Source organism: Mesorhizobium sp. WSM4976, from assembly GCF_029625685.1.
In the GTDB taxonomy this organism is placed as follows: domain Bacteria; phylum Pseudomonadota; class Alphaproteobacteria; order Rhizobiales; family Rhizobiaceae; genus Mesorhizobium.
On record NZ_JARTVT010000012.1, the window covers coordinates 133,561 to 184,355 of the forward strand.

The window sequence follows — 50,795 nt, forward strand, 5'->3', positions numbered from 1 at the left end:
CCGGAAGCGACGATATCCTGCCCCGCGGCGAAGCTGCGCTCGCCGGCCATCAAATCGCCGAGCAGGGATTGTTCCTCGTCCGAGAGGCTGTCGTGCTGGCCAAGGTTCAGGAAAAGCGATTCGAGCATTCATGTCTTCCATGAGCAGGCCGAGCGGCCCGGTCACAGGGGATGTCACAAGTGATTCAAAAACAGGCGCGCTTGACGAGGTATGGGGTTGTTGAACAGAGCGCGCTAACATTTGATAATTCGGCGCTTTTTCCCCGCGAAATGCCGGAAGGCATGACTGGTGCGACGGCCTGAAGCCAATCGCGTCAAATTCGCTGTTCACGGCGATGGGGAACAGCGACATGGTTACGCTGCGCTCGAAGCAGTCGTGCGACCAGAGCATTTCACCGTTTCACGGAAACGGTGAAATCTTCTATCTCCTTGTTTTTACGCAATTCCGGGAGGAAAGCCGCCCAAATGTTCCTGGAATTGCTCTAAGGATTAGGAGTTTCGTCGGAAGGCTGTTCCGAGACATTCGGCAGTTCCGAGCGCACCAGACGCTCGGTGCGGCGCAGCAATTCCCGGGATCGCTTGATCGCGTCTTTGCTGCCTTGGACAAGTTGATCTTGGAAGGGGTCGCGTGCCCGGGGCAACGCAGTTTTGGTTTGGCGCATAGCGCTCTCCCGTTTTCAGACGGGAGCGCGTTCGTCGTCTCTCAGCCGCTAATGATGTCCAGTGGTGGGTTACCAGCGATCCAAGTTATCTAGGGCCCGCTCGATCTCAGTCAAGTGTCCGTCGCCCATGCCCGACCTGACTGGTTCCGTATCGCCGCCAACTGCCGGGCGAGTGCCCTGGACTGCTCCACATATGCCCATGCCAGTTCCCGCATGCGGCTGTTTTCGGCGCGCAGGGCCTTTGCCTGTTCGATGACCAGAGAATTTGCGTCGAAAACATCCATAACCAACAAATGCGGACCCCGAATGAAGGTTCCGGCCCGGAGGATGGCATGGCGAGATGCGGCCGGTCATTCTCCACGCGGAACAGGGCCGCACGATGTCTCTGGCGAAATTCCGCCGCGATGCCGCGGCGCTGGCGGAACTCGTCCCTGGCGGGACTGCCGATTTGCCGACGCCGCTCGACCGGGTGTCGAGATGGAGATAAGCGCCCGCCTCGCGCGACCCTGAACGGCTCACCAAAAAAGGCGCTGCTGCATGGCAGCGCCCTTTGCTTCGGGCTTCGGGCGTCGGCTGTCACCAGCCTTGGCGGCTGTACCAGTCATCGATGTCGCGGCGCACCCGATCCTTCTCGATGCCGTAGCGTTCCTGAATCTTGCCTTCGAGCTGGTCGCGCTTTCCCGCGATGCGGTCGAGATCGTCGTCGGTGAGCTTGCCCCACTGTTCCTTGACCTTGCCCTTCATCTGCTTCCAATTGCCTTCTACGCGGTTCCAATCCATTTGCCGGACCTCCTGTTGGACATGGAGGGCTAACGGCAGCGCGGTCGCGAGGTTCCTGCTGAAAAGTCTTTTTCTCCGGTGGTGTCGGTCGCTGGATCTTATGGGCTGGCGGGGTCATCCGGCCGTCCTGATGACCCGGCAAATTAACAGAGGCACAACGAGCGGCCCTCCGGTCGATTTGCCCTCCGGTCGGCTTGCCTCCGGTCGGCTTTGTCTGCAAGACCTCACAGCCCGGCTTGCGACCGGGCTTCTTCTTGGCCGCATTGGTCTAATGTGGAACGGCGGCGCGGCATCTTAAAAATCCCGCAGCGGCGGGAACATTCGCTCGGCGCCGCTGTTCTGGAAGGCAGGATGGCGCGCAGCCCCGCTCCCCCCGCGAAAGGCGCGCCACCTACCGGGTGCAGACCCGAGTAAGCCCGCCTCGGCCGTCCCTCGCCGGGGCGGGCTCTGTTGTGACGAGATTGGAAGGAACATGCTTCACCAGGCAGCAAAGATCGCCGAGCAGGCTCACCGCGGCCAAAAGGACAAGACCGGCCGGCCCTATATCGAACATCTGAGGCGCGTTGCCGATGCCGTCGAGACGCTGGACGAAAAGACCGTCGCCTACCTGCACGATGTTGTCGAGAAGGGTGACGGGTGGACTTTGGAGAGGCTGGAGGGCGCCGGTTTCGGCCAGTCGGTGGTGGCCGCGGTCGATGCGTTGACGCGGCGCATGGACGAGAGCGAGGAGGGCTTCCTCTGCCGCGCCGCGTCTAACGAGCTGGCATTGCCGGTGAAGATAGCCGATCTGCGCGACAATCTCTGGCAGGCGCACCAGGCGGGTGTGGCGCCTGAGAAATACGAAACCGGCCTCGCCATCCTCGACCAGCTGGATTCCAGGGACTGAATCCGGGTTAGTCCCGGGGCGGGGAAGCGATCAACTTGGCCTCCCGGACAAGAGAACTCCAGTCCAGGCCGATAAAGCGGACGAGATCGCGTCGCTGATGCCCGTCTCCTGCACCAGTCGCTGCACCACTTCCTGGAGGGGTTGGATTGTTGTCCCTTTCGGTCATTGCTGCTCCGTTCAGGAAACCGAAGCTCGCCGAAACCAATGCTCTTTCGGATCGGCCATTCCAGCGCGAGCTGCTTTCGTCTGGAAAGGTCGCGCTTTGGAAGTATTATGCCGGGAGCCCTTGTCGATGAGGAAATTAAGAGCTATATGTTGCAAATCGATCTTGCTGAAAGAACGTTGTTTTCGCGCAAAATTGCGCTCTTACGATCTTCCCTCTCAATTTCGAACATAGCGTCGCCTGGCGGTTGCCGGGTGCGTATGATTTTGCGTCGATTTGTAAGGAGATCGCAATGACTACTGGAACGGTGAAGTTTTTCAATTCCACCAAGGGTTTCGGCTTTATCGAGCAGGGCGGCGGCCAGCCGGACGTGTTCGTTCACATCTCGGCTGTAGAGCGCGCAGGGCTGCGCTCCCTCGTTGAAGGCCAGAAGGTCAGCTTCGACGTCGTGAAGGATGCCCGCAGCGGCAAAAGCTCGGCCGAGAATCTGCAAGCCGCCTAATTACAGCGCCTCGGGGTCCTTGACCACGGATGTACTGGCAGTGGCCGCAGAGGCGTGTTGGAGAAGGTCGGGCTTGCCCGGCCTTTTTTGATTGAGGAGATGACAATGAAGTCGTTACCGGACACCGGCCTGTTCAAGTCGGTCCCATCCCGCACGGAAGCCAAGACCGACACGACCTCTCGGGTCGCTCGGCAGATTCAGGACCTGGAAGCAAGGGAGAGGGCGGCCAAGACCGAGCGGTTGCGCGCCGCCAGGCTGGCGCATGAAGCCGAAGCGCCAGTGGCGCTGCCAAGGAAAATCGCTCCGAAGCGCCCGAAGAAGGCCTAGCGGGGTTCCGAGGGGCGCGGTCGATCGAGGTCCAGACGCGACGCGCCTAGCACCGTTTCATATGCAGTACGTCGATGGTGATCTCACCGCCGGACGTGTGCCCATCCAGCATCTTTTCGAGGTCGTTGCGATTGTCGGGCGCATGGACCTCCGGCAGGTCGAGCGCCGTCAGGGCCTTGTCGTCGAACTCGATCGGCGCCCCGTAGAGCTGTGATACCTCCATCACCAGGCTTTCGATGTCCTCGCGGGCGATGTTCTCGGCCAGATGATCCAACCTGATCTCTTCGGAAAGTCGGATGATGTTGACGATACCCTTGGTCCGCAGGGCCCGCTGGACCCTGTGGTGGACGTCGTCGCGCAATCGGATGGAAAATCGTAGGAACATGGACTGCCTCCTCCCTGGAGGTGATCCCTCGATTTCCACCATGCGCCCGACGGTCATGGATTGCAAGCAAAAAAGCCGGAAAGCCGAAACAAAATCAAGGAGTTAGCATAGAACAACAAATGTGGTTTCGGCGCATCGTTGGTATCGGTAGCCTGTGCCGTCTTTCACAGCTTGGTCATTCTTGACGTCCTATGCGACAAACCCTACTTCTACTCACGATGAGGCATTTACTCATTCGCAGCGTTTTTGTCTGTGATGGAGGCAGGCATGGCTGAGCTCGAACGGCCGCAAAGGTTGCAGATCATGCTGACCGAAGAGGAACTGGCGGCGTTGGAGAACTGGCGTTTCGAAAAGCGCATGCCGAGCCGTTCGGCCGCAGTCCGCGAACTTTTGCGTCGTGGACTGGCCTCGGATGGGTTCCTCACGGCGAATGCGGGCGTGAAGTCCCAGGATTTCGGCGTGATATCCTCGGACAGGACAGCCGGCAATGGCTCAGGCGACTCCAAGCTGTAAGCAGATGCGATCCAGCGGACACGTTGCCTTGGTCTTGGGCGGCCCTATTTGATGCGCATGACCAGTCCAGGGGGGATTTTTCGTCCGAACGCCAACGCTGACGCTCGCCTCGCGGCGATCGTCGACTCGTCCTATGACGCTATCATCGGCAAGGACCTCAACAGCATCATCACCGATTGGAACCACGCGGCCGAGCGTATGTTCGGCTACAGCGCCGAGGAGGTGATCGGCCAGTCGATCCTGCTCTTGATCCCCGACCACATGCACAACGAGGAGGCCGAGATCATCGGCCGTATCCGCCGGGGCGAAGGCGTGGGGAGTCTTGAGACGACGCGCAAGCGCAAGGACGGCTCGTTGATCGCCGTCTCGATCACCGTCTCTCCCATCAGGAACAGTACGGGCGAGATCGTCGGCGCCTCCCAGATCGCCCGCGATATCACGTCCGCCAAGGAAAGCGAGCGCCGCATCCGGCTCCTGATGCGCGAGGTCAATCACCGCGTCAAGAATCAGTTCGCGGTGATCCTGTCCATGGTCAGGGAAACCAGCAAGCGCTCGACCGATCCCAGTGAGTTCGAGCAGATGATCCGCGCGCGCATCATGGCGCTGTCACGCTCGCACGACCTTCTGGTCACGTCGGAATGGGCCGGCGCCAGCCTGTTCGACCTGGTACAGGAGCATCTGAAGCCCTTCGGCCACGAGGAACGTATCTCGCTGTCCGGGCCGCTGCTGACGCTGCAGTCGAATGCGGTGCAGAATCTGGGCATGGCCTTCCATGAGCTCGGCACAAACTCCTCCAAATATGGCGCTCTTGCCGTCGACGGCGGCCATGTGGAAATCACCTGGAAGGTCGAGACGGGTCCGGACGCGCGGCGGCGGTTTCATCTTCTGTGGCAGGAGACGTCCGGCGCGGCAGGAAATGGGATCGCCGAGAAGACTGGCAAGGAGAAGGGAGCCGCCGAACGCAAGGGCTTCGGCACCGTGGTGCTGCAGCGGGTGGCTCCGCAGTCGCTGAGCGGTTCCTCCAGCCTCGAACGTTCGCCCGGCAGCTTGAAATGGACGCTCGACGCCCCGCTCGAGGCGATCATCGTCCCGCAGCTCGGCACCGATACTGACAGCGACATCGCCGTTTGAGCGTCGGATCGCCGGCGCCGGTGTGATTTGCACCTTGCCGTCAGGCGCACGAAAGCCCGGGGCGGGCCGCGGTCGCTCAGGCCCTCCTTGCAGCGCCGCAAAAGCGTAATTACATCAATGGCGAGCGTGCAATGTCCACGCGGATACAGTTGCTTTGGTCAAGCTTCATCCATGGAGGTTGTCATGGCAATGATGGAAGCAAGAAAGAGCCTGGACTGGATCACTCTGGTCCTCGCGATCTGCCTGTTCATCTCACCTTGGGTCATCGGATTCACCACGGCGATGGTGCCTGCGTGGAACGCCTGGATCGTCGGCGTTCTGCTCGGCGCGCTGGCGCTGGCGACGCTTTCGGTGTTCGCCGAGTGGGAAGAATGGGTAAGCGCGGTCCTCGGGCTCTGGCTGATCGTGTCGCCCTGGCTCCTGCGCTTCGCGGCTGACACGCATGTGATGGCCACGCATGTCGTTCTCGGCGTGCTGGTGGTCGTGGCATCGGCCTGGGCCGTCTGGGACTTCCGTCATCCTCACGCGCATGCGTGAGCGGTGACCGGTCGGGAGCCCGCCGCGCCAGCGGCGAGCTCCTTGAACTTTGATCTCTCGGGGATGGGTAGGGCGGCTGTTGCGACGGCTCACGCAATTGCTGCAACCGGAAACCTTTTCGTGCATTCTTGGGAATGGTCTCGATGCTCCACCCCGATACCCCCGCCAAATGCTGCTCCTATTGCGGCGGCCGCGACCATGATTTCGAGGAGTGCCCGAAGCGCAAGGCCGACGCCGAGAAGGAAGAGGCGGCGCGGGTGGCAAGTCGTCTTGCCGCTAGCCCCGCAGGGCATGCGCAGCCGCCGCGGCAAACGAGATGTCGCCCTTGATTTCGCGCATCGCCATCGAGGTGACGGTGCGGCGAACGCCTGGCAGCCGGCTGAGCTCTTCGCGCAGCATGCGGTCGAGTGCCCTCATATCAACGGTGACGATCTGCAGCAGATAGTCGGCCTCGCCGGTCGTGGCGTAGCAGCGGCGGATCAGCGGGTGCTTCTTCACCGCCGTTTCGAAAGCATCCGACACCTCAAAGTCGATCGACACCTGGATGAAGGCCTCGATGCCGAAGCCGATCGCCGCGGGATCGATGCGGGTCGAATAGCCACGGATGACGCCTGCCTCTTCCAGCGCCTTCACGCGCTTCCAGCATGGCGTCTTGCTCAAGCCGACCTCCTCGGCGAGCTCGCCGAATGAGATACGAGCATCGCGCTCAAGCGCGCCGACTATTCTGCGGTCCAAGGCATCCAGCACTGTTCGTTCTCCACAGGGGGGGGCATGATCGGTAAGCGTCCTTCTTTTTAGGCCATTTGGATAACAGAAAGGAACAATGTTCAAGCCGCAAGCACTATCCTTGCGCGCGGTCATGCCCCGAGGAGAATGAGCAATGGACAAGACGGATTATCACGCCCGCATCGAGACGCCCGAGATGCGCGACTACGGCGTCTACCTCAAATGCGACCAGCTGCTCGCCTGCCAGAAGCCGCTTGCCGAGATGGTCAACGCCGACGAATTGCAGTTCCAGATCGTGCACCAGGTCGAGGAGCTGTGGATGAAGCTCATCGCCTACACGCTGGTCGACGTGCTCGACTACCTGGAGAAACAGAACACGCACCGCATCGTCACGCTGATGGGCCGCGTGCACCGGTTGATGCGCATGATGACGGCGCAGCTCGATCTCCTGGAGACCATGTCGCCCAAGGAGTATCAGCAGATCCGCCTGCAGCTCGGCAATGGCAGCGGCCAGGAATCGCCCGGCTTCAAATTCCTGCTTCGCCTGCCGCCGGACCTTTGGCGGGCCTTCAAGCATGCCTACCTCGATGGCGGCGGGCTGACCGTGGCGGACATCTATGACGAGCATTACGACCATGGCGACGCCTATGTGGTAGCGGAGGCGCTGATCGAGTTCGACGAGCTGTTCCAGAAATTCCGCGCCAACCACCTCTATCTGATCCACCGCTCGATCGGGCTGGGCGCGAAGTCGCTGAAGGGCCGGCCGGTGGAGATCCTGGAAGGTGGTGCCCGCCACCGTTTCTTCCCCGAGCTCTGGGACATACGCTGCGACATGACCGACCGCTGGGGTGCCGAATACGGCACCGTGCGGGACTCGATCAGCCATCCGGCACAGGCGAAGGCCGGCTGAGCTTTTTTCCTCGCCCCGCGCGAAGCGGGGGGAGAGGTGGCGCGGCGAAGCCGCGACGGAGAGGGGCATTCGTAGAGCTAAAGCATGTCTCCCTAAAGCGCATGGAGCGGATCCGAGAGATCGTATCGCGATTTAGAACCTCGGGCCCGCCACACCGTGCTTCATCGTCTGTCGCTGGCGCTGCTCCCTCTCCGACCGCTTCGCGGCCACCTCTCCCCTGCGTTGCAGGGGCGAGGAAGTTGGCGCTCCAACAATTTTCCCACCCCCTGTCGGAATCCTCTTCCTCCATCCGTCCTTGGGGCATCGACCGCTTCAACAATCCGGAGGGACACTCGTGGAAACCCAATCGACCTGGCAGACCGCCGCCATTCTCATCGCCCGCCTGATCTTCGCCGCCATGTTCGCGATGGGCGTGGCCTTCAAGCTGATGGATATGGGCGCCACCGCCGGCTACATCGCTGCCGCAGGCTTCCCGTTCCCGCTGTTCCTGGCATGGTGCGCGGCGATCCTGGAGACGCTGCTGGTGATCGCATTCCTGACCGGCGCCTTCATGACGCCGTTGGCACTGATCGGCGCGGTCTATGTCGTCTTCCTCGGTTTTGCCTTTCACGGCCCGTCGCACTGGGCCGGAAACCAGGCCGAGTTCGGCGCCTTCATGTCCCACTTCCCCTTCGCCGCCGGCCTGCTCTACGCCGCGGCGCACGGCCCGGGGAGCGTGCTAGCCCTCAAGCAAGGTTGGCCGGGCCGGGCGTGACAGGGGGAGGTGCCCGCAGGGTGGATGTAGGGCGGCGCCGGCACCCGCGATTGGCGCGCCTTGCAATTAGCCGAGCCCCTCACATCTGGTCGTTATAGGGCTCCTTCATCTGCCCGACCATGCGCGCCAGTTTCGAGAAGGACGGCATGTCCGCCTCGGGCTGGCACTGGTTGGCGAGCTCGAGCAGGCGGATCGGGAAATTGATGGCGTCGCGGTTCGACGCCGAGATCGCCTCGGAACGCTCCTCGCCGGTCTCGCCGGCTTCGGCCTTGCGCAGCGCGATGTCGATCTCCTCAACAGTGAGCACGCCCTTCTTGACCAGCACATGGTTGATTGCCGCGACGGCCATCAGCAGGCCCTCAAGCTGAAGATTGGCGACGTTCATGGTGCTTCCTCCCATTGACCTCGCCACAAGAACGCATGAGCGGCGTTTCCGATCCGGCGCAAAAGCCTGCGCGGCTCTACGCCTCTATCAACCGCTCGCCATACTCGCTCCAGAGCTGCCGGATCTCGCGGTTGCCGAGCGGCGGCGTCTGGCGGTCGCCGTAGAAGACGGCGACGGCGCTGAGGTCGTACTGGCCATCGGCCTGGGCGATGAAGCGGATCGCCTCGCCGAGTGGTCTCGAATGAAAGATCGGATCGGCCTGGCCCCTGCCAAGGCTGCGAACGCCCGAAATGCTTGCAGGCACATGCCGCATCCGAAAGACGGATGCCATGGCAGGTCTGTCCATGCCGCTCTCCGCGATTCCCCGGCGGAATGATCCCATAAGGTCTGGCTAATGGCCAGCCCGTAGGACAACCGGCCACAGCAAAAGCGCGGGGACGACACAACCTTGGAAAGAAAATAGCGCGGCGTCCAAGAGAAAAGGCCGAGCGCGCGGCCTGGCCTTTCTTCCGCGCGGCTGCCGCAAGGCAGCCACCGCTTACCACTGTTGGCTCTGCCCGGCAGCTCGAGCCGGACCGGAAAACGCTATCTGTGCCAGCGATGCAGCCAATCCGGCTCCGGGTCCGAGTTCCGGCTGATCGCCATGCCGGCCAGCAGCCCGACAAGGCCGCCGATCAGCATGGCCGTCGAGAAGGTGCCCGGATTCTGCTGCACGGTTTCCGAAACGCTTTGCGCCTGGCTGCGCAATTGGCTTGCCGCCCGCGACGCGCGACCGGAGGCTCCGCTGTAAAGGTTCGACGCGCGGTCGGCTGCCCCGCTATAGAGGTTCGACGCGCTCTCGGCCGCACTCTGGTACCAGCCCTGCGCGGTCTCGGTCGCTTCCTCGGCCTGCTCGGAAAGGGCGCGGTTCAGGCGGTTCACCTCGCGCTTCAACTCCGCGATCTGCTTCTTCATTGCGCCTTCGGACGCCCTGGTGGAAGCCGCGTTGCCGCGCGATGCTGCGCCGCTGCGCGAAGCGCGGCTGCTACGCGAGGCGGCGTTACGGGGGCGTGCTTCGCTGGCTGGGCTGCTGCTCGAGGTGCCGGTGCCGTTTGCGGCGCCACCGCTACTGCTATCGTTGTCTGCCATGGGTTTCTCCTTTGTGCCCCTTGCAACGGCCGGAAGGCCGCATGGTTCCGACCGCCCTTGCCGCGCCGGTGAAGCCGGCTCAAAGCAAAAGGCCGTGGGCTCCACGGCCTTTGCGAAGAGCGAGTTGCAGGCCTACTTGCCGCAATTGTTATCGTTGACGTTGGGCTGCACCGTGCTGGCGGCGGTGTTGTTGGCATCGCCCTGCGCGCCCTGCGGGCTGTTCGGGCAGTTCTTGTCGGCGTTGGAATTCATATCGCCGCCGGTGATGCTGCCCGTCGTGCCGGTGTCGGGCGCCATCTGGTCAGGCGGTGGGGTGGCCGGCGTCCTCGGGTCGACGGTGATGCTTTGACCGCTGCCGGCCGCGCCGTTGGTCGAATTCGCGGTCTGGGCCATCGCCGCCGTGGCGAGGCCGATTGTCAGGGCCGAAGCCGCGAGAATCTTCGTAAGCATGATTCTTCTCCTCTGTTGCGAGACGGTTCGTCTGTTGCAGGGTCCGTCGCGTCTGCGACTGAGGGTGGAACCCGTCGGGCCACGGTTGGTTCCGACAAAAATTCGTGCGAAATTTGGCCGGTTGTTCAATCCCTGGCTGTGGCGCATTGGGTTTTTTTCGACAGCATGTCTCGGATAAGGCGGGCTCGGCAAGATAGGAAAATATGCCTGCAACCTCTTGCCCGGTGAGGGCAGCTATGCTAATATTTTACTTATGGTGCTGATTTGCGCCAACGACCCGCGGCGAGGCGGGTTTTGTTTTTCGGCCATCCATTTCTTTCGAGCGCTGGCGCGATGGAGCGCGGCCTCACCATTCTGCCCCGAGGCTCCATGCCGCGTTACGCCACCATCATCACCGCCGATGACGGCGCCGAGATCGTCAGCGCCATCGGCGCGTACGAGGGCGCGGACCCGCCACCTCGCACTGGACGCGTCGAGCAGGTCGCGCCGGGCGTGCGCATCGGCATGGTGCGCGGCGGACCGGTCGAGGCGGTCGCCGGTTTCGGCTTCCCGCGCCGGGGCCTTGATGCGTCGCTCGTCCGTGCCGCGACAGCGAAGCTGAAGGCGATACCCGGGCCGGCCGTCAATGGCGAGCCTCCGAGGTGCGCCAAGCCGCGCAAGAAGCCGGCGCGAAAGCCGCGCAAGGCAAGAACAGCGAAAGCGACACCGCGCGATGCCCAAGGCTGACGCCGGCAAGGCCGCGAGCCGCAAGCCCGCCGGCGCAAAGCGGGCGAGGTCCGCACCGGTTCAAGCCGGCGCCGCCGCGTGCCCGAAGCGCCCGCGAAAGACGCTCGTCGACGACTTCGCGGCGGCGTTGCGTGCCGACTTCCGCGCCCATGGCGCCGGCGTCATCGCCGCGGTCAGGGCCGAAAAGCCCGACCAGTATCTGAAGGTCGTGCTGACGCTGCTGCCCAAGGATTTTGCGGCCAGCTCGGAAAGTGTCGATGCCGATAAAACCAGTCTCGAGCAACTGAGCGATGAGGAGATCCGCAACCGCATCCGCGGCCTCGAAACGAGCCTCCGGCCGCTCCTTGACGACGATGCAGACCTATCTGGCGCTGCTCGAGGAGTTGGACCTAAGGCGGCGCCGTAATCTTCTCTCCGCCTACGCGCCATACGAAAGGCAGGCCGCCTTTCACGCGGCGGGCGCGACGCACCGGGAGCGGCTGTTCATGGCCGGCAATCAGCTCGGCAAGACCAGGGCAGGGGGCGCCGAATGGGCCATGCACCTCACCGGCCGCTATCCCTGCTGGTGGGCAGGCAAAGTCTTCGACCAGCCCGTCAGGCTCTGGGCCGCCGGCGTCACCGGTGAGGGCACGCGCGACAATCCGCAGCGCGTGCTGGTCGGCCCGCCGCAGCAGCAGGGCGAATGGGGCACCGGCATGATCCCGGCCGATGCCATCGCCGGCACCGTGATGGGCCGCGGAGCGCCCGGAGCGCTGGACAGCGTCGTCGTGCGCTGGGGTGGCGGCGGCGACGTGCAGGCCGGCGAAAGCGTGCTCTCCTTCAAGAGCTACGAGAAGGGCCGCGAGAAATGGCAGGGCGAGACGCTGCATGGCGTCTGGTTCGATGAGGAGCCGCCGTTGGACATCTATTCCGAAGGGCTGACGCGCACCAATGCAACGGATGGCATCACGATCGTGACGTTCACGCCGCTGCTCGGAATGAGCGATGTGGTGCTGAGGTTTTTGAGCGCGGATGCGGTTCAAGGCCTGGCTTCCTCGCCCCCGCAAGGCGGGGTGGCCGCGCAGCGGCGGGAGAGGGGGATTTCGTAGGGCGACAAGCTTAACGAGTAGCGATCCGCTCTTTGTCAAACGCCGGCGCTGTCCCCCGCTCCGTCGCGGCCTCGCCGCGCCACCTCTCCCCACTTGCGTGGGGCGAGGAACGAGCGCTTCGCGAAACCGCGCCGAAACCATGATTGGCGATGCTGCTTTGGCTGCAACCGAAGGTCGAGTAGTTTTCGGCCGCGATCCGGAGCCGACATGCGACCTTTACCGAACCTGCTTGCCTGCGCGCTGCTTTCGGCCTGTTCCGGCTCCAGCGGCGACTGGCGCGCCGATGCGATCGCGGCGGCCGAGGCCAAGATGCGTGGCCTGGTCAACAATCCGGAGGCGACATTCTCTCATGTTGACCTCACCGGCGACAACGCGACCGGACAGACCTGCGGCGTCGTCACAAGCAAGGTCGGCATCTTCACCAAGCAAGCGCGCTTCATCGTCTATATCGACGGCGCCGGGCCTTATGTAGAACCGGGCCTCGGCTCGTCCATGTCGCAGGCCGATTTCGACTGGGCCTGGAAGAACGACTGCGCCAACGAAGGGTATAAGGGCTGATCTTTTCCTCGCCCCGCGCGAAGCGGGGGGAGAGGTGGCCGCGCAGCGGCCGGAGAGGGGCCTTCGTAGAGCGACAGCCCCTACGAATAGCTTTCCGCTCCTCCATCAAACGTCGGCGCTGCCCCTCTCCGTCGCGGCTTCGCCGCGCCACCTCTCCCCGCTCTCGCGGGGCGAGGAACTGGAGTTGCCATGTCCCGCCACGTTACCTTCATGACCATCAACGATGCCGGGCACTATTCGCCCCAGCAGCGCGCTGAGATCATCGCGGCATACCCCGAGCACGAGAGGGAAGCTCGGGCCAAGGGCATTCCAGTACTGGGCTCCGGCCGCATCTTTCCGGTGGCGGAGGAGTTGATCGCCTGCGAGCCGTTCAAATTGCCGCGCTGGTGGCCAAGGATCGGCGCGCTCGATTCGGCTGGGACCACCCTTCCGCCGCTGTCGAACTGGCCTGCGACACCGAGGCAGATGTCGTCTATGTGACGAAGGCGCACCGCGCCTCCCAGCAGACGCCGGCGATGCAGGCGCTGGCGCTGAAGGCCTGGGGCGAATGGCTGCCCTTCGCCTGGCCGCGCGACGGCCGCCGCGAGACGCTGGAAGGCGCCGGCGTGGCGCTCGCAAAGCAATATGCCGCGCATGGGCTGAACATGCTGTCGGGCCACGCACGCTTCGCGGATGGCTCCGTCTCGGTCGAGGCCGGGCTGATGGACATGCTCGACCGCATGCAGTCCGGCCGCTTCAAGGTGTTTTCGACCTTAGCCGCCTGGTTCGAGGAGTTCCGCCTCTACCGCTGCTTCTATTGGGATGCGGTAGCCGGCGCCGACCTGCCCGATGGCATCGACTACGCCGTCTTCGACTTCGCTGTGAACAGCGGGCCGGGAAGGGCGGCGAAATATCTTCAAGCCGTGCTCGGCGTTGTCCAGGACGGCCGCATCGGCCCGGCCACCCTCGCCGCGGCGGGGGCAAAACCGGCCGGCGTCGTCATCGACGCGCTCTGCGACGCGCGGCTCGCCTTCCTCGAAAAGCTGCCGACCTGGCCGAGCTTCGGTCGGGGCTGGAGCGTGCGTGTCGCCTCGGTGCGCCGGCAGGCGCTGCTGATATCGGCAGCATCGCTGACGACGATACCGCCAGCGCGAGCATCCAGCGATGCTTTGGCGCCGACCGCGCCGCCGGCCGACGCAGGGCAGCATGCCGGCGCTGAGGCGCCGGCCGCGCCGCCCGAATCCGCACCCCCCGCCAAGGCAGCCGGCATCCTCGCTCTGATCGCGCTGGCGCTCTGCTCCCTGGCCGCTTGGGCGGCGCATCTTCCCTGCAATCTCCTCGGAGTGTTCTGCCAATGATTGCCGTCATCATCCGCATCGCTCTGCGCTATGGCGCGGGCGTGCTTGTCGCCCGGGGCCTTCTGGGCGCCGACCATGCCTCAACCTTCTCCGCCGATCCCGATATCCAGATGGCGCTGGAGACCGGCCTCGGTCTTGCCATCGCCGGCGCGGCCGAGTGGTGGCATCTGCTCGCGCGCCGGTTCGGCTGGGAGCACTGACCATGGAAAATCTGCAAGGTCTGCTCGCCGCCTGCATTGAAGCCGCCAGGCCATATGTGATTGTGGGCGCCACCTCCTTCGCCGCCGGCCTTCTCATCGGGGTGCTGCTATGAGCGCGCTGCTGGCATGGCTTCTCACCAATCCGACGATCCTCGCCATCGGCGCCGGCCTCGTCGGCGCCCTCGGCTGGGGCTTTCACCAGCGCCTTGCGGGCGCAAGGGCCGAACGAAACAAACAGGCAGAGGCGGAGGCCGCGGCCCGCAATATCGCCGACCAGATCGACAACGACATCGGCACCCTGCCGGCTGAAGCGGTCAGGAAGGAGCTGAAGTCATGGGCAAGGGATTGATCCTCGCAGCGACCGTCGCCGCGCTTGCCGGCTGCACGACGGCCAGAGGCGGTTTCTGCGCCGCCGCCGCGCCTATGCGCCTCTCCGCCAGGGTCGTCGAAAGGCTGTCGGATCAGGAGGCGAGAGCGCTGCTTGCGCACAACCGCAAGGGCGAGAAGCTCTGTGGCTGGAGGCCGTGATGCATGAGATTTTCGATCTTCTGGGCATCAAGGGCCAGGTCGTGGCGGCGGGGCTCGCCGGCGGTGTACTGCGGGCGCTGTCGCGCCATCGCTACAAGCTGCGCGAGATGATTGCCTCGCCCATCTGCGGCGCCTTGGCCGCCGCCTATCTGACATTGCCCGCCGTCGCCTGGGTTCAGGCAAGCGGCTTGCCGATGCCCAACGCCGCCGACGACACCACCACGCTCGCCGCCGCCTTCCTGATCGGCGTCTCGGCCATGTGGATTTCGGACATCGTCTTCGAGGTGGTGATCCGAAGATTCAAATCGAAATCCTGCGAGTGATCGCGGCGGGGGCAGAGCCGCGGTGAGCAGGTTTTCGAGATAGTGATACAGGCGCAACGGCATTTTCCGAGAACTTCGTGAACCATTTCATGTTCTCAAGCGACATATCGCTGCAAATGGACATTCATCACACGGAGGAATCCAGATGACCAAAATGCTTCGCAATACTCTTCTTGCCTTTGTCGCCGTCGCTGCATTTGCCGGTTCGGCAATGGCCGACCAGCAAGGATGCGGCAACACTTCGACGAACAAGCTTTGGAGCGGTCGTTGCTGCGGCCTCGGCGACGGGGCCTGCCTTGGCGGCGGCCATGATCACGACCACGGCGGCCGGGGCCGGGAGCGCTGATCACCGCAATTTCGAACACCCGCCGAGCACTTTGCCGGCGGGTGTTCGCCTTCGGTGACCGACCAATCACGGCGCAATCCGCCAAGCCTTGGCGGACGACTACTCGAGCCGCTGGAAGTAGCCAGCCACAACGCCTATCTATGGAGCAATCCAAAGGAGGTGTGACATGGCTTCTTCCACCGAGCGCGCAGTCCTTGCCGGCGGCTGCTTCTGGGGCATGCAGGATCTGATCCGACGCTTGCCAGGCGTGATTTCAACGCGGGTCGGCTACAGCGGCGGCGATGTCGCCAACGCGACCTATCGCAACCACGGCACTCACGCCGAGGCAATCGAAATCATCTTCGACCCGGCCAGGACCAGTTTCCGCACGCTGCTCGAATTCTTCTTCCAGATCCACGATCCGACGACGAAGGACCGCCAGGGCAACGACATCGGCATGAGCTATCGTTCGGCGATCTACTACACCAGCGACGAGCAGAAGCGGGTCGCCAAGGACACGATCGCCGACGTCGACGCGTCCGGCCTGTGGCCGGGCAAGGTCGTCACCGAGCTTGCTCCGGTAGGCCCGTTCTGGGAAGCCGAGCCCGAGCACCAGGACTATCTGGAACGCTATCCCAACGGCTACACTTGCCATTTCGCACGGCCGGGGTGGAAGCTTCCGGTTCGCCAAAAGGCTGCCGCATCATAGATCGGCGGCGAGGTTATTGCATTTAGCTAGCCCTGATCACCCGAGATCCAGCCCGCCATGCCGAAGAGGCATGGCGGGCTTTTTTGCGTTCAGGATGCCTCGCTGGGCCAGGGCGATCCGGACACTGACGAAACGCTGAACCGCTCATGTATCGGTTCAGGAAAAATTCCGCACAGAAAACCGCGGCGCGCATCGTCCGGATCGCCTTGGGCGGCTCAGCCCTTGGCACGGCGGCTTTCATGTTCGTGGCCGATCCAGTGGGCGCGGATGCGGTCGCTGGCCTCAAGGTAAGCCATGTCGATGAGATAGGTCAGAAGTTTTTCGCCGTCGGCTTCGGCCTTCTGGCGAAGTTCTCGCAATATTCCCTGTGCAAACTGCAGGTTTTCCATTTTGCTAGGCTGGTCCATAGGTGCCCCCCAAGTGTCTGCGCGGTCAGTCTGGATCACTATGCTTGCACGAATATCATGACGTGGTGCGGCGTGGTTGCACCCGGTTGCACGGACGCCCGGCCAACGAACCTGTTGTACATCATGCGGAAAGGCCGATATTTTGCGCGCCCAATCGGATAGCGGCCATGAACGAAGACGAGGGCAGCGTAGCGATTGTTCCTCCCAGGTCGCATCCCTAGTCAGATCGGCGAACCAGGCAGGGTAGAGTGCTGCCTCGCCCACGCTATCTACGTAGCATTGGCAGACGGCCAGGATTTTGCGCAGCCCCATCTTTTGCGACCCGACCCTGTAGACTTTCCTGAAGCCCGACTTGCGTTCTGTCGTCTTGCGGATCGCCAACCGGACCCTGCGCCGGTCATCCACATCGATGCTTTGGATGCGCCGCTCCAACGATGCACCATGCGAGAATTCGTGGAGTGTCAGGCCGAAATAGTCTGAAACGTTGGCGTTGCCATAGACGCGGTCACGCTTGACATCCCAGGTCCAGAACCCGTCAATCGGTGGATTCCGCATATGCATGTTTCGGCCGTGGTCAGGCGCCGACGTCATGAAAACCGCCCCGTCCGGTTTCAAGATTCGGCGGCACTATGTAGTAAAAAATGAAAGAAACAAAGGTGGCCTTTTGTACAAGGTCTGAAATCATAAGGCTTACTGCCTTTGACAAGTCCGAGCGACATATTTTTACACAACCAGAAAGGCAATGGCCTAAAATTTCTTAAGCTTAAAAGATTTCGCGGTATTTAGCCGCGGCTTCGTATTTCAGGTGATGAACACAACGGCCGGGAGGACAAACAAGGCAAAAGGTGGCATTACGAAAGAGGCGCGGCCAAGAATTCTTGCGTTCCGCAAAGCGGATAAAGCTCCATGGATTTCGCTGCTTGAAAACGTGCAGATCACGACCCAGCGCGAATGCTATCGGCGGCCGGTTGACCTGCAAACCTACCAGCGGCTGAAACAGACGGAGCTTGGAGAAAATCTTCGCATCTCAATCGGGTAGCCAGCCCTTTCCAGGCAGCCGGAGGGTTCCCTGGACTGAAGGTCATCGCCGTTCAGACTTAGGTCTGCCAGCGATCCGATCTAGGCCGACTTCTGCCGCGGCCCCGGGGTCGATTTCATCACCGGCAACCGAATCAACGCCGCCACGGTCATGTTCGAACTGACGTGCCGCGGGGAGGGCCTGCAGCCAGGTTTCGCGCCTTCCAATCCAGAGCTCGTATTCCGGCACCAAGCCTTCGGTCGGCGCGACGTCAAGGCTGCCGATCGTGACCTCGACCTCCTCTTCGCCGACGAATGGAACGCGGCTTCCGCATGTAGGGCAAAAACTTCGAGCGCCATAGGTGCTGGTGATCCCGCTGGTTTCGAACGCTTGCAGCGGCCACACGGCATAGGCATGAAAGGCCGATCCGCTGGTCTTGCGGCAATCCTTGCAGTGGCAGAGGCCGACCCGGTGTGGATCGCCGGCCACGCGGAACTGCACGCCGCCGCACAAGCAACTGCCGGTTCGTGCGATTTCAGGCATTTGCCGTTCCTCCGCTGTTACACGCAAAACCAACTCGCGGCCGGCCAGTCCTGCTGCTTGCCCCTTCAACAGCATGAGGTTGCTATGGTTCCGCGCGGGACCGCAAGAGGCAGTTATCAATCGGGAAGGTCGACCGGCTCCTCGCACCGATAGAGGCCGCACTCGCCGTCCTTGGCGGGAACGGCCGTCGATATTGGGACTTCCGGCCAGTCGCACTCGTTGCCGAATTGCCGCACGAAGCGGTCATAAGTGTCCGGACCGGTGGTCAAAACCACCGCATGGTCGAGTTTGATCAGCGCCTGCGTCTCCGCGCAAGTCATGGCGCGCGTGTCCGGCCGGGCGTGGGCGGCGCTCGCGGCGCACAGCAGCGTAGCGGCACTCGACAAGTTGCCGGCAAGGAGTGCGATCCATAGGCTTCTCATGGACACCAGGCTTCGGAGTTTCCCGCGCCGAATATGGACCGCGGCTAGAAGACCGCAAGATATCTGAGCAAGGATATGATTCCGATGATGATGACGATGATTTGCGCGATCTGTCGCGCGCGGGCATCGAGCGGTAAGCGCTGCACGAGATACAGCACTAGGGTCACCACCAGGAAGGTGATCAGGATGCCGATGAGTACCGATGCGCCCATAAGCGAGCCTCCGTTATACCCACGATTACCCTAACTGGGCTGCCCCCAACGTCGCGCATCTGAAAAAGGTTCCGCTAGGGCGAAGTGGAACGGGAAGTATTGCGCAGCGTTGTTCAGCACCTTTGAATATTCAGGATGCGAACATGAAGGACATCTTCAGCACCGCGGCCATCATTGTGTCGATCGCGATTGCGATTGCACTCATGTTTTTGGTGCCGATCAGACTTGAAGCTAATCCCGGGCCGCCGATCGTATCATCCCACCCGGCCAAGGCCCGTTAGCATCTGCCCGGAACCGGGTGGAACAATGCGCGCCCCTTGCGAGTTGATTCCCGATGAAAAGCGCCGGGTCGCGCTTCAGAGAGAGGAAAAGAACATGGGTCTCGGCACAATTCTTATCATTATTCTCATTCTGGCCTTGCTTGGCGGTTTCAGCGGTCTGGGGGGCGGACCGTTCTACGGCACGGGCTATTATGGCGGCGGCGGTCTTGGGTTGGTTCTTGTCATCGTCATTATTCTGGTCGTGCTCGGACGGATCTAAGAACGGCCGGACAATTAAGCCAGCGCGTCTCGGAGCTTCGCCGCCAGCTGTTCCAGCGTGAACGGCTTGGCGAGGAAGTGCACATCATGGTCGAGCACGCCATTATGCACGACGGCGTTGCGCGTGAAGCCGGTCATGAAAACCACTTTCAGGAAGAGGGACCGCTTGCGTGCCTGTTCGGCGAGTTGCCGGCCATTCATGCCCGGCATCACGATGTCCGTAAGCATGAGCGCAATGGCGGCGTTCTGATCGAGTTTCTGTAACGCTTCGTCACCGCTCGCGGCTTCGATGACGGTATAGCCGAGTTCCAGCAAGGCAGCCACCGTCGAAGCGCGCACGCGGGCATCGTCCTCGACGAGCAGCACGGTTTCGGTTGCCGGAACATCGCTCCTGCCGCCAGGCTTCACCGGCGGCGCCGCTTCCTCCGGACCGGTGAAGCGCGGAAGATAGATCTTGATTGTCGTGCCTTCGCCGGGCTCCGAATAGATCTTGACGTGTCCGCCGGATTGCTTGACGAAGCCGAACACCTGGCTGAGACCGAGCCCCGTTCCCTTGGTCGCGGGCTTGGTGGTGAAGAATGGCTCGAAGGCCTTGGCCATGATGTCCGCCGGCATGCCCACCCCGGTATCCGTCACCGCGATCATGACATACTGGCCGGCCTTCACTTCGGGATGCGCCGCCGCATAGGCCTCGTCGAGATGGCAGTTGGCGGTCTCGATGGTGAGCTTGCCCTTTTCATCCATGGCGTCGCGCGCGTTGACCGCCAGGTTGATGATGGCGTTCTCGACCTGGCCCGGGTCGGCATGCGTTTTCCAAAGCCCGCCCGCCAGCACCGTTTCGATCTCGATCGCATGGCCGAGCGTGCGCCGCAAAAGGTCCGACATGCCGGTGACAAGGCGATTGGCATCGACGATCTGCGGCGCCAGCGGCTGCTGCCGGGAAAAGGCAAGCAGCCTGGCGGTGAGGTTGGCGGCGCGTGCCGCGGCATCGGCCGCCGCCTCAACGAAGCTCTGCACGTCATGCTCGCCGCGAGCGAGCTTGCGCTGCGCGAGGTTCATGGCGCTGGTGATGACAGCCAGCATATTGTTGAAATCATGCGCGATGCCGCCCGTGAGCTGGCCCACGGCCTCCATCTTCTGCACCTGGCGAAGCTGCGACTCCGCCTTCTCACGCGTGTCGATCTCGTTGAGCAGCGCCGCGTTCTTGGCGCTCAATGCGTCCTGCGCGGCAGCCACCTCTCGGAAGCGGCGGCTGGATTGGCGGATCGTATAGATGCCGAGCAGAAAGATGCCCAGCAGCGCCGCGAACGAGCCGATGCGCAGCCAGCCTTCGATCTGTTCCATCCGCTCCGCGCGGGCAGCGAGGTTCGCACCGTCGATGCGCCGGATCGCATCGATGTTGGCGCGGATCTGGTCCATGTCCAGCTTGCCCCTGCCGCCGCGCACGATGTCCAGCGCTTTCGCCGTGTTGCCCGTGTCGTAGAGCCTGATCGTCTCAGCGAGTTCCGCTTGCTTGCGGGCAAGCGCGTCCTTGATGCCGGCCACCTGCTGCGCCCGATCGCTGCCGACCGGAAACATCTCATCGACGCGCTTGAGCAGCGCCGGCAGCGCCTCGACCGCATGCTGGTATGGCAGCAGATAGTTTTTCTCGCCGGTCAGCAGATAGCCGCGTTGGCCGGTCTCGGCATCCTGGACAAGCGAAAGCAGGCTCGAGAGCGTTTGCTGGGCTTCAATCGCTTCGCGGCTGGCGTCGCGGTCGGCGATCTGCGCTTCGGCGAGGATGGCGCGCGCGGTTATGATCAGCGCGACAACGGCAAAGCCGGCAAGAAGCGGAAGCGCTTGCCATCGCAGGGCGCGTCGCAGTCGGACGATCATTGCTTTGCGGGGGCCTGAGGAAAATCGTGGAATTCGCCAAGTGGTAGGCGGCGGTGAAGCGCAAGGCAATAGCCAAGTCCACGGGGCGCTGATCGCAATAGCCCCGGCGGACCTAGCCATGTCAAGCCTGAATGACGGCGGCCTTGCAAATGCCAGAGTACAGGATTCCGCAGCGGTGACGCTGTGGTCGATCGGCGGCTGTCGGGTTGCCGCTAGGTGCCGCGCCCGCTGCATTCGAGACAGACGCTGCTGTGTCCTGGGCAGTTAATCCGGTGCGTGCCCTCCGGGCAGCAATGGCCATTCGAGCTCAGCCAGCGCGCGCAGACGAAGACTTTTTTGGCCCCGTGACAGCGGGGGCATTCCTGCGGACGCATCAATTCCTCCCGCGATGGGACGCGATGTTCCGCTTCAACGACCGTGTTCATCCGTTTAGTCCCCAACGCCTGGATTATCGGTCAGATATGTTAATTCACTGTTCTTTACATTAGGGATTATGAATGTGAAAGCACGAAAGCGTCATCACGCCTTGCGCTTGCACGCTTTCCCTTTCCGCCGCCCTTGCTAAATGTGAGGCCGCCCCGTCCTCCGGCCGATTCTAGCGGACAGGGCCGGCAACGGGAACCTTCTTGCAATGACATGGACCGGCGCGGGCGCGCTTTTAATCCTCGTGCTTACCTATGCCGGCGTCGCGGTCGGCCGCATTCCCGGGCTGCGCCTCGACCGCGCCGGGATCGCGCTGCTCGGCGGTGCCGCCATGATCGCCATCGGCGCGATAGGCATGGAGGATGCCTACAAAGCCATCAATTTCGACACCATCACGCTGCTGCTCGGCATGATGATCGTGGTCGCGCATCTGAAGGTTTCCGGCGCGTTTCGTGCGCTTGGCGGCTTTGCCATCGAACACGCCCATGCGCCCTTCATGCTCTTGGTCATGGTGACGCTGCTGACCGGCGTGCTCTCGGCCTTTCTGGTCAATGACGCGATCTGCCTGGTGATGGCGCCGATCGTCGTTCATGTCACCCGCGTCATCAACCGCAACCCGGTGCCTTACCTCATCGCCACCTGCACGGCGTCGAACTGCGGCAGCGTCGCCACCATCACCGGCAACCCGCAGAACATGGTGATCGGCGCGCTGTCTGGCATTTCCTATCCGGCCTTCACGCTGGCGCTCGCGCCGGTGGCCCTGTTCGGCCTGCTCTGCGTCATCGTCATCATACGCATCGTCTATCGCGCCGAATTCTCCCGCCCCGCCGAGCTCAGCCCGGAAGTGTATCGAGGCCGCATGCTGCCAGGACAGGTGCTGAAGGCCACCGTCGTCTGCGTGCTGCTGGCGCTCGCCTTCTTCGCCGGCGTTCCCGTCGCCAAGGCGGCCCTGATTGCCGGCGCTTTCCTGCTCGTCACCCGGGCAATCAAGCCTCGGCGCATCTATCGCGAGATCGACGGGCCGCTGCTGTTCATGTTCGCCGGCCTGTTCGTGGTGGTGGCTGGCGCCGAGCGTACGCTTCTCACGCCCGATATGATCGCCTGGGCGAAGAACATCGGGCTCGACGATGTCTGGCGGCTTTCCGGCTTCACCGCGGTGCTCTCCAACATCATGAGCAATGTGCCGGCGGTGCTGGCGCTGCGGCCCTTCATTCCCGGGCTGGAAAACCCGGAGCGCGCCTGGCTGGTCGTGGCGATGAGCTCGACGCTGGCCGGCAATTTCACGCTGCTCGGCTCAGTCGCCAACCTGATCGTCGCCGAGCAGGCGAAGGCGGTCGGCAAGGAGCTTTCCTTTTCTGCCTTCTTCAAGGTTGGCTTGCCGCTGACGCTGTTGACGCTTCTCGCCGGCACCGCCTGGCTGGCCCTGTCCTGAAGAGGCTCCCCTCGGACGCCTTAATCGATGCGCCGGGAGCGCCCACCATCTAAGCTACGTGTTTGCCTGCCATTCTCGCCCGTATCAGCGTCGCGGCGGCATGGCCGGCGGCGTTGATGTAGTCGGGATTGTGATGGATCAGCATGCTGGAAAAGGCGCCGTCCATCAAAAGCACGATCTCGCGCGCCAGCATCTTCGCCTGGGCGACGTCGTGGCTTGAAAGCGCACCGGCCAGCCATTTCTCGAAATTGGTCTTGTGGCGTGCTCCAGCCTTCACTGCCGGATGTCCCGGCTTCGCCGCCAGCTCGGCCGCCGTGCGCAGGAAGCCGCAGCCCTTCCATTTGGGATGGCGGGCAACCCGCGCCAGATTGGTGAAGATCGCCTCGACCTTTTTGTCCGCGCCGCCCTCCGCCGCATCGAACCACCCCGCCATCTGCTCGAGATTAGGCTGGTCGCGTCCATCGAGATAGGCCGCGATCAGGTCGTCCTTGCTCTTGAAATGGTAGTAGAGCGTGCGCTTGGTAAGTCCTGCCTTCTCGGCCACGGCGTCGACGCTGACGCGGCCGATGCCTTCGGCATAAAAGAGCTTGGTCGCCGCATCGACAAGGCGTTTTCGGGTGGGATTGGTCTTTTCGCTCATCATAAAAGTATACCCACTAGTGAATATACAAGCAATCGAAAGCCTGCTCCTTATCCCGCCGAACCACCGGAAAGGAAAAAGCCATGACCGACCTTGTACTGAGCGAGACGCGCGACGGCGTTGCGATCCTCACACTCAACCGCCCCGACAAGCTGAACGCGCTGAATTACGCGCTGATCGACCGGCTGCTGTCGCACCTCGACCTGATCGAGACGGACGAGGACGTGCGCGCCGTCATCCTCACGGGGGCAGGGGAACGCGCCTTTTCCGCCGGCGGGGATATCCACGAATTCTCGTTGAGCGTGTCCGAGGGCACCAATGTCGCGCTGCGCGATTTCGTCATGCGTGGCCAGCGTCTGACGGCGCGGCTGGAAGCGTTCCGCAAGCCGGTGATCGCCGCCGTCAACGGCCTTGCCTTTGGCGGCGGCTGCGAGATCACGGAAGCGGTGCCGCTGGCCGTCGCCAGCGACCGCGCCTTGTTCGCCAAGCCGGAGATCAAGCTTGCCATGCCGCCGACTTTCGGGGGCACCCAGCGCCTGCCACGGCTTGCCGGTCGCAAGCGCGCGCTGGAGCTGCTGTTGACCGGCGAGACATTTTCCGCCGCTCGCGCCGCCGAGCTTGGCCTGGTCAACAAGGTCGTACCGCACGAAGAGCTGATGCCGGCGGCCCTTGACCTTGCCCGCCGCATCGTGACTCATTCGCAGACGGCGGTCACCAGTATCCTCACAGCGGTGGCGCGCGGCATCAACTCGAGCATCGCGGAAGGCCTGCTGGTGGAGGCGGAGCAATTCGCCCGCTTGGCCCCGACAGCAGACCTGCGCGAAGGCTTGAGCGCCTGGATCGAGCGCAGGCAGGCGGTCTATGACGGTTCATGGGCTCATGTCACCCGGTCGGACAAGGCCACGCGTGCCACGCGGCGTCGCGACCAGGCGGCCGGCTTGCCTGACTGACGCCTCGTCTGAAGCGGCTCTGCGTTTCAGGAAAGCGCTGAACCGCGTCAGACTTTCGGGCGGGAAAACGTTGCCGCGTTCCTGGTACTGCTCTTTAGGCCACCGCTTTCAACGGCGCCTTGCCTGCCTGCTGCACGCGCGCGGCTGCCGCCAGAAGGTCGGTCTGCGTAATCAGCCCAAGTATATGCCGGCCGCCATCGACGATCACCACCGCATGACTGCGCCCGTCGGTCAGTGTCGGCAGCAGGCTCATCGCCGGCACGTCGGGCAAAGCAGTGCTTGCTTTCGACATCACTCCTCCGACCGTGTCGGTCGCTCTCGTCAACTCGCGCAGGCCGAGTGCGCCGGTGAGCCGTCCTTCCGCGTCGACGACCGGTAAGGTGCGGATGTTGTGGTCGATCAAAAGGTTGCGCGCCTCGTGGGCTGAAGCCGTCTCCGACACGGAGATCACGTCGCGGGACATGATGTCCCGGCAAAGCAGCGTGCGTTGCGAACGGACCATCGCCTGCAGCTCGACCTGGCGCAGCAGGCGCTCCAGGTCATCGCGGTCGATATCGAAGGTTTCGTCGAGCGCCGAGAGCGCCGCATCGACATCCTCGGGCCGAAAGCCGACGCGCTCGGCCGGCGGGCGGTCGGCTGTGCCGTGACTGCTGTTGGCTGGCACATGCACATGGGGATAGTTGCGGCGCGACAGCTTATGGAAGAGGAAGCCGAGCGTGACCAGGATGGTTGAGTTAAGCGCCACCGGCACAAACGGAAACAGGAAGCCGGCCGCGGCAACCGCCGGCCCGCCGAGCACGCCCGTAAGCGCCGCCGCACCGCCCGGCGGATGCAATGATCGCGTGAACGACATGGCGGCGATCGCCAGCGCCACCGCAAGCCCGGAGGCGATTACCGTGTCGTGCACAAAATGCGCCACCGTCACTCCGACCAGCGCCGAAATCGTGTTGCCTCCGATGATCGACCAGGGCTGCGCCAGCGGGCTTGATGGAACGGCAAAAAGCAGCACCGCGGAAGCGCCCATCGGCGCCACGAGCATCGCCACGAGCGACCCGCTGCCCATAGCGAGCCCGCTGATCATGCCGGTGAGCGCGATGCCGATGGTCGCGCCGATGCAGGCGAGCAGCCGTTCGCGAAGCGTCGCGCCCGCAAGGATTGGAACAAAGAGGCGGAACGCCATAGCAAGCCTTGGATCGAATGGGTGGAATTGCGTTGCTCGCAATGACGCTGAATTCGCGGATTTGGAAGCCAAACCAATCCGTATATTCGCGGCCGCAGAGAATATTATTGCGCGGCGCGCTGCGGAGGACATGCCGCCAGCGGCTTTGCCTTTGTCAAACGCGCCAATGCGTTACGATGGTTTGCGGATTCGATCAGGGAACCGTAGGCGAGCTAACTCTCTTTGGCCCGTACGGCGAAGCCCAATTTACCGAGCACCTTGACCGCGCCGCTCTTGCCGCCCTCGAAATCACCCGAGGCGAGCCGCGCGCCGGTGGCGAACTCATAGGCGGTGCCCAAGATCGCCTTTGGCGGGTAGAGACGGCCCTCCGAGGCCAGCTCATAGGTGGTGGTGGGGGCAAAGCCATGTTCGGCAAAGAACCGCTCGGGCCCCAGCCGGTCGTAGTCTTCCATCGCGCGCAAGACATGAGCGCGGGTCACGCGGTCCCATGCAATCATCGGTCCATCCTCCTTTGCGATCGACGCGTCAAGTTAAACGGACTTCGCCTCGCCGCCGTCCATGCGCAGCGTCGAGCCGGTCATCCAGCGAGGGGCGGGTGAGACGAGGAAAGCCGTCAACTCGGCGATGTCCGCCGGCTCGCCGTGCCGGGCAATGACTGCTTCCCTGGGGAAATTGGCCGTCTCTTCCTCAAGGCTTTGCGTGTGCAGAGGCGCCCAATGTTCGAGATAGGAGCGTCGTCGGTCGGTCATCACCGGACCAGGCAGCACACTGTTGACCTGACGGCGACGGATTTCGACATGGCGAGTTCTCTTTTCTGATCAGCCGAGGAAGTCGCGGATGGCGGCAGCGACATCCCCGGCGTGGGTTTCGAGGGCGAAATGACCTGTGTCGAGGAAGCGCACGACCGCGTTCGGTATGTCGCGCTTGAACGCCTCGGCACCGGGCGGCAGGAAGAAGGGGTCGTTCTTGCCCCACACCGCCAGGAGAGGCGGTCTGTGCGCGCGGAAATAGGCCTGGAACGCCGGGTAGAGCGCGACGTTGCTCTTGTAGTCGCCGAAGAGGTCAAGCTGAACGTCCTCATTGCCGGGGCGGGCGAGATAGAAGCTGTCCAGCGAATGCCCGTCCGGCGCGACCATCTCCGCCGGTGCGCCATGCGTATATTGCCAGGCAACCGCTTCCGGCTTGAGGAAGCCCCGCAACGCTTCGCGGTTGGCGGGCGTAGGATCCCGCCAATAGGTCTGGATAGGATTCCAGCCATCGCTCAAACCTTCCTCATACGCGTTGCCGTTCTGCGAAATGATCGCGGCGATGCGCTCGGGATGCTTCAACGCCAGCCGGAACCCGGTCGGTGCGCCATAGTCGAAGACATAGATGGCGTAGCGATCGAAGCCGACAATTTCAGTGAAGCGGTCGATGACCTCGGCGATGCGGTCGAAGGTGTAGGTGAAGTCGCTGGCCTGCGGCATGTCGGAGCGGCCGAAGCCCGGCAGGTCGGGCGCGACGATATGGAAACGCTCGGCGAGCAGCGGAATCAGGTCGCGGAACATATGGCCCGAGCTCGGAAAGCCATGCAGCAAGAGCAGTTTCGGCGCGCCGGGGGTGCCGGCCTCGCGATAGAAAACGGTGAAGCCGTCAACATCTGCGGTACGGTAGGTGGTCATCTTTCTCTCCATTCTAACCAATTTGTTGCTATTAAGACAGTTATGATCTTAGCGAGCAACAATCTGCCGCTGGCGAGATCGGTCTCTGCGCCGCTTGAGGCGCCGCGAGCTGCTAAATCGGGAATTTTTCAAGGTTCACCTCGTTGCCGCGCATTGCGGGTTCCTTCCGAGTCCGGCACAAAAATGGTAACCGCTTAAAACCATATAGAATGGTTACCGAGTGTGAGCGTAACTTGTCAACCGGCTTTAAAGAGGTTATCACGATCATGTGTTCACGAATCGACGCGCGGACGGCTGCGGGCGCGGAACTGGAGTTGTGATGGACCGCCTACCTGCGATGTTTGTGGGCGATGCGCTCGGCCTGGATTTCCTCAATTCGGTCGCGACGCCGGTCGATAGCCCCGTGGACTGGATCGACGACGGCGAGGGATTGCTGGGCTGGCTGGAGCAGGCACGTCTCGTGACGGCCGAGGCGCTCGCTGGCGTTCGCAGCCATGCCCTTCCGGGTGAACTCGATAAGGTCGCCGATCAGGCAAGGCACCTGAGGGAATGGTTCCGAGGGTTCGTGCGCGAACACAAGGGGCGGCCCTTGAGCGCAATGGACCTTGCGCAGCTGGAGCCGCTCAACCGCTTGCTCGAGCGGGACGCGACCTTCAGCCGGATCTCCCCTTCGCTTGCGGGCAAGGACATGCCAGCCGGCGGGTACATCCCATTTCAGCTTGTCACGGAGCGCAAATGGCGCACGCCCGAGGCGCTCCTTCTGCCGATCGGAGAGGCTCTGGCCAGACTCGTCTGCACCGAAGATTTTTCACATGTGAAGGCCTGCGAGGGGCCAGCCTGCACGCTGCTTTTTGCCGATCATACCCGCGGCCACCGGCGCCGCTGGTGCAGCATGGCTGCCTGCGGCAACCGGGCAAAACAGGCCACCCATCGGCATCGGCACAAGGGCGATCATTAAGGCAATTTCCGGGAGCGAGTCGCGTCTCGCCCCCGGTTGTAGAGGATCAGGGGGCGACCTCGACGCGACCCCTCATATTCGGGTGGAAGCGGCAGAAATAGTCGACCGCTCCCGCCGTCTTCAGCGTGACCTTGCCCTTCGACTTTGCCGGGATCATCACATCCCAGGCGCCTTTGACCGTCGCGGTGTGGGCAAACATGTCCTTGTTCGTCCACTCGATCGTGTCTCCGACCTTGGCCTGAACGCTTCCCGGCGAAAAGACCAGCTTGTCGATCGTCACCTCGATGGTCGCCGCGAAGGCCGGCGATGCAACGAGCACCGTTGCCAGCATCGGCGCGAGAAGCTGCGGTCTCATTTCAGCATGCCGGCAACATGTTCGGCATGCTGTTCATGCCCCTGGAAGATCTTGAGGCCGGTCTCCAGCAGGCTCTTCAGCTCGGCATTGCTGGCTGAGGGGATGAGCAGGGTTTCGAGCGCGCCGTCGACCTGCTTATGATAGGCGATCTCGTTCTCGATATAGGCCTTGTCGAAGTCGGCACCCTTGAGCTTCGCCAGCTTGGCGCGTTCTTCCTTGGCTGCCTTGGCCAACGTCTTGCTGGTGTCATTGTCTTCTGGCGTGACCTTCAGCTTCTTCACCAGGTCGAGCGCCTGTTTGTTCACTGCCTCATGGTCGCGCTCCATATCCTTGGCGAAAGCGATGATCTCCTTGTTCTTGGATTTCTCGATCGCCAGCTTGGCCGCCTCGATGTCGATCGTGCCTGCCGTATAGGCGATGTGGGCGATCTGCGGGTCGGTGGGCTTCTCGGCGGCCAGCGCCAGTGGCGCGGTGCTCATCAGGAAAAGGGCGGCGAGGGCGGCGGTCGGTCGCATGAACATGGCATCTCCTTCACCCGTAGGCGCGGCCTCGGGCTTCATCTGGTGTTGACCACCATTGGATGCGGGCGAGAACGAAACGTTCCCGGAAAAACCAAAATCAGGGCTCGAATCCCAGCCGTCCCATCACCGCCCGGGTCAGCCGCTCGCAGCGTCGTCCGGCGAAGGGGAAGGCGTCGAGCAGCACCGGGCCGATCTCGTCGTCGAGCGCCTTGCGCACTAGGCTGCGCGCCCGGTGCAGCCTGGTCTTCACTGTCTCCGGCCGGATGCCCAGAAGGTCGGCGGTCTCCTCAATGCTGAGGCCCTCGATGACACGAGCGACGAAAACGGTGCGATAGACATCGGGAAGGCTGTCGGTCGCCCGTTCGACAAGCCCGAGGATCTGCCGCTGCGCCATTGTCCGCTCCGGATCATCGCTTGGGTTCAGGGGAAACGGGATGATCCGCGCCTCCGGGTTTTCGGGCATCGCCACGATGCGCCTGCGCTTGCGCAGCCTGCCAAGCGCCTCGTTGATGACGATGCGAGACAGCCAGGTCGAAAGCGAGGCCTCGCCGCGAAAGGCGGCGAGACTGGAGAAGGCGCGCATATAAGCCTCCTGCACGACATCCTCGGCCTCGGCGTCGTTGCGCACCACACCGCGCGCGATGCGGTAGAGCCGCTGGTTGTGCGTCTTGATGATGGCGCGGACCGCATCCGGGTCACGCGCCAGCGCCCGGCGCACCAGCGCGATGTCGCCAGCCTCTGTCGCGCCGACCGCGGCGGCTTCAATAGCGGGCCTTCTCATCTCGCTCTGATCTCCCGCAGTTTTTCATCCGCGATTGGATGCGCTTGCCGGCAAAAGGTTCCCGAGTGGGTGCACCGGCATGCTACTGCTCCGGCAGAGGCTTGTCTGGTCGAAATCGCCCGCCGATCAGTTCGTCACTCGGCGGCAGCCGCCGCCGCGAGCCCACGCGCGATGTCGGCCTTGAGGTCTTCGACATCCTCCAGCCCGATCTGCAGACGGATCAGCGGACCGGCATAAGAGCCCTTTGCAAGCGTGCGGTCGCCGAGGAAGACCGGCACGGCGAGACTCTCATAGCCGCCCCAGGAATAGCCGAGGCCGAAGATCTTGAGCGCGTCGAGGAAAGCGTGCTGCGCTTTCTGTCCGCCGCCCTTGAGCACGACCGAGAAAACGCCGCTCGAGCCGCAGAAATCGCGCTTCCACAGCGCATGATCGGGATGGCTTTCCAGCGCCGGGTGCAGCACTTGCGCGACCCCCGCCTGCTCCTCCAGCCAGCGGGCGATATCGAGCGCGGACTTGCGGTGATGTTCGAGCCGCACGCCCATCGTGCGCAGGCCGCGCAGGACCTGGTAGACATCGTCCGGACCGGAACAGCAGCCCAGCGTGCAGAAGCCGTCATAAAGCTTCGTCCAGCAGGCCTCGTTGGCCGAAACCAGGCCAAGCAGCACGTCGGAATGGCCCGCCGGATATTTCGTCGCCGCATGAATCGAGATGTCGACGCCATGGTCGAGCGGCTTGAAATAGAGTGGCGTCGCCCAGGTGTTGTCCATCATCACGATCGCGCCCGCTTCATGCGCAACCTTGGCGATCGCCGGGATGTCCTGGACCTCATAGGTGTTCGATCCCGGCGATTCGGTGAACACAACCCTGGTGTGGGGCCTGATCAGCGAAGCGATGCCGGCGCCGATTCGCGGCTCGTAATATTCGACCTCCACGCCGAGCCGCTTCAGCATCGTGTCCGCGAAGTGGCGCGTCGGCTGGTAGACGCTATCAACGATCAGCAGATGGTCGCCGGCGGCCAGGAAGGCGAGCAGCGGCACCGTCACCGCCGCCAATCCCGAAGGCACCGCGATGGTGCCGGCTGAGCCTTCCAGCGCATCGACGGCGAGCGTCAGCGCATCCATCGTCGGCGTGCCGCGCGTGCCGTATGTATATTTCTGCCTGCGTCCAGCCATCGATGCCGCGTCCGGGTAAAGCACCGTGGAGGCGTGCACGACCGGCGGGTTGACGAAGCCGAAATAGTCGCGCGGGTTGTTGCCGGAATGGGCAAGCAGCGTGTTGGTGCCCATTTCGATGCCGTCTTTAGCCATGGTTCGTCGCCAGCCGATTAATGTGAGGGTCGAATGATCTAAGGGGACCAGCCATAAAGCGGCGGCCAAGCCCGCGCAACCGCGCCAGGCCCGCCAAAAGCCGGTCTTCAGCTAGGCCAATCCAACTCCGCCCGCGCCCAATAAAGCACGGCTATTGCCGAGCGGATGGGGCCGTCGGATCATGGATTCGCGCCGCCGAAACTTGACTGATTTGTTCGCATGTTCTGCCGATTTCATGGGCTCTTGTCCGCAATTCGGGCATCTGCGGCAATTGCTTTTCAAACCTTTGAGGTTTCGGTCATTTCCCTTGACCTCACAGGAATAATCGCCTTCGATGCGTTTCGTGAATGGGAGGCAGCGCATCGGCAACCGATGCGGGTCCGGGAGTGGGCCTTGAAGTGGGAGCTGCATTCACAAACGAAAAAAGATCAAGCGTCGCCTGCCAGTAGGGGCGCCTGTAACAGAAAAGGGTATGTGGGTCATGAAACACATTGCAATCGGCATTCTTGGCGCCGCCGCGCTCGGGTTCATGGCGTCCGCCGCTTCGGCAGGCACGCTCGATACCGTGAAGCAGAAGGGCTTTCTCCAGTGCGGCGTCTCGACCGGTCTCGCCGGCTTTTCGGCGCCGGACGACAAGGGTGACTGGAAAGGCATCGACGCGGACTTTTGCCGCGCCGTTGCGGCCGCCGTTTTCGGTGACGCCTCCAAGGTCAAGTTCACGCCGCTCAGCGCAAAGGAGCGTTTCACTGCGCTGCAGTCGGGCGAGATCGATATCCTGTCGCGCAATACCACCTGGACCAGCAATCGCGACAGCGCGCTCGGCCTCGATTTCGTCGGCGTCACCTACTATGACGGTCAGGGTTTCATGATCAACGCCAAGAAGCTGCCGGGCGTGAACTCGGCGCTGCAGCTTTCGGGAGCCGCCGTCTGCGTGCAGAGCGGCACCACGACCGAGCTGAACCTCGCCGACTACTTCAAGAAGAACAAGATGGAATACAATCCCGTCGTGTTTGAGAAGCTGGAAGAGGTCAACGCCGCCTATGATGCCGGCCGCTGCGACGCTTACACCACCGACCAGTCCGGCCTATATGGCATCCGCCTGACGCTGTCATCGCCGGCCGATCACGTCGTGCTGCCCGAGATCATCTCCAAGGAGCCGCTCGGACCGGCCGTGCGCCAGGGCGATGACCAGTGGGCTCACATCGCGCGCTGGACCTATTTCGCGCTGCTCAACGCAGAGGAAGCAGGAATCACCCAGGCGAATGTCGATGAGATGAAAACGTCGACCGACCCGAATATCCAGCGCCTTCTCGGCACCGAGCCGGACGGCAAGTATGGCGCCGATCTCGGTCTTTCCAACGATTGGGTTGTCAACATCGTCAAGGCTGTCGGCAACTATGGTGAAATGTTCGAGCGCAATGTCGGCTCGGGCAGCCCGCTCAAGATCGCGCGCGGCATCAACGCGCTGTGGACCAAGGGCGGCCTGCAATACGGTCCGCCGGTCCGCTGACAGAAACGTGATCCGGGAGGCAGGTTGTCTGCCTCCCGGTTTCTCTTTCCAGGGGACGGTCCATGGCTTCGCAGGAAATCCTTCGCGGGGAGCCGAGCCGCGGCTCCTTCATCAATGACCCGAGAATACGCAGCCTGTTCTTTCAGACGCTGGTGGTGATCCTGCTGTTCAGCTCGATCTGGTGGATCGTCCACAACGTCATCGAAAACCTCCAGCGCCTGCACATCGCCTCAGGCTTCGGCTTCCTCAAGAGCAGGGCCGGCTTCGACATCTCGGACACGCCGATCGCTTACACTTCCGACTCGACCTATTTCCGAGCGCTGGTCGTCGGTCTGCTCAATACGATCATCATTGCCGTCGCCGGCATCGTGCTTGCCACTATCGTCGGCTTCCTCATCGGCATCGGCCGCCTCTCGCAGAACTGGCTGATCCGCAAGATCTGCACGGTCTATGTCGAGATTTTCCGAAACATCCCGCCGCTGCTGGTCATCTTCTTCTGGTATTCCGGCGTGCTCGCCGTGCTGCCGCCGCCGCGCGAGAGCATCCATTTGCCCCTCGGCTCCTTCCTCAACCAGCGTGGTTTCTATCTGCCGCGCGCCGTCTGGGCAGATGGTTCCTGGCTGATCGGCGTGGCATTGCTGCTCGCCATCGCGATGGCCTGGTTCGTCGCCCACAGGGCGCGGCAGCGGCAGCGGGCAACCGGCCAGCAATTCCCGGTGTTCTGGACGTCGGTCGCTCTCATCATCGGCCTGCCGGTGCTTGCCTTTCTGCTCAGCGGCATGCCGCTCACCTTCGATTTTCCGAAGCAGTCGACCTTCAACCTGACCGGCGGCTTCTGGATCAAGCCGGAGTTCCTGTCGCTGCTGCTGGCGCTGTCCTTTTACACCGCGGCGTTCATCGCCGAGATCGTGCGCGCCGGCATCAGGGGCGTCAGCAAGGGCCAGACCGAGGCGGCAGCCGCACTTGGCCTGCGCTCCGGCCCGATCCTGCGGCTGGTGGTGATCCCGCAGGCGATGCGCATCGTCATCCCGCCGCTCACCAGCCAGTATCTCAACCTGACCAAGAACTCATCCCTGGCCATTGCCATCGGCTATCCTGATCTGACAGCCACCGCCGGCACCGTGCTGAACCAGACCGGACAGGCGGTAGAGGGGGTGTTCATCATGATGATCGCCTATCTGGTGCTGAGTCTCGTGACGTCCTTCGTCATGAACATCGTCAACGCCAGAATGGCGCTGGTGGAGAGGTAAGGCCATGCAGGAACACGATATGTCCTGGGTGCGCACCGAGATGGCGCTGGCGCAGCCCGCGCCGCCTACCGAACGCGGCGCCTATGCCTGGGTACGCAAGAACCTGATCGGTTCGGTCGGCGACACCATCCTCACTGTGCTGGGCATCGCCATCGTGCTTTGGATCTTGCCGCAAATCATCAACTGGGCCTTCATCAACGCCGTTTGGACCGGCCCGGACCGCACGGTATGCACTACCGCTTCGCAAGGCGGCATCCAGCCCGACGGTTGGACCGGTGCCTGCTGGGCCTTTGTCAACGCCAAGTTCGGCCAGCTCATGTTCGGCACCTATCCCATCGAGGAGCGCTGGCGGCCAATTCTCGTCGCCGTCCTGTTCGTGGCGCTGCTGGTGCCGATGCTGATCCCGCGCGTGCCGCGCAAGGGGCTGAACGCGCTTCTTCTCTTCGTGGCGTTGCCGATAGTCGCCTTCTTCCTGCTGGTCGGCGGCGTGTTCGGCCTGCCGCATGTCGAGACCCCGCGTTGGGGCGGGCTGCTGGTCACGCTCAGCCTGTCTTTCGTCGGCATTGCCGTGTCGCTGCCGATGGGCATCGTCCTGGCGCTCGGCCGGCGTTCGAAGATGCCGATAGTCAAATGGCTGTGCATCGTCTTCATCGAGACGGTGCGCGGCATTCCGCTGATCACGGTGCTGTTCTTCGCCAGCGTCATGCTGCCGCTGTTCCTGCCGGAAGGCGTAAGCTTCGACAAATACCTGCGGGCCCTGATTGGCGTGTCGCTGTTTGCCGCCGCCTATATGGCGGAAGTGATCCGCGGCGGCCTGCAGGCGATCCCGAAGGGCCAGTATGAAGGCGCCGATTCGCTCGGCCTCGGCTATTGGCAGAAGATGGGCCTGATCGTGCTGCCCCAGGCCCTGAAACTGGTCATCCCAGGCATCGTCAACACCTTCATCGGCATGCTCAAGGACACGAGCCTGGTCCTGATCATCTCGATGTTCGACCTGCTCGGCGTGGTCAAGCAGAACTTCGCCGACCCGAACTGGGCGACACCGCAAACCCCGAAGTCCGGCCTGATCTTTGCCGCCTTCGTTTTCTGGCTGTTGTGCTTCGGTATGTCGCGCTATTCAATGTACACCGAACGCCGGCTCGACACCGGCTACAAACGCTGATGCATATCGACCAAAACTGTGTTGCGGTTTTGGGACATGCACCAAGAACAACGATAAGGGGAATTGGCCATGACCACCGAGAACGCCGTCAGCGCGGAAGACCTGAAGGTCGATGCCAAGAAGATGCACATCTCGACCACCGATGTCGCCATCGACATTGTCGGCATGCACAAATGGTATGGCGAGTTCCATGTCCTGAAGGACATCAACCTCAAGGTGATGCGCGGCGAGCGCATCGTCATTTGCGGTCCCTCCGGCTCCGGCAAGTCGACCATGATCCGCTGCATCAACCGGCTGGAGGAGCACCAGAAGGGCAAGATCATCGTCGACGGCAAGGAGCTCACCAATGATCTGAAGAAGATCGACGAGGTGCGCCGCGAGGTCGGCATGGTGTTCCAGCATTTCAACCTGTTCCCGCACCTTACCATTCTGGAAAACTGCACGCTGGCGCCGATCTGGGTGCGTAAGATGCCGAAGAAGCAGGCCGAGGAAATCGCCATGCATTTCCTCAAGCGCGTCAAGATCCCGGAACAGGCCAACAAATATCCGGGCCAGCTCTCCGGCGGCCAGCAGCAGCGCGTGGCGATCGCGCGCTCGCTGTGCATGAATCCGCGCATCATGCTGTTCGACGAGCCGACCTCGGCGCTCGATCCCGAGATGATCAAGGAAGTGCTGGAGACGATGGTGGGCCTGGCGGAAGAGGGCATGACGATGCTGTGCGTCACCCACGAGATGGGCTTTGCCCGCAAGGTCGCCAACCGCGTGATCTTCATGGATCAGGGCCAGATCGTCGAGCAGAACACGCCAGCCGAGTTCTTCGATCATCCGCGCCATGAGCGGACGAAACTGTTCCTGTCGCAGATCCTGCACTGACCAATCTGACGCCAATTCAAAAAGCCCGGCCGCGCGACGGTCGGGCTTTTTTGCTATTTGGGCAACCGCTGATAGCGGTTGGCTCGATTGAAAGGGAAAGCCACACCTTTATGAGAAAAATCTGGCGCTCCCTGGCCACACTGGTTGCCGCGGTGCTTCTTGCCGCCGCGCTCGGCACGTTGGTGCCGCGCCCGCTCTGGCCTGCGGCGATGGCCGAAGGCGAGGGGACGCGGCGCATATTGGTGCTGAAGAACCCGATCCATACCGACATCGCTGTCCCTCTCGATGACGGCGTTCGCCGGCGCTTCGCCTTCCTGGCCGGTGCCGGTCTGCCGATGGATGCCCCGGGTGCACGCTACATTGTCTTCGGCTGGGGCGGCCGCGCCTTCTACCTGGAGACGCCGACATGGTCGCAATTGAAGGCCGCGCCGGCTTTGAAGGCGCTGACGCTTGACGCCTCGGTGATGCATGTCGATGTCGCCGGCACCATCAAGGAGCCGCACTCGGATGTCTCCGGCTTCGACATCGATGAGGCGCATTTCGCAGCGCTGCTCGACTACATCGCCGCGAGTTTCCGGCAGGGGCCGAACGGACCGATGGTGGTCGAGAACGCGGGTTATTCAACCAATGACCGTTTCTACGAAGCCGGCGGCCACTTCAACGCGCTGGTCGGCTGCAACACCTGGACGGCGGCGGGACTGCGTGTCGCCGGCATTCGCACGGGATGGTGGAACCCGCTGCCGGTGTCGCTGTGGTGGTCGATGGGGTTGTATAACTGACGTAGCACCGCGATCGAGTCCTCGGGCGCTCTACCGCCGCGCCACCTTCCGCTCCTCCCACCCGTAGAGCCAGTCCAGGTCCGCCGCGAGCTTTTCCGGCGGCCGCGTCGCCAGCACCAGATTGCGGGCGACTGCCACCGGTCCCCAGGCGTGCCAGGTCAGCCGATTGAGCGCGCCGCGCTTCAGCACTCTTTCGACGCGCGGCCGCCTGAGATTTTCCCAGACAGCGAGGCTGTGGGCCGGATCGCCGGGAAAATCGGCAACCGCATTGGCGAGCATCGAGGCGTCCTCGATCCCCATGGCCGCGCCCTGCGCCGCGAACGGGGTCATGGCATGCGCGGCGTCGCCGATCAGCGCGATGCCTTGCGGGACCGCCCAGCGCGGTTGCTGGACAGTGTGCATTGGAAACGCCGTCCACGGCCCCGCCAGCGCGACGAGCCTTGCGAGCATGGTTGCGGTGCCACGCATGGCATTGGACAGGACGGCCGGGTCGGCATGCCCCGACCAGCCTTCCGCGATACGTTCGCCTCTGGTGAAAGCGGCAAGGTTGACGGTGCGGCCCTTGCTCACCGGATAGGCGACCAGATGGAAGCCAGGATGAAGGAAGGTGGTGACGCAGCCCGCCGCTCCGATCTCGGCAAAAGCCTGCCCGGCAGGGCCGTCGACCGCCACAGTGGCGCGCCAGGCCAGTCGGCCCGAGAAGCGGCTTTTCGCGAAGGCGGGGTCCCGGGCCGCAAGCCGCGCGCGAACCGTCGACCAGACGCCATCGGCTCCGACCAGCAGGCTGCTTGCGACCGAGGTGGTTTTCCCCTCGATCTCGACCGTCGTGGTTACGCTTCGCGGGTCGGTGGCGATGCCAGTCACCCGCGCGCCGGTGACGAGTTCGATATCCGACCGCCCCGCCATTTCCTCCGCCAGGGCCGCCTGCAGGTCGGCGCGGTGGGACACCAGATAGGGCGCGCCCCAGCGCTGCTCGGCTGCCTGTCCAAGCGGTACGCGCGCCAGCTCGCGCAGGCTTTTCGCATCCTTCAGCACCACCGCTTCGGGCCGGACCGCGTTGGGCAACAGGCGGTCCAGTACGCCAAGCCGGCGCAGGATGCGGGTCGCGTTGGGAGCCAGCTGGAGGCCGGAGCCGGCCGCTTGGAGCTGCTTGGCCTGCTCGAACAGTTTCACCGGCAAGCCGCGGGCTGAAAAGGCGAGTGCCGCAGTCAGTCCGGCGATGCCGGCCCCGGCTATGACGACTTGCCGGGACCCTGTCTCATTCATGGTCTAGCAGTCATTCATGATCTGCAGGCTCAGGCGGCCTGGTCAACATAGAGGCAGCCGGCCGGCTGCGTTTCCGTCGCCTTCAGCGACGGCGAATAGCGGTAAAGCGTCGAGCAGTAGGGGCAGACCTTTTCATTATCGTCGCCCATGTCGAGGAACACATGCGGATGGTCGAAAGGCGGGTTGGCGCCGGTGCACATGAATTCCTTGACACCGATCTCGATGACCGGATGGCCCGCGTCGTTCTGAAAATGGGGAATGCTGCCGCCTGCCATCGTCGTCTCCAATTGGGTTCGGCCAGTGGGTGTGACCCGCCTGCATCTGGAGCATAACATGCCAGTTTGCAAGATCGATGAAATCAAACTGTCGCAAAAGGCTGCCAGAGGATAAGTTGAGCCGGTTAAGCGCGTAAGGCTGGCACGGAGCGATTCCGTGACGATCCTGCGTCACAAAGAGATGTTAGAGCGTCGCCGAACGGCAATATGCGGGTCTCCCTAAGGCGGTTGCAGGCAAGAGCGGGAAACATGAACGAACTGAAGCCGGTGCAGAGCGAGTTCATCACCGTCGAGGCGGCGAGCCCCGACGGTGGCAATCCCGACCGTTTCGTCAATCGCGAGTTTTCCTGGCTGCAGTTCAACCGGCGCGTGCTGGAAGAGTCCCTCAACGAGCATCATCCGCTGCTTGAGCGGGTGCGCTTCCTGTCGATTTCGGCCGCCAACCTCGACGAGTTCTTCATGGTCCGCGTCGCCGGCCTCGCCGGTCAGGTGCGCGAGGGCATTGCCCTGAAAAGCCCGGACGGCCGCACGCCCGAGCAGCAGCTCGAGCAATTGCTGCGCGAGGTCGAGCGCCTGCAGGAGGACCAGCAGAAGAGCCTCTCGGCGCTGATGGCCCTGCTCAACAAGGAAGGCATCGAAAGCATCACCCGAGACGCGCTGACCAAGGATGAGAAGACTTGGCTGGAGGAGCATTTCCAGGAACAGGTCTTCCCTGTGCTGACGCCGCTGTCGATCGATCCGGCGCATCCGTTTCCCTTCATCCCCAATCTCGGCTTTTCCATCGCCTTGCAATTGCGCCACCGCAAGAATGGCGAGGAGATGAGCGCGCTCTTGCGCCTGCCGGTGGCGCTCAGGCGCTTCATCCGCCTGCCGGACCGCAGGCGCCATGTGCGCTTCATTCCGCTGGAGGAGGCGGTCGGCATCTATATCGGCAAGCTGTTCCCCGGCTATGAGGTCAAGGGCTCGGGCACGTTCCGCATCATCCGCGACAGCGATATCGAGGTGGAAGAAGAGTCGGAAGACCTTGTGCGCCTGTTCGAGACGGCGCTGAAGCGGCGTCGCCGCGGTTCAGTGATCCGTATCGAATTCGATACGCTGATGCCGGCGGAATTGCGCGATTTCGTCGCCGGCGAGCTGGGCGTCTCGGCGAGCCGCATCAGCGTTCTCACCGGTCCGCTTGCGCTCAACCAGATTTCCGAGATCGTCGCCATTCCACGCGACGACCTGAAGTTCACCCCCTACAATCCGCGCTTTCCCGAACGAATCCGCGAGCATGGCGGCGACTGCCTGGCTGCGATCCGCGAGAAGGACATCATCGTCCACCACCCCTACGAATCCTTCGACGTGGTGGTGCAGTTCCTGCGTCAGGCCGCCGCCGATCCGGAGGTGGTGGCGATAAAGCAGACGCTCTACCGCACCTCGAACGACAGCCCGATCGTGCGCGCGCTGATCGACGCCGCCGAGGCCGGCAAGTCGGTGACGGCGCTGGTCGAGCTCAAGGCGCGGTTCGACGAGGAGGCGAACATCCGCTGGGCGCGCGACCTCGAACGCGCCGGCGTCCAGGTCGTGTTCGGCTTCCTGGAGCTGAAGACCCACGCCAAGATGTCCTTGATCGTGCGCCGCGAGGACGGCCGGCTACGCAACTACGTCCATCTCGGCACCGGCAACTACCACCCGGTCACCGCCCGCATCTACACCGACCTGTCCTTCTTCACCACCGACCCGACGATCGCGCGCGATGTCGCGCAGATATTCAACTTCATCACCGGCTATGCCGAACCGGCCGAGGAGATGCGCCTTGCCGTGTCGCCCTTCACGCTGCGCAACCGCATTCTGAAGCACATCGCGGAGGAGATCGTCCACGCCCGGGAGGGCCGGCCGGCGCGCATCTGGATGAAGATGAACGCGCTGGTCGACCCGACGGTCATCGACGCGCTCTACGACGCCAGCCGGGCCGGGGTTGAGATCGACCTCGTCGTGCGCGGCATCTGCTGCCTGAGGCCGCAGGTGCCGGGCCTATCGGAAAACATCAGGGTGAAATCGATCGTCGGACGCTTCCTCGAGCACAGCCGCATCTACTGCTTCGGCAATGGCTACGGCCTGCCGTCGGACGAGGCGATCGTCTACATCTCGTCCGCCGACATGATGCCGCGCAATCTCGACCGCCGCGTCGAGACCCTGGTGCCGATCACCAATCCAACTGTGCATGAACAGGTGCTTGGCCAGATCATGCTGGGCAACATCATGGACAACCAGCAAAGTTTCGACGTATTGGCTGACGGCACCTCCCGGCGCGTTGTGCTGGAGGAGGGCGAGGAGCCGTTCAACGCGCAGGAATATTTCATGACCAATCCGAGCCTCTCCGGACGGGGTGACGCGCTGAAATCGCATGCGCCCAAGCGCATCGCCCAGTTCAAACGCCGCAAGAAGAACAGCGCCGCGTGATTGCAGTTTCCCAGGGCCGGCTTCAGGACCGGCGACCGCTGTCGATCATCGACATAGGGTCGAACTCGATCCGCCTTGTCGTCTATGAAGGGCTGGCGCGCTCGCCCTCGCTGCTGTTCAACGAAAAGATGCTGGCCGGCCTCGGCCGCGGCATCGTTTCGACGGGCAAGCTCGATCCGGAAGCCGTGACCCGCTCTATGGAGGAGTTCCGCCGCTTCCGCGCGCTGTCGGATCAGGCAGGCGCCGAGCACATCTATGTGCTGGCGACCGCCGCCGCGCGTGAGGCGGTCAACGGTCCCGATTTCATCCACCGCGCCGAGGAGGTGCTGAGGACCGAGATCCGCGTGCTCACCGGCCGCCAGGAAGCTTATTATTCGGCGCTCGGCGTCATTTCCGGTTTCCATCCGGCCAACGGCATCGCCGGTGACCTCGGCGGCGGCAGTCTCGAGCTGATCGACATCAACCGAGAGGCGATCGGCGACGGCATTACGCTGCCGCTCGGCGGCCTGCGCCTGCAGGACATGGCGAAGAACTCCCTGGTGCAGGCGCAGAAGATCGCGCGCCAGGAACTGGCGCGGGCAAAGCTGCTCAAGGGCGGGCAAGGCAGGGTCTTCTATGCCGTCGGCGGCACCTGGCGAAACCTTGCCAGGCTGCATATGGAGATGACCAACTACCCCCTCGGCGTCATGCATCACTACGAGATTCCGGTCGACAGCGCACAGGCGTTCCTGAAGCAGGTAGCCAAGGGCGAGGTCGAGAAGGTGAGGGGCATCGAAGGCGTCTCCAAGAACCGCCGCTCGCTGCTGCCCTACGGCGCCGTCGTGCTGCAGGAGATCATGTCGGCGATGCAGCCCTCGAAGATCGTCGTCTCGGCGCAGGGCGTGCGCGAGGGCTTTCTCTATTCGCTGCTCGACGCGGAGGAGCAGAAGGCCGATCCGTTGATCTCGGCGGCAGAGGAACTGGCGCTGTTGCGCTCGCGCTCGGTGCACCACGCGCATGACCTTGTCGAATGGACCGGCAAGGCATTCAAGGCATTCGGCATCGACGAGACGGAAGACGAAACGCGCTACCGTCATGCCGCTTGCCTGCTCGCCGATATCGGCTGGCGCGCGCATCCCGAATATCGCGGCAGGCAGTCGCTCAACATCATCGCGCATGCCTCCTTCATCGGCGTCGACCATCCCGGCCGCGCCTATCTGGCCCTGGCCAATGCTTACCGCCATGACGGCATCTTCAACGACGGCATCGCGCCCGAGATCAAGGCGCTGGCACCGCCCAGGCTGCTCGAGCGCGCCCGCGTGCTGGCGGCGATGATGCGCGTGGTCTATCTCCTCACCGCGGCGATGCCGGGCGTGATGCCGAAGCTGAAATGGGAAAGCCGCGGCAACGGCGCGCTGGCGCTGGTGCTGCCGGCCTCGCTGTCCGATCTCTACGGCGAGCGCCCGGCCGGCCGGCTGGCGCAGCTGGCGCGCATCACCAACCGCCGCCTCGTGCTGGCGGTCGAAGGCGGTCCGAGCGTTTCGGTCAAATAGTACGTTTCGGTGAAATAGGGCTGGCTCAGGTCACCTCGGCGCTGATCCCGAAGTCGCTCCCGTCGGCCGACCACGCGCCGGCGCCGGCCATGGCGAGCGCCAGGAAGCCGCCGGCAATGGCGATGTCCTTCATCAGCATCTGCTGGTGCAGGAACGCCAGCGTGGCGTCGTCGGCGCCCTGGCCGTAATGGCCGATGAAGCCCGCGACGAGACAGAAGGCGGCAAGCAGAAGTGCCACGATCCGGGTCTGGAAACCGACGAGGATGAAGAGCCCCGCAACTAATTCGAACAGGCCCGTGCCCCAGGCGGCCAAGGTCGGCAGCGGCAGGCCGAGGCCGGCGAAATAATTGATCGTGCCTGAGATGTGGGTGAGGGCCTGGAAGCCCGACGGCACGAAGAGCGCGGCTAGAAGCAGCCGCGAGACCAGAAGCAACGCATTGCGAAACATTGGCCACCTCCCTTGCCGGCCCGGTCCGGCTGATGCCAGCTGCGGCGCAGTCTACGCCTGCAACGAAAAAGCGGCGCGGAAAATTACGCGCCGCTTGGCGTTGAAGGCTTGGGGAGGCTCAGGCGCGCTTGGCGTCGAGCGAATAGGCGCCGGCGCCGGAGGAGGCGAGCAGGATGAAGCCGCCGGTGATGGCGAGGTTCTTGAGGAACTGGATCATCTGCATCTGATCGGCCCAGCCGGTGTGAGCGACCAGCCCGGTAGCGATCGTGAAGATGGCGAGCACCCAGGCGACGATGCGGGTCTGGAGGCCGACGAGTATGGCAAGGCCGCCGAGCAGTTCGATCAGGCCGACGAGGACGGCGGTTACGGTCGGCACCGGCAGGCCGAGAGCGCCGAAATAGCCGGCGGTGCCGGAAATGGCGGTGAGCTTGCCGAAGCCGGAAAGCAGGAAGATGACGGAAAGCAGGATGCGGCCGAGCAGGATCGTGGTGGAGCTGTTGGATGCTGCGCCGTTGCCGGCGACGGAAGAGTTGATGGACATGGCGGGTTCTCCGAGCGGGGGTTGAATGCCCAGTCAGATAGATCAGGAAGACTGTTCACCAAAGCCGCTTATGTGGTGACACATTGTTCACAGATTCTATATCCTACAGTCGCGGATCCGACGCGAAATTCATGTCGCGAGCATTGCCTCCGGGAGCAAATTCTCCCGCCGCAAAATTCCTCCCAAGCTCGTCATCCCAGGGCGAAGCTCCGTCGCGAAGACCCTGGGGTCCGTTTCGTGACCTAGACCGGAGGGCGGGGCGAGGCAAAATTTGTACCGCAGGCAGCGCTCGGATGTAACGGCATGGTCCTCGGGTCTGCGTTCCGCTTCGCTTCACTCAGCCCGATGATGACGAAGCAATGCCAACGCTTATCCGGGATGTGTCATGTCCTCCGGCCGTACCAGCCGGTCGTAGTCGGCCTCGCTGACCAGCCCCGTGGCCAGGGCCTCCTCACGCAAGGTCGTGCCGTTCTTGTGTGCGGTCTTGGCGATCTTGGCGGCGTTGTCGTAGCCGATGGTCGGCGCCAGTGCCGTGACCAGCATCAGCGAGCGCTCGAGCGCGGCCTTGATGTTGTCCTCCCGCGCCTCGATGCCGACAACGCAGTTGTCGGTGAAGGAGATGGAAGCATCCGCAAGCAGCTGCACCGACTGCAGGAAATTGTAGGCCATCAGCGGGTTGTAGACATTGAGCTCGAAATGCCCCTGGCTGCCGGCGAAGGTGAGCGCGGCATTGTTGCCGAACACCTGCACGCAGACCTGCGTCAACGCCTCGCACTGGGTCGGGTTGACCTTGCCCGGCATGATCGAGGAGCCCGGCTCGTTCTCCGGCAGCGACAGCTCGCCGAGGCCCGAGCGCGGGCCGGAGCCGAGCAGCCGGATGTCATTGGCGATCTTGAACAGTGCCGCGGCCGCCGCGTTGATCGCGCCGTGCGAGAACACCATGGAATCATGCGCCGCGAGCGCCTCGAACTTGTTCGGCGCGGTCACGAAGGCGATGCCGGTGATGGCGGCGATGCGGTCCGCCACCTTTTCCGCGAAGCCGACCGGCGCGTTGAGGCCGGTGCCGACGGCGGTGCCGCCTTGCGCCAGTTCCTGCAGGCCGGGCAGCGTCTGCTGGATCCTCTTGATCGACGAGGCGACCTGCGCGGCATAGCCGGAAAATTCCTGGCCAAGCGTCAGCGGCGTGGCGTCCTGCGTGTGCGTGCGGCCGATCTTGATGATGTGGTTGAAAGCGCGCGCCTTGGCGTCGAGCGCCTTGTGCAGATGATGCAGGGCCGGAATCAGGTGGTGCACGACACGCTCGGCGCAGGCGATGTGCATGGCCGTCGGATAGGTGTCGTTGGACGACTGGCTCATATTGACGTGGTCGTTGGGATGAACCGGCTTCTTCGAGCCCATGACGCCGCCGAGCATCTCGATCGCCCGGTTGGAGATCACTTCGTTGGCGTTCATGTTGGACTGCGTGCCGGAGCCGGTCTGCCACACAACCAGCGGGAAATGCTCGTTGAGCCTGCCGTCGATGACTTCCTGCGCGGCCTCGACGATCGCCTTGCCGATTGCCGGATCGAGCCGCCTCATCTCCATGTTCACTTCGGCCGCGGCGCGCTTGACGATGCCGAGCGCGCGCACGATCGACGCCGGCTGCTTTTCCCAGCCGATCTTGAAATTGCCCAGAGAGCGCTGCGCCTGGGCGCCCCAATAGCGGTCGGCCGCCACCTCGATGGGACCGAACGTATCGGTTTCGGTTCTGGTCTTTTCAGCGCTCACGGCAAGTCTCCGGTCTATCGATTTTGGCAAGGGCGTATCGCGTTGCACAAACGGCATCAAGCGGAGATTGCGGGCGGGGAAGATGCAAATCGGTTGAAGGGAAGACTCACCCCAGCGGCGGCCCGACAATGTCGATGCCGTTCTCCGCGCACAGCCTGGTCAGCATCTCGATCGTCTGCGGCGTCGGCGCCGCCAACGGCGGCAGGTCGGGCCGTTCGGCGGGGCGGCTTGCCTTGCGCAGCATCGTTTCGAAGTCCGAACCGCGCGTCACCGTGAGTGTGTGCGCGCCCTCGCGGGACTCCACCCTATAAGTGTGCGGCAGGCCTTTCGGCGCGAGCACCGTCTCGCCGGCGCCGGCGACCCGCTCGCGGCCGTCGATGACGAAAGATATCCGCCCTTCGAGGATATGAAACACCTCGTCCTCGTTGCGGTGCACGTGCAGCGGCGCGGAATCGCCATAGGGCTGGCGGTGTTCGACAACACAGATCCCATCCTCGCCGTCAGCCGAAGAGACCTGGATGGCGACAAGCGTGTTGTTGAACCAAAGGAGTTCCTTGCCTGCCATGCTGGTGTTGATCATTGTCATGATTGCTCTTTCTCTGTTGGGCGCCGACGAAACGGCTTCGACGGCGACCTAGCCTGGGACGGGCCGGCGATGGAAATCGAATGATCGTATGGGGCGGATCGATGCGATGAATTTGAATGCGCTCGACCTCAATCTGGTGAGGGTGCTTGACGCGCTTCTGCGCGAGAAAAGCGTGACGCGCGCCGGCGAGCAGATCGGACTCAGCCAACCCGCCGTCAGCGCCGCGCTCAACCGGCTGCGCCATGCGCTCAACGACCAGCTCTTCGTGCGCCGCGGCAACGACATGGTGCCGACGCCGCGCGCCGAGAGCCTGGCGGAGCCGGTGCGCGCGGCACTGCGCGAGATCGAGCGCGCCTTTCAGCCGGCAACCGATTTCGATCCGGCAAGGCTGGAACGAACCTTTACCTTCATGGGCGCCGATTTCTTCTCCATGCTCCTGATGCCGCCCTTTGCCGCGCGCATCGCCGCGATGGCGCCTGGCCTGTCGTTCCGTTTCCTCGACAGCGCCACCGGCGATGTCTCGAAACTGCTGCAGGAGGACCGGATCGACCTGGCGCTGGAGCGCCCGCTGGAGGTCGCGGAATGGGTTTCAAGCGTGGCGCTGTTCGGTTCCCCCTTCGCCGTCATTGCGTCGAAGGACAATGCCGCGCTCGGGCGGGCTGGCATCGCCGAGGGCGAAGAGGTGCCGCTCGACCTCTTTTGCGCGCTGCCGCACGCGCTGCGCTCCATCGACGGCTCGATGTCGGGCTTCACCGACGACGCGCTGGGCAGGATGGGCCGCGCGCGCCGCGTCATGCTCGCTTTGCCGCATTTCCAGGCGGTGGCGCTGGCGGTTGCCGGCGGACCTTATCTGGCCGCCGTCCCGATGCAGTTCGCAGTCGCGGCGGCAAAATCCCTGCCGATCGGCATCTATCGGGCGCCGATCCCGATACAATCTCCGGCGGTCCGGATGTACTGGCACGCCCGCCGCGATGACGAGCCGCCGCATCGCTGGATCCGCGAGCAGATCCTCGATGAGGTCGGAAAGCTGGGGTTCAAGGATTGGGACGGCCCCGCGAGCGGTCAACCTCACCCCGCCACATAGCCGACATCCACCCGGCGGCCTGTCACTCGTATGAACTTTATCCGGCCGAGGCCAACCCGACGGGCTCGGGCTGACGAAGGGCAATCCGGCCGGCGACAAAGTCCTTGACCTGGCGCACCGCCTGCTCGCGCGTGACGCTGCCCGGCTGCAGGCCGAGCCTGAGCCACAGCCCGTCGATCAAGGCGGTGATGCCGAGCACAATGTCCTCGGCCAGTTCGGGCGAAGCGAGGCCGCGCAGGCCCGACAAGAGGTTCGAGCGCATGCGCGCGTGAATGACCTTCTGGATGCGCGCCAGCTTTTCGTCTCGCGGCACCTCTGCGCAGAGCGAGAGCCAGGCATGGCAGAGCGGCGGCAGGAAGAGGTGCTCCTCGAAATTGCCCTCGATCACCGCGTCCAGCCGTTCCATCGGCGTCCGCGCTCGCCGGAGCCGGGTGACCACGGCGTGACAGAGCACGGCGTTCGCCTCGCGCATGGCGTGCTCGAACAGCTCCTGTTTGTTGCGGAAATAATGCAGCACGATGCCCTTCGAGGCGCCGGCCTGGGCCGCAACCTTTTCCAGCGTAGCGCCGGCGATGCCTTCGCGCTCCAGAACGGCGAAGGCCGCCTGCCGCAACTCTTTGCGGCGAATGTCGCTGAGGCGCGTGAGTTTCACTGGACCGGTCCATGCATGGCGAATCCATGTTGACATCTTCGCCCGCTCAGATCAATGATTGACCGATGGGACAATAAAATGACCAGAAGGTCAAAGCAACCGGAAAGAGGAGAATCGGAATGTTGCGCATGCTCGCGAATGGCGTTTGTCTCGCGGCCCTGATGTGGGCTGCCCAGGCGGTCCAGGCCGCCGAGGCCGAAAGCTGCAAAACGGTGCGCATGGCCGAGCCCGGCTGGAACGATCTCGCCTTCACGACCGGCGTGGCCAAGGTGCTGCTCCAGGCGCTCGGCTACGAGCCGCAGAGCGAAGTGCTCGGCATCAACGTCATCTATGAGGGGATGAAGAACAACGACCTCGACCTGTTCCTCGGCTACTGGGACCCGGCGATGGTCACCTACTACGAGCCCTACAAGAAGGACGGCTCGATCGAGAATGTTCGGGTCAATCTGGTCGGCGCCAAATACACTTTCGCCGTGCCGACCTATGTCTGGGAAGCCGGGGTCAAGGACCTGGCGGACCTGCACAAATTCGCCGACAAGTTCGGCAAGAAGATGTACGGCATCGAGCCGGGCTCCAACCAACTGATGATGGACGCCATCGCCGATCCGCAATTTGGACTCGACGGCTGGCATGTGGTGGAATCAAGCGAAGCCGGCATGCTCTCGGAGGTCGGCTACGAGATCAAGGAGAAGCAGTTCATCGTCTTCCAGGGCTGGGCGCCGCATCCGATGAACACGATGTATGACTTCAAGTACCTGACCGGCGGCGACAAGTTCTTCGGTCCGAATTTCGGCGCCGCCACCGTGACCACCCAGGTGCGCAAGGGCTATCTGCAGGAATGCCCGAACGTGGCGCAATTCCTGAAGAACCTCGCTTTCGACATCGACATGGAAAATGTCGGCATGGGCTACCTCATCAATGATGGCATGAAGCCGGAGGAGGGCGCGCTGAAGTCGATCGCCTTGCACAAGGATCGTCTCGACGCTTGGCTCGCCGGCGTCGCCACCTTCGACGGCAAGCCCGGCCTTTCCGCGGTCAAGCAGAAGCTCGGACTGTGAGGCCGGCCGCTTCGGGGCTGACGGATAAGGAGACCGAGCAGGCGTCCTGGGCCGGCCGCAAGCGGATGGTCAATATCGGCGGCCTCGACCTTGCCTATGTCGAGATCGGCGGTTCGGAGCCGCCGCTCGTCCTTGTGCATGGCTTCACCGACACCAGCCGCAGCTTCTCGCTGCTCGCGCCGCATCTTTCCGGGCGTCGGCTGATCATGCCGGATCTGCGCGGCCATGGCGGCTCGCAGGCGGGCGGGGGCTGCAGCGTCGACGATTTCGCCGACGACATGGCCGGGCTGATCCAGAGCCTGCGGCTGGACCGGCCGGTCGTCGTCGGGCACTCGCTGGGCGGCATGGTATCGACCGTGCTGGCGGCGCAACATCCGGAACTGATCAGTGGGCTGGTGATCCTGGCCAGCACGCTGAAGCCCGATTTCGGATCGCATCACCAGCTGATCGATGGAGTGGCGGCCTTGCGCGACCCGATTTCGCCGTCCGATCCGTTCTATGACTGGTGGCATGCCTGCCAGCCGGGCGTGCCGCAGGCCTTTCTCGCGGGTCTCGCGAAAGACGCCTCCGCGATTCCGGCGGCGCGCTGGCGCATCATTCTAGAGGAAGTCCGTCGCACCGATCTGACCGCCTCGGCGCGGGTCGTGCGGGTCCCGACGCTGATCATCGCAGGCGGGCGCGATCTGCTCTTCGGCGCCGCGCACCAGCGGGGCCTGGCCCAGGCAATCGTCGGATCGCGTCTGGTCTGGGCGCAAGATTGCGGCCATAACCCGCATTGGGAAGACCCGGCGTTCGTGGCTGCAATCATCAGCCAACCCTTCGGAAACGACGATACCCGTCAGGCCCAGTCGGGTCCAAGGCATTCACCAACTGTCCGCTTTTTTCCGCATATCGGTTTGATCCAACGCAAGGTCGGGCGCGGCCGGCGGTGAAATCATGCAGGCACCGTTCGGCTAGGTTTCATGGCAGGGAGCGGTCGATTGCCGGTGTCGGTCCTACCGGTGTCTGCCGAAGGAGTCTTGCTGTGAAAAAGCTAGTCAGGAATGGGGTTGTAGGGTTTGCCGTGTTTGTTGCGATGGCTGGTGCCGCTCAAGCTGCCGCCACGGTTCAGGTTTCGTTGTGGGACAAAGGGGCGAACGTGCCCATGACCACAGGTTTCGCCTATGGAATGTCGGGCGCGGATATGTCGAAGGCAAGCATGGGGATAACGGCCACGCCCGCGACCGTGAAGGCCGGCAAGATCACATTCAAGGTGAAGAACAGTTCAAAGGATACAGTCCACGAAATGATCGTGATGTATCTCGCCAATCCCAAGGACCCGCTTCCCTATATTGCTGACGAGAACAGGGTTGACGAAGACAAGGCAGGTGACAAGGGAGAGGTTTCCGAACTCGACCCTGGCGCTTCGGGCTCGCTTACAGTGGACCTTAAACCCGGCAAATACGTGCTCATCTGCAACGTCCCCGGTCATTTCGGGACAGGCATGTGGACGGAGTTCACCGTTCAGCCATAGCAAGCCGGTCGCGTCGACGTGGCTGATGCTCGGCCGGCTGGTAGTTTGCAGTCGGCCGACGGCGTCTCACTGCGCCAGCGGCTTGATCCTCTCGAATCCCACCTCGCTCTGCGCGCTCGTCCCCTCATCATACCGCCGCGCCAGCACCGCCTGCAGGTCCGGCGAATAGAGCGCGGTGAAGGTATCGATGACGTTGCCATTCTCGCCGGTGATCGTTTCGCCGACGACAAACACATTGTATTTGCAGTCGCCGAGCCTGTAGGTGTCCTTGCCTTTGACGGTGAGTGCCAGCGTCTCGATGCCCTGCGGCGCCTTTTTCGAAGACAGCGGCACGAATTCGGTGTCGCTCTTCGCGCCCGCCTTCAGCGGAAACAGCTTCTTCAAGTCGCCGAGTGGGATCATCGACAGGCGCCCGGTGTCGCTGTCGCGGAAAACCTCGATCAGCCCGGCATAAAAATACTGTGTCTGCGGCGAATCAGATTCATACTTGTTGGCGACCGCGACCATGCCGCCAGGCGCCGGCCGGAACTCGCTGCTTATGCCGGCCTTTTCAAGCACGAAGCCGGCCTTGGCGGACTTTGCGTCGACGCAGTCCGGGGCCTGCGCGGCACCGGCGAAGGTCAGCATGGTGAACACCATGCCGGTTGTAAGGGTCCTCATGCCTTCCTCCCCTGGGTGCATGGGCTACAGCAATGACAGACCGCCGTCGCGCTGTCGACCGAGGAGCTTTTCATGCCTTGGCATGAAAAGTCTCCAGCGCTGGCGGGGCATCGAACTGGACGAGAGGGGACGAGAGTG

68 protein-coding genes (1 of these 68 running past the window's edge) are annotated in these 50,795 nt (G+C 63.2%); 36 read left to right on the plus strand and 32 right to left on the minus strand.

The genetic code is table 11. From position 1 onward, the window contains the following. The 3 genes from P9272_RS16590 to P9272_RS16600 all read right to left on the minus strand — a co-directional run. Window positions 1-128, minus strand: partial view of a Crp/Fnr family transcriptional regulator gene (locus P9272_RS16590; protein ID WP_278161329.1) — the 5' portion only. It extends 592 nt beyond the left edge of the window; the window shows 128 of its 720 coding nt (coding positions 1-128); the start codon lies at window positions 126-128; its stop codon lies off the left edge, out of view. Between the two features lie 353 nt (window positions 129-481). Continuing rightward, window positions 482-661 (minus strand): hypothetical protein, encoded by a 180-nt coding sequence (locus P9272_RS16595; RefSeq protein ID WP_128259991.1) that lies wholly within the window; start codon window positions 659-661, stop codon window positions 482-484. 576 nt (window positions 662-1,237) lie between these two features. Continuing rightward, window positions 1,238-1,441, minus strand: coding sequence for a CsbD family protein (locus tag P9272_RS16600; protein ID WP_128259993.1), 204 nt, complete (start codon window positions 1,439-1,441; stop codon window positions 1,238-1,240). Window positions 1,442-1,913: 472 nt separating this feature from the next. Between P9272_RS16600 and P9272_RS16605 the strand changes: the two genes are divergently transcribed. From P9272_RS16605 to P9272_RS16615, 3 genes are all read left to right on the plus strand, one after another. Next, window positions 1,914-2,327, plus strand: coding sequence for an HD domain-containing protein (locus P9272_RS16605; protein ID WP_278161330.1), 414 nt, complete (start codon window positions 1,914-1,916; stop codon window positions 2,325-2,327). A 455-nt stretch (window positions 2,328-2,782) separates the two neighbouring features. After that, window positions 2,783-2,992 (plus strand): cold-shock protein, encoded by a 210-nt coding sequence (locus P9272_RS16610; RefSeq protein WP_112130376.1) that lies wholly within the window; start codon window positions 2,783-2,785, stop codon window positions 2,990-2,992. 105 nt (window positions 2,993-3,097) lie between these two features. After that, complete coding sequence (locus tag P9272_RS16615) at window positions 3,098-3,319, plus strand: hypothetical protein (RefSeq protein ID WP_278161331.1); 222 nt, start codon at window positions 3,098-3,100, stop codon at window positions 3,317-3,319. A 46-nt stretch (window positions 3,320-3,365) separates the two neighbouring features. On the opposite strand, the gene P9272_RS16620 is transcribed toward P9272_RS16615, so the two are convergent. Then, complete coding sequence (locus P9272_RS16620) at window positions 3,366-3,704, minus strand: hypothetical protein (RefSeq protein WP_128259995.1); 339 nt, start codon at window positions 3,702-3,704, stop codon at window positions 3,366-3,368. Between the two features lie 267 nt (window positions 3,705-3,971). On the opposite strand from P9272_RS16620, the gene P9272_RS16625 reads away from it, so the two are divergent. From P9272_RS16625 to P9272_RS16635, 3 genes are all read left to right on the plus strand, one after another. Continuing rightward, window positions 3,972-4,217, plus strand: coding sequence for a hypothetical protein (locus tag P9272_RS16625; protein ID WP_128259996.1), 246 nt, complete (start codon window positions 3,972-3,974; stop codon window positions 4,215-4,217). Window positions 4,218-4,268: 51 nt separating this feature from the next. Then, the gene (locus P9272_RS16630; protein WP_278161333.1) at window positions 4,269-5,348 is read left to right on the plus strand and encodes a PAS domain S-box protein; all 1,080 of its coding nucleotides are present in this window, start codon (window positions 4,269-4,271) and stop codon (window positions 5,346-5,348) included. 183 nt (window positions 5,349-5,531) lie between these two features. Next, window positions 5,532-5,885, plus strand: coding sequence for an SPW repeat protein (locus P9272_RS16635; RefSeq protein ID WP_278161334.1), 354 nt, complete (start codon window positions 5,532-5,534; stop codon window positions 5,883-5,885). Window positions 5,886-6,161: 276 nt separating this feature from the next. Here P9272_RS16635 and P9272_RS16640 read toward each other — a convergent pair whose 3' ends face one another. After that, window positions 6,162-6,632 (minus strand): Lrp/AsnC family transcriptional regulator, encoded by a 471-nt coding sequence (locus P9272_RS16640; RefSeq protein WP_278161335.1) that lies wholly within the window; start codon window positions 6,630-6,632, stop codon window positions 6,162-6,164. A 133-nt stretch (window positions 6,633-6,765) separates the two neighbouring features. Here P9272_RS16640 and P9272_RS16645 point away from each other — a divergent pair, with 133 nt between their 5' ends. Both P9272_RS16645 and P9272_RS16650 read left to right on the plus strand, forming a co-directional pair. Next, window positions 6,766-7,521 (plus strand): tryptophan 2,3-dioxygenase family protein, encoded by a 756-nt coding sequence (locus P9272_RS16645; protein ID WP_278161336.1) that lies wholly within the window; start codon window positions 6,766-6,768, stop codon window positions 7,519-7,521. Window positions 7,522-7,855: 334 nt separating this feature from the next. Further along, window positions 7,856-8,275, plus strand: coding sequence for a DoxX family protein (locus tag P9272_RS16650; protein ID WP_128260000.1), 420 nt, complete (start codon window positions 7,856-7,858; stop codon window positions 8,273-8,275). 79 nt (window positions 8,276-8,354) lie between these two features. Here P9272_RS16650 and P9272_RS16655 read toward each other — a convergent pair whose 3' ends face one another. From P9272_RS16655 to P9272_RS16670, 4 genes are all read right to left on the minus strand, one after another. Further along, a complete protein-coding gene (locus P9272_RS16655) occupies window positions 8,355-8,660 on the minus strand; it encodes a hypothetical protein (protein WP_041001284.1) in 306 nt (101 codons plus the stop codon). Window positions 8,661-8,736: 76 nt separating this feature from the next. Continuing rightward, window positions 8,737-9,006 (minus strand): hypothetical protein, encoded by a 270-nt coding sequence (locus P9272_RS16660; protein ID WP_128260001.1) that lies wholly within the window; start codon window positions 9,004-9,006, stop codon window positions 8,737-8,739. Between the two features lie 239 nt (window positions 9,007-9,245). Continuing rightward, on the minus strand, window positions 9,246-9,788 hold the full coding sequence (locus P9272_RS16665) for a hypothetical protein (protein ID WP_128260002.1): 543 nt from the start codon (window positions 9,786-9,788) through the stop codon (window positions 9,246-9,248). A gap of 132 nt (window positions 9,789-9,920) precedes the next feature. Continuing rightward, complete coding sequence (locus P9272_RS16670; RefSeq protein WP_128260003.1) at window positions 9,921-10,238, minus strand: hypothetical protein; 318 nt, start codon at window positions 10,236-10,238, stop codon at window positions 9,921-9,923. 369 nt (window positions 10,239-10,607) lie between these two features. Between P9272_RS16670 and P9272_RS16675 the strand changes: the two genes are divergently transcribed. From P9272_RS16675 to P9272_RS16720, 10 genes are all read left to right on the plus strand, one after another. Then, the gene (locus P9272_RS16675) at window positions 10,608-10,964 is read left to right on the plus strand and encodes a hypothetical protein (RefSeq protein ID WP_278161337.1); all 357 of its coding nucleotides are present in this window, start codon (window positions 10,608-10,610) and stop codon (window positions 10,962-10,964) included. Further along, window positions 10,951-11,370: a hypothetical protein gene (locus P9272_RS16680; RefSeq protein ID WP_278161338.1), complete on the plus strand. Its 420-nt coding sequence runs from the start codon at window positions 10,951-10,953 to the stop codon at window positions 11,368-11,370. Before P9272_RS16675 ends, P9272_RS16680 begins: the two co-directional genes overlap by 14 nt. After that, window positions 11,318-12,052: a terminase family protein gene (locus P9272_RS16685; protein WP_278161403.1), complete on the plus strand. Its 735-nt coding sequence runs from the start codon at window positions 11,318-11,320 to the stop codon at window positions 12,050-12,052. Before P9272_RS16680 ends, P9272_RS16685 begins: the two co-directional genes overlap by 53 nt. A gap of 207 nt (window positions 12,053-12,259) precedes the next feature. After that, a complete protein-coding gene (locus P9272_RS16690) occupies window positions 12,260-12,610 on the plus strand; it encodes a hypothetical protein (protein ID WP_278161339.1) in 351 nt (116 codons plus the stop codon). 189 nt (window positions 12,611-12,799) lie between these two features. Further along, window positions 12,800-13,090, plus strand: coding sequence for a terminase family protein (locus P9272_RS16695; RefSeq protein WP_278161340.1), 291 nt, complete (start codon window positions 12,800-12,802; stop codon window positions 13,088-13,090). Then, a complete protein-coding gene (locus P9272_RS16700; protein ID WP_278161341.1) occupies window positions 12,997-13,947 on the plus strand; it encodes a putative peptidoglycan-binding domain-containing protein in 951 nt (316 codons plus the stop codon). The genes P9272_RS16695 and P9272_RS16700 overlap by 94 nt, the downstream gene beginning before the upstream one ends. After that, a complete protein-coding gene (locus tag P9272_RS16705) occupies window positions 13,944-14,147 on the plus strand; it encodes a hypothetical protein (RefSeq protein WP_278161342.1) in 204 nt (67 codons plus the stop codon). Before P9272_RS16700 ends, P9272_RS16705 begins: the two co-directional genes overlap by 4 nt. Window positions 14,148-14,256: 109 nt before the next feature. Further along, window positions 14,257-14,496 (plus strand): ABC transporter permease, encoded by a 240-nt coding sequence (locus P9272_RS16710; protein WP_278161343.1) that lies wholly within the window; start codon window positions 14,257-14,259, stop codon window positions 14,494-14,496. Further along, window positions 14,481-14,675, plus strand: a complete 195-nt coding sequence (locus tag P9272_RS16715; RefSeq protein ID WP_278161344.1) for a hypothetical protein — start codon at window positions 14,481-14,483, stop codon at window positions 14,673-14,675. Before P9272_RS16710 ends, P9272_RS16715 begins: the two co-directional genes overlap by 16 nt. Then, entirely contained in the window at window positions 14,675-14,998 is a 324-nt protein-coding gene (locus P9272_RS16720; protein ID WP_278161345.1) for a hypothetical protein, read from the plus strand. Before P9272_RS16715 ends, P9272_RS16720 begins: the two co-directional genes overlap by 1 nt. Before the next feature lie 127 nt (window positions 14,999-15,125). Here the strand turns inward: P9272_RS16720 and P9272_RS16725 are convergent, their stop codons facing one another. Next, window positions 15,126-15,308, minus strand: coding sequence for a hypothetical protein (locus tag P9272_RS16725; protein WP_278161346.1), 183 nt, complete (start codon window positions 15,306-15,308; stop codon window positions 15,126-15,128). Between the two features lie 202 nt (window positions 15,309-15,510). Here P9272_RS16725 and msrA point away from each other — a divergent pair, with 202 nt between their 5' ends. Next, window positions 15,511-16,032 (plus strand): peptide-methionine (S)-S-oxide reductase MsrA, encoded by a 522-nt coding sequence (gene msrA / locus P9272_RS16730; protein WP_278161347.1) that lies wholly within the window; start codon window positions 15,511-15,513, stop codon window positions 16,030-16,032. A gap of 215 nt (window positions 16,033-16,247) precedes the next feature. Here the strand turns inward: msrA and P9272_RS16735 are convergent, their stop codons facing one another. Beyond that, window positions 16,248-17,030, minus strand: a complete 783-nt coding sequence (locus tag P9272_RS16735) for a hypothetical protein (protein ID WP_278161348.1) — start codon at window positions 17,028-17,030, stop codon at window positions 16,248-16,250. A 217-nt stretch (window positions 17,031-17,247) separates the two neighbouring features. Between P9272_RS16735 and P9272_RS16740 the strand changes: the two genes are divergently transcribed. Then, on the plus strand, window positions 17,248-17,478 hold the full coding sequence (locus P9272_RS16740) for a hypothetical protein (RefSeq protein ID WP_278161349.1): 231 nt from the start codon (window positions 17,248-17,250) through the stop codon (window positions 17,476-17,478). Window positions 17,479-17,520: 42 nt separating this feature from the next. On the opposite strand, the gene P9272_RS16745 is transcribed toward P9272_RS16740, so the two are convergent. The 3 genes from P9272_RS16745 to P9272_RS16755 form a co-directional block, all read right to left on the minus strand. Further along, complete coding sequence (locus P9272_RS16745; protein ID WP_278161350.1) at window positions 17,521-18,000, minus strand: GFA family protein; 480 nt, start codon at window positions 17,998-18,000, stop codon at window positions 17,521-17,523. Window positions 18,001-18,116: 116 nt separating this feature from the next. Next, entirely contained in the window at window positions 18,117-18,422 is a 306-nt protein-coding gene (locus P9272_RS16750) for a hypothetical protein (RefSeq protein WP_278161404.1), read from the minus strand. A 44-nt stretch (window positions 18,423-18,466) separates the two neighbouring features. Beyond that, entirely contained in the window at window positions 18,467-18,634 is a 168-nt protein-coding gene (locus tag P9272_RS16755) for a Thivi_2564 family membrane protein (RefSeq protein WP_278161351.1), read from the minus strand. A 143-nt stretch (window positions 18,635-18,777) separates the two neighbouring features. On the opposite strand from P9272_RS16755, the gene P9272_RS16760 reads away from it, so the two are divergent. Then, window positions 18,778-18,915, plus strand: a complete 138-nt coding sequence (locus tag P9272_RS16760) for a hypothetical protein (protein WP_278161352.1) — start codon at window positions 18,778-18,780, stop codon at window positions 18,913-18,915. Between the two features lie 94 nt (window positions 18,916-19,009). Continuing rightward, on the plus strand, window positions 19,010-19,174 hold the full coding sequence (locus P9272_RS16765) for a DUF3309 family protein (protein WP_082048942.1): 165 nt from the start codon (window positions 19,010-19,012) through the stop codon (window positions 19,172-19,174). Window positions 19,175-19,188: 14 nt separating this feature from the next. Here P9272_RS16765 and P9272_RS16770 read toward each other — a convergent pair whose 3' ends face one another. Further along, complete coding sequence (locus P9272_RS16770) at window positions 19,189-21,048, minus strand: CHASE3 domain-containing protein (protein WP_278161353.1); 1,860 nt, start codon at window positions 21,046-21,048, stop codon at window positions 19,189-19,191. A gap of 631 nt (window positions 21,049-21,679) precedes the next feature. Here P9272_RS16770 and P9272_RS16775 point away from each other — a divergent pair. After that, window positions 21,680-22,903, plus strand: coding sequence for an anion transporter (locus P9272_RS16775; RefSeq protein WP_278161355.1), 1,224 nt, complete (start codon window positions 21,680-21,682; stop codon window positions 22,901-22,903). Window positions 22,904-22,952: 49 nt separating this feature from the next. Here P9272_RS16775 and P9272_RS16780 read toward each other — a convergent pair whose 3' ends face one another. After that, window positions 22,953-23,543 (minus strand): TetR/AcrR family transcriptional regulator, encoded by a 591-nt coding sequence (locus P9272_RS16780; protein WP_128260018.1) that lies wholly within the window; start codon window positions 23,541-23,543, stop codon window positions 22,953-22,955. Window positions 23,544-23,626: 83 nt separating this feature from the next. Here P9272_RS16780 and P9272_RS16785 point away from each other — a divergent pair, with 83 nt between their 5' ends. Then, on the plus strand, window positions 23,627-24,493 hold the full coding sequence (locus P9272_RS16785) for a crotonase/enoyl-CoA hydratase family protein (protein WP_278161356.1): 867 nt from the start codon (window positions 23,627-23,629) through the stop codon (window positions 24,491-24,493). A gap of 94 nt (window positions 24,494-24,587) precedes the next feature. Here the strand turns inward: P9272_RS16785 and P9272_RS16790 are convergent, their stop codons facing one another. The 4 genes from P9272_RS16790 to P9272_RS16805 all read right to left on the minus strand — a co-directional run bounded on the left by P9272_RS16790 (window position 24,588) and on the right by P9272_RS16805 (window position 27,334). After that, entirely contained in the window at window positions 24,588-25,673 is a 1,086-nt protein-coding gene (locus P9272_RS16790; RefSeq protein ID WP_278161357.1) for an HPP family protein, read from the minus strand. 212 nt (window positions 25,674-25,885) lie between these two features. Continuing rightward, window positions 25,886-26,170 carry a hypothetical protein gene (locus P9272_RS16795; protein ID WP_278161358.1) on the minus strand — a complete coding sequence of 95 codons (285 nt, stop codon included), beginning with the start codon at window positions 26,168-26,170 and terminating at the stop codon, window positions 25,886-25,888. 33 nt (window positions 26,171-26,203) lie between these two features. Then, window positions 26,204-26,464: an SDR family oxidoreductase gene (locus tag P9272_RS16800; protein WP_278161405.1), complete on the minus strand. Its 261-nt coding sequence runs from the start codon at window positions 26,462-26,464 to the stop codon at window positions 26,204-26,206. Window positions 26,465-26,491: 27 nt separating this feature from the next. Then, the gene (locus tag P9272_RS16805) at window positions 26,492-27,334 is read right to left on the minus strand and encodes an alpha/beta hydrolase (protein WP_278161359.1); all 843 of its coding nucleotides are present in this window, start codon (window positions 27,332-27,334) and stop codon (window positions 26,492-26,494) included. Between the two features lie 319 nt (window positions 27,335-27,653). Between P9272_RS16805 and P9272_RS16810 the strand changes: the two genes are divergently transcribed. After that, the gene (locus tag P9272_RS16810; RefSeq protein ID WP_278161360.1) at window positions 27,654-28,292 is read left to right on the plus strand and encodes an ABATE domain-containing protein; all 639 of its coding nucleotides are present in this window, start codon (window positions 27,654-27,656) and stop codon (window positions 28,290-28,292) included. Between the two features lie 46 nt (window positions 28,293-28,338). On the opposite strand, the gene P9272_RS16815 is transcribed toward P9272_RS16810, so the two are convergent. The 4 genes from P9272_RS16815 to P9272_RS16830 all read right to left on the minus strand — a co-directional run bounded on the left by P9272_RS16815 (window position 28,339) and on the right by P9272_RS16830 (window position 31,256). After that, complete coding sequence (locus P9272_RS16815) at window positions 28,339-28,647, minus strand: cupredoxin family copper-binding protein (protein WP_278161361.1); 309 nt, start codon at window positions 28,645-28,647, stop codon at window positions 28,339-28,341. Then, on the minus strand, window positions 28,644-29,168 hold the full coding sequence (locus P9272_RS16820) for a DUF4142 domain-containing protein (RefSeq protein ID WP_128260025.1): 525 nt from the start codon (window positions 29,166-29,168) through the stop codon (window positions 28,644-28,646). Before P9272_RS16820 ends, P9272_RS16815 begins: the two co-directional genes overlap by 4 nt. 97 nt (window positions 29,169-29,265) lie before the next feature. Beyond that, the gene (locus P9272_RS16825; RefSeq protein ID WP_278161362.1) at window positions 29,266-29,949 is read right to left on the minus strand and encodes an RNA polymerase sigma factor; all 684 of its coding nucleotides are present in this window, start codon (window positions 29,947-29,949) and stop codon (window positions 29,266-29,268) included. Between the two features lie 134 nt (window positions 29,950-30,083). Next, window positions 30,084-31,256: a cystathionine beta-lyase gene (locus P9272_RS16830; RefSeq protein WP_278161363.1), complete on the minus strand. Its 1,173-nt coding sequence runs from the start codon at window positions 31,254-31,256 to the stop codon at window positions 30,084-30,086. Between the two features lie 481 nt (window positions 31,257-31,737). On the opposite strand from P9272_RS16830, the gene P9272_RS16835 reads away from it, so the two are divergent. The 5 genes from P9272_RS16835 to P9272_RS16855 all read left to right on the plus strand — a co-directional run bounded on the left by P9272_RS16835 (window position 31,738) and on the right by P9272_RS16855 (window position 36,830). Then, window positions 31,738-32,766 carry an amino acid ABC transporter substrate-binding protein gene (locus P9272_RS16835; protein WP_128260028.1) on the plus strand — a complete coding sequence of 343 codons (1,029 nt, stop codon included), beginning with the start codon at window positions 31,738-31,740 and terminating at the stop codon, window positions 32,764-32,766. A 62-nt stretch (window positions 32,767-32,828) separates the two neighbouring features. Continuing rightward, window positions 32,829-34,016, plus strand: a complete 1,188-nt coding sequence (locus P9272_RS16840; RefSeq protein ID WP_128260029.1) for an amino acid ABC transporter permease — start codon at window positions 32,829-32,831, stop codon at window positions 34,014-34,016. 4 nt (window positions 34,017-34,020) lie between these two features. Further along, window positions 34,021-35,178: an amino acid ABC transporter permease gene (locus tag P9272_RS16845; RefSeq protein WP_128260030.1), complete on the plus strand. Its 1,158-nt coding sequence runs from the start codon at window positions 34,021-34,023 to the stop codon at window positions 35,176-35,178. A gap of 69 nt (window positions 35,179-35,247) precedes the next feature. Then, complete coding sequence (locus P9272_RS16850; RefSeq protein ID WP_095819976.1) at window positions 35,248-36,051, plus strand: amino acid ABC transporter ATP-binding protein; 804 nt, start codon at window positions 35,248-35,250, stop codon at window positions 36,049-36,051. Between the two features lie 110 nt (window positions 36,052-36,161). Next, a complete protein-coding gene (locus tag P9272_RS16855) occupies window positions 36,162-36,830 on the plus strand; it encodes a TIGR02117 family protein (RefSeq protein ID WP_278161364.1) in 669 nt (222 codons plus the stop codon). A gap of 30 nt (window positions 36,831-36,860) precedes the next feature. On the opposite strand, the gene P9272_RS16860 is transcribed toward P9272_RS16855, so the two are convergent. Continuing rightward, on the minus strand, window positions 36,861-38,096 hold the full coding sequence (locus P9272_RS16860) for an FAD-dependent monooxygenase (RefSeq protein ID WP_278161365.1): 1,236 nt from the start codon (window positions 38,094-38,096) through the stop codon (window positions 36,861-36,863). A 29-nt stretch (window positions 38,097-38,125) separates the two neighbouring features. Then, on the minus strand, window positions 38,126-38,371 hold the full coding sequence (locus P9272_RS16865; RefSeq protein WP_027169907.1) for a zinc-finger domain-containing protein: 246 nt from the start codon (window positions 38,369-38,371) through the stop codon (window positions 38,126-38,128). A 249-nt stretch (window positions 38,372-38,620) separates the two neighbouring features. Here P9272_RS16865 and P9272_RS16870 point away from each other — a divergent pair, with 249 nt between their 5' ends. Together P9272_RS16870 and ppx are read left to right on the plus strand one after the other, a co-directional pair. Beyond that, a complete protein-coding gene (locus P9272_RS16870; protein WP_278161366.1) occupies window positions 38,621-40,816 on the plus strand; it encodes an RNA degradosome polyphosphate kinase in 2,196 nt (731 codons plus the stop codon). Then, window positions 40,813-42,348, plus strand: a complete 1,536-nt coding sequence (ppx, locus tag P9272_RS16875; protein WP_278161367.1) for an exopolyphosphatase — start codon at window positions 40,813-40,815, stop codon at window positions 42,346-42,348. Before P9272_RS16870 ends, ppx begins: the two co-directional genes overlap by 4 nt. A gap of 25 nt (window positions 42,349-42,373) precedes the next feature. On the opposite strand, the gene P9272_RS16880 is transcribed toward ppx, so the two are convergent. From P9272_RS16880 to P9272_RS16895, 4 genes are all read right to left on the minus strand, one after another. Next, the gene (locus tag P9272_RS16880) at window positions 42,374-42,796 is read right to left on the minus strand and encodes a DoxX family protein (protein WP_278161368.1); all 423 of its coding nucleotides are present in this window, start codon (window positions 42,794-42,796) and stop codon (window positions 42,374-42,376) included. A gap of 118 nt (window positions 42,797-42,914) precedes the next feature. Beyond that, complete coding sequence (locus P9272_RS16885; RefSeq protein WP_278161369.1) at window positions 42,915-43,337, minus strand: DoxX family protein; 423 nt, start codon at window positions 43,335-43,337, stop codon at window positions 42,915-42,917. A 369-nt stretch (window positions 43,338-43,706) separates the two neighbouring features. After that, window positions 43,707-45,104: a class II fumarate hydratase gene (gene fumC, locus P9272_RS16890; protein WP_278161370.1), complete on the minus strand. Its 1,398-nt coding sequence runs from the start codon at window positions 45,102-45,104 to the stop codon at window positions 43,707-43,709. Window positions 45,105-45,210: 106 nt separating this feature from the next. Then, complete coding sequence (locus P9272_RS16895) at window positions 45,211-45,690, minus strand: cupin domain-containing protein (protein WP_128260038.1); 480 nt, start codon at window positions 45,688-45,690, stop codon at window positions 45,211-45,213. Window positions 45,691-45,796: 106 nt separating this feature from the next. Here P9272_RS16895 and P9272_RS16900 point away from each other — a divergent pair, with 106 nt between their 5' ends. Then, window positions 45,797-46,774 carry a LysR family transcriptional regulator gene (locus P9272_RS16900; RefSeq protein ID WP_128260039.1) on the plus strand — a complete coding sequence of 326 codons (978 nt, stop codon included), beginning with the start codon at window positions 45,797-45,799 and terminating at the stop codon, window positions 46,772-46,774. A 37-nt stretch (window positions 46,775-46,811) separates the two neighbouring features. Here P9272_RS16900 and betI read toward each other — a convergent pair whose 3' ends face one another. Next, window positions 46,812-47,462 (minus strand): transcriptional regulator BetI, encoded by a 651-nt coding sequence (gene betI, locus P9272_RS16905; RefSeq protein WP_278161371.1) that lies wholly within the window; start codon window positions 47,460-47,462, stop codon window positions 46,812-46,814. An 83-nt stretch (window positions 47,463-47,545) separates the two neighbouring features. On the opposite strand from betI, the gene choX reads away from it, so the two are divergent. The 3 genes from choX (at window position 47,546) to P9272_RS16920 (ending at window position 49,997) form a co-directional block, all read left to right on the plus strand. Continuing rightward, window positions 47,546-48,484, plus strand: coding sequence for a choline ABC transporter substrate-binding protein (gene choX, locus P9272_RS16910; RefSeq protein WP_278161372.1), 939 nt, complete (start codon window positions 47,546-47,548; stop codon window positions 48,482-48,484). Continuing rightward, window positions 48,481-49,416, plus strand: coding sequence for an alpha/beta hydrolase (locus P9272_RS16915; RefSeq protein WP_278161373.1), 936 nt, complete (start codon window positions 48,481-48,483; stop codon window positions 49,414-49,416). Before choX ends, P9272_RS16915 begins: the two co-directional genes overlap by 4 nt. A 92-nt stretch (window positions 49,417-49,508) precedes the next feature. Then, the gene (locus P9272_RS16920) at window positions 49,509-49,997 is read left to right on the plus strand and encodes a sulfocyanin-like copper-binding protein (protein WP_278161374.1); all 489 of its coding nucleotides are present in this window, start codon (window positions 49,509-49,511) and stop codon (window positions 49,995-49,997) included. A gap of 66 nt (window positions 49,998-50,063) precedes the next feature. On the opposite strand, the gene P9272_RS16925 is transcribed toward P9272_RS16920, so the two are convergent. Next, a complete protein-coding gene (locus P9272_RS16925) occupies window positions 50,064-50,657 on the minus strand; it encodes a hypothetical protein (RefSeq protein ID WP_278161375.1) in 594 nt (197 codons plus the stop codon). Between the last annotated feature and the right edge of the window lie 138 nt (window positions 50,658-50,795).

What these genes read in the sequence shown, in the direction of transcription:
- P9272_RS16835 (WP_128260028.1), top strand. Translation starts at nt 31,738, where the DNA reads ATGAAACACATTGCAATCGGCATTCTTGGCGCCGCCGCGCTCGGGTTC.
- P9272_RS16805 (WP_278161359.1), bottom strand. Translation starts at nt 27,334, where the DNA reads ATGACCACCTACCGTACCGCAGATGTTGACGGCTTCACCGTTTTCTAT.
- P9272_RS16765 (WP_082048942.1), top strand. Translation starts at nt 19,010, where the DNA reads ATGGGTCTCGGCACAATTCTTATCATTATTCTCATTCTGGCCTTGCTT.
- P9272_RS16675 (WP_278161337.1), top strand. Translation starts at nt 10,608, where the DNA reads ATGCCGCGTTACGCCACCATCATCACCGCCGATGACGGCGCCGAGATC.
- P9272_RS16820 (WP_128260025.1), bottom strand. Translation starts at nt 29,168, where the DNA reads ATGTTCATGCGACCGACCGCCGCCCTCGCCGCCCTTTTCCTGATGAGC.
- P9272_RS16735 (WP_278161348.1), bottom strand. Translation starts at nt 17,030, where the DNA reads ATGACGTCGGCGCCTGACCACGGCCGAAACATGCATATGCGGAATCCA.
- P9272_RS16680 (WP_278161338.1), top strand. Translation starts at nt 10,951, where the DNA reads ATGCCCAAGGCTGACGCCGGCAAGGCCGCGAGCCGCAAGCCCGCCGGC.
- P9272_RS16850 (WP_095819976.1), top strand. Translation starts at nt 35,248, where the DNA reads ATGACCACCGAGAACGCCGTCAGCGCGGAAGACCTGAAGGTCGATGCC.
- P9272_RS16855 (WP_278161364.1), top strand. Translation starts at nt 36,162, where the DNA reads ATGAGAAAAATCTGGCGCTCCCTGGCCACACTGGTTGCCGCGGTGCTT.
- P9272_RS16710 (WP_278161343.1), top strand. Translation starts at nt 14,257, where the DNA reads ATGAGCGCGCTGCTGGCATGGCTTCTCACCAATCCGACGATCCTCGCC.
- P9272_RS16775 (WP_278161355.1), top strand. Translation starts at nt 21,680, where the DNA reads ATGACATGGACCGGCGCGGGCGCGCTTTTAATCCTCGTGCTTACCTAT.
- P9272_RS16685 (WP_278161403.1), top strand. Translation starts at nt 11,318, where the DNA reads ATGCAGACCTATCTGGCGCTGCTCGAGGAGTTGGACCTAAGGCGGCGC.
- msrA (WP_278161347.1), top strand. Translation starts at nt 15,511, where the DNA reads ATGGCTTCTTCCACCGAGCGCGCAGTCCTTGCCGGCGGCTGCTTCTGG.
- P9272_RS16895 (WP_128260038.1), bottom strand. Translation starts at nt 45,690, where the DNA reads ATGACAATGATCAACACCAGCATGGCAGGCAAGGAACTCCTTTGGTTC.
- P9272_RS16705 (WP_278161342.1), top strand. Translation starts at nt 13,944, where the DNA reads ATGATTGCCGTCATCATCCGCATCGCTCTGCGCTATGGCGCGGGCGTG.
- P9272_RS16900 (WP_128260039.1), top strand. Translation starts at nt 45,797, where the DNA reads ATGAATTTGAATGCGCTCGACCTCAATCTGGTGAGGGTGCTTGACGCG.
- P9272_RS16635 (WP_278161334.1), top strand. Translation starts at nt 5,532, where the DNA reads ATGGCAATGATGGAAGCAAGAAAGAGCCTGGACTGGATCACTCTGGTC.
- P9272_RS16715 (WP_278161344.1), top strand. Translation starts at nt 14,481, where the DNA reads ATGGGCAAGGGATTGATCCTCGCAGCGACCGTCGCCGCGCTTGCCGGC.
- P9272_RS16690 (WP_278161339.1), top strand. Translation starts at nt 12,260, where the DNA reads ATGCGACCTTTACCGAACCTGCTTGCCTGCGCGCTGCTTTCGGCCTGT.
- P9272_RS16630 (WP_278161333.1), top strand. Translation starts at nt 4,269, where the DNA reads ATGCGCATGACCAGTCCAGGGGGGATTTTTCGTCCGAACGCCAACGCT.
- P9272_RS16620 (WP_128259995.1), bottom strand. Translation starts at nt 3,704, where the DNA reads ATGTTCCTACGATTTTCCATCCGATTGCGCGACGACGTCCACCACAGG.
- P9272_RS16750 (WP_278161404.1), bottom strand. Translation starts at nt 18,422, where the DNA reads ATGAGAAGCCTATGGATCGCACTCCTTGCCGGCAACTTGTCGAGTGCC.
- P9272_RS16860 (WP_278161365.1), bottom strand. Translation starts at nt 38,096, where the DNA reads ATGAATGAGACAGGGTCCCGGCAAGTCGTCATAGCCGGGGCCGGCATC.
- P9272_RS16840 (WP_128260029.1), top strand. Translation starts at nt 32,829, where the DNA reads ATGGCTTCGCAGGAAATCCTTCGCGGGGAGCCGAGCCGCGGCTCCTTC.
- P9272_RS16770 (WP_278161353.1), bottom strand. Translation starts at nt 21,048, where the DNA reads ATGATCGTCCGACTGCGACGCGCCCTGCGATGGCAAGCGCTTCCGCTT.
- P9272_RS16625 (WP_128259996.1), top strand. Translation starts at nt 3,972, where the DNA reads ATGGCTGAGCTCGAACGGCCGCAAAGGTTGCAGATCATGCTGACCGAA.
- P9272_RS16660 (WP_128260001.1), bottom strand. Translation starts at nt 9,006, where the DNA reads ATGGACAGACCTGCCATGGCATCCGTCTTTCGGATGCGGCATGTGCCT.
- P9272_RS16670 (WP_128260003.1), bottom strand. Translation starts at nt 10,238, where the DNA reads ATGCTTACGAAGATTCTCGCGGCTTCGGCCCTGACAATCGGCCTCGCC.
- P9272_RS16740 (WP_278161349.1), top strand. Translation starts at nt 17,248, where the DNA reads ATGAACACAACGGCCGGGAGGACAAACAAGGCAAAAGGTGGCATTACG.
- P9272_RS16615 (WP_278161331.1), top strand. Translation starts at nt 3,098, where the DNA reads ATGAAGTCGTTACCGGACACCGGCCTGTTCAAGTCGGTCCCATCCCGC.
- P9272_RS16925 (WP_278161375.1), bottom strand. Translation starts at nt 50,657, where the DNA reads ATGAGGACCCTTACAACCGGCATGGTGTTCACCATGCTGACCTTCGCC.
- P9272_RS16870 (WP_278161366.1), top strand. Translation starts at nt 38,621, where the DNA reads ATGAACGAACTGAAGCCGGTGCAGAGCGAGTTCATCACCGTCGAGGCG.
- P9272_RS16745 (WP_278161350.1), bottom strand. Translation starts at nt 18,000, where the DNA reads ATGCCTGAAATCGCACGAACCGGCAGTTGCTTGTGCGGCGGCGTGCAG.
- P9272_RS16830 (WP_278161363.1), bottom strand. Translation starts at nt 31,256, where the DNA reads ATGGCTAAAGACGGCATCGAAATGGGCACCAACACGCTGCTTGCCCAT.
- P9272_RS16605 (WP_278161330.1), top strand. Translation starts at nt 1,914, where the DNA reads ATGCTTCACCAGGCAGCAAAGATCGCCGAGCAGGCTCACCGCGGCCAA.
- P9272_RS16810 (WP_278161360.1), top strand. Translation starts at nt 27,654, where the DNA reads ATGGACCGCCTACCTGCGATGTTTGTGGGCGATGCGCTCGGCCTGGAT.
- P9272_RS16655 (WP_041001284.1), bottom strand. Translation starts at nt 8,660, where the DNA reads ATGAACGTCGCCAATCTTCAGCTTGAGGGCCTGCTGATGGCCGTCGCG.
- P9272_RS16755 (WP_278161351.1), bottom strand. Translation starts at nt 18,634, where the DNA reads ATGGGCGCATCGGTACTCATCGGCATCCTGATCACCTTCCTGGTGGTG.
- P9272_RS16865 (WP_027169907.1), bottom strand. Translation starts at nt 38,371, where the DNA reads ATGGCAGGCGGCAGCATTCCCCATTTTCAGAACGACGCGGGCCATCCG.
- P9272_RS16720 (WP_278161345.1), top strand. Translation starts at nt 14,675, where the DNA reads ATGCATGAGATTTTCGATCTTCTGGGCATCAAGGGCCAGGTCGTGGCG.
- P9272_RS16645 (WP_278161336.1), top strand. Translation starts at nt 6,766, where the DNA reads ATGGACAAGACGGATTATCACGCCCGCATCGAGACGCCCGAGATGCGC.
- P9272_RS16665 (WP_128260002.1), bottom strand. Translation starts at nt 9,788, where the DNA reads ATGGCAGACAACGATAGCAGTAGCGGTGGCGCCGCAAACGGCACCGGC.
- P9272_RS16845 (WP_128260030.1), top strand. Translation starts at nt 34,021, where the DNA reads ATGCAGGAACACGATATGTCCTGGGTGCGCACCGAGATGGCGCTGGCG.
- P9272_RS16600 (WP_128259993.1), bottom strand. Translation starts at nt 1,441, where the DNA reads ATGGATTGGAACCGCGTAGAAGGCAATTGGAAGCAGATGAAGGGCAAG.
- P9272_RS16695 (WP_278161340.1), top strand. Translation starts at nt 12,800, where the DNA reads ATGTCCCGCCACGTTACCTTCATGACCATCAACGATGCCGGGCACTAT.
- P9272_RS16725 (WP_278161346.1), bottom strand. Translation starts at nt 15,308, where the DNA reads ATGGCCGCCGCCAAGGCAGGCCCCGTCGCCGAGGCCGCAGCAACGACC.
- P9272_RS16785 (WP_278161356.1), top strand. Translation starts at nt 23,627, where the DNA reads ATGACCGACCTTGTACTGAGCGAGACGCGCGACGGCGTTGCGATCCTC.
- P9272_RS16610 (WP_112130376.1), top strand. Translation starts at nt 2,783, where the DNA reads ATGACTACTGGAACGGTGAAGTTTTTCAATTCCACCAAGGGTTTCGGC.
- P9272_RS16795 (WP_278161358.1), bottom strand. Translation starts at nt 26,170, where the DNA reads ATGATTGCATGGGACCGCGTGACCCGCGCTCATGTCTTGCGCGCGATG.
- P9272_RS16760 (WP_278161352.1), top strand. Translation starts at nt 18,778, where the DNA reads ATGAAGGACATCTTCAGCACCGCGGCCATCATTGTGTCGATCGCGATT.
- P9272_RS16825 (WP_278161362.1), bottom strand. Translation starts at nt 29,949, where the DNA reads ATGAGAAGGCCCGCTATTGAAGCCGCCGCGGTCGGCGCGACAGAGGCT.
- betI (WP_278161371.1), bottom strand. Translation starts at nt 47,462, where the DNA reads ATGTCAACATGGATTCGCCATGCATGGACCGGTCCAGTGAAACTCACG.
- P9272_RS16815 (WP_278161361.1), bottom strand. Translation starts at nt 28,647, where the DNA reads ATGAGACCGCAGCTTCTCGCGCCGATGCTGGCAACGGTGCTCGTTGCA.
- choX (WP_278161372.1), top strand. Translation starts at nt 47,546, where the DNA reads ATGTTGCGCATGCTCGCGAATGGCGTTTGTCTCGCGGCCCTGATGTGG.
- P9272_RS16790 (WP_278161357.1), bottom strand. Translation starts at nt 25,673, where the DNA reads ATGGCGTTCCGCCTCTTTGTTCCAATCCTTGCGGGCGCGACGCTTCGC.
- P9272_RS16595 (WP_128259991.1), bottom strand. Translation starts at nt 661, where the DNA reads ATGCGCCAAACCAAAACTGCGTTGCCCCGGGCACGCGACCCCTTCCAA.
- P9272_RS16885 (WP_278161369.1), bottom strand. Translation starts at nt 43,337, where the DNA reads ATGTCCATCAACTCTTCCGTCGCCGGCAACGGCGCAGCATCCAACAGC.
- P9272_RS16880 (WP_278161368.1), bottom strand. Translation starts at nt 42,796, where the DNA reads ATGTTTCGCAATGCGTTGCTTCTGGTCTCGCGGCTGCTTCTAGCCGCG.
- P9272_RS16780 (WP_128260018.1), bottom strand. Translation starts at nt 23,543, where the DNA reads ATGAGCGAAAAGACCAATCCCACCCGAAAACGCCTTGTCGATGCGGCG.